Annotated in this window: 50 protein-coding genes, 2 tRNA genes and 1 riboswitch (2 of these 53 only partly in view); of the genes, 17 read left to right on the top strand and 35 right to left on the bottom strand. The window is 43.0% G+C overall.

What is annotated here, in order from left to right:
• Window positions 1–683: the 3' portion of an enoyl-ACP reductase FabI gene (locus tag BDD43_RS08430; RefSeq protein ID WP_121197261.1), read on the top strand. Its footprint begins 130 nt before the window's first position; only the last 683 of its 813 coding nucleotides appear in the window; the start codon falls outside the window, past its left edge; it ends in the stop codon at window positions 681–683.
• Window positions 684–834: 151 nt separating this feature from the next.
• Here BDD43_RS08430 and BDD43_RS08425 read toward each other — a convergent pair whose 3' ends face one another.
• The 6 genes from BDD43_RS08425 to BDD43_RS08400 form a co-directional block, all read right to left on the bottom strand.
• Window positions 835–1,734 (bottom strand): terminase small subunit, encoded by a 900-nt coding sequence (locus BDD43_RS08425; protein ID WP_147425593.1) that lies wholly within the window; start codon window positions 1,732–1,734, stop codon window positions 835–837.
• Between the two features lie 267 nt (window positions 1,735–2,001).
• Window positions 2,002–2,397 (bottom strand): hypothetical protein, encoded by a 396-nt coding sequence (locus BDD43_RS08420; RefSeq protein ID WP_121197259.1) that lies wholly within the window; start codon window positions 2,395–2,397, stop codon window positions 2,002–2,004.
• A 239-nt stretch (window positions 2,398–2,636) separates the two neighbouring features.
• The gene (locus BDD43_RS08415; RefSeq protein ID WP_121197258.1) at window positions 2,637–3,095 is read right to left on the bottom strand and encodes a ferritin-like domain-containing protein; all 459 of its coding nucleotides are present in this window, start codon (window positions 3,093–3,095) and stop codon (window positions 2,637–2,639) included.
• Window positions 3,096–3,125: 30 nt separating this feature from the next.
• The gene (locus BDD43_RS08410) at window positions 3,126–3,668 is read right to left on the bottom strand and encodes a YciE/YciF ferroxidase family protein (protein ID WP_121197257.1); all 543 of its coding nucleotides are present in this window, start codon (window positions 3,666–3,668) and stop codon (window positions 3,126–3,128) included.
• Between the two features lie 326 nt (window positions 3,669–3,994).
• Window positions 3,995–4,762 (bottom strand): non-homologous end joining protein Ku, encoded by a 768-nt coding sequence (gene ku / locus BDD43_RS08405; protein ID WP_121197256.1) that lies wholly within the window; start codon window positions 4,760–4,762, stop codon window positions 3,995–3,997.
• Window positions 4,763–4,826: 64 nt separating this feature from the next.
• Complete coding sequence (locus BDD43_RS08400; RefSeq protein ID WP_121197255.1) at window positions 4,827–5,882, bottom strand: hypothetical protein; 1,056 nt, start codon at window positions 5,880–5,882, stop codon at window positions 4,827–4,829.
• Between the two features lie 152 nt (window positions 5,883–6,034).
• Between BDD43_RS08400 and BDD43_RS08395 the strand changes: the two genes are divergently transcribed.
• Window positions 6,035–7,684 carry a M28 family metallopeptidase gene (locus tag BDD43_RS08395; RefSeq protein WP_121197254.1) on the top strand — a complete coding sequence of 550 codons (1,650 nt, stop codon included), beginning with the start codon at window positions 6,035–6,037 and terminating at the stop codon, window positions 7,682–7,684.
• Between the two features lie 411 nt (window positions 7,685–8,095).
• Here the strand turns inward: BDD43_RS08395 and BDD43_RS08390 are convergent, their stop codons facing one another.
• The 3 genes from BDD43_RS08390 to BDD43_RS08380 are packed head-to-tail and all read right to left on the bottom strand — an operon-like array spanning window position 8,096 to window position 12,776.
• A complete protein-coding gene (locus BDD43_RS08390; RefSeq protein ID WP_121197253.1) occupies window positions 8,096–8,701 on the bottom strand; it encodes a lipoprotein signal peptidase in 606 nt (201 codons plus the stop codon).
• A 2-nt stretch (window positions 8,702–8,703) separates the two neighbouring features.
• Window positions 8,704–9,087 (bottom strand): TraR/DksA family transcriptional regulator, encoded by a 384-nt coding sequence (locus BDD43_RS08385; protein WP_121197252.1) that lies wholly within the window; start codon window positions 9,085–9,087, stop codon window positions 8,704–8,706.
• On the bottom strand, window positions 9,087–12,776 hold the full coding sequence (locus tag BDD43_RS08380; protein ID WP_121197251.1) for a class I tRNA ligase family protein: 3,690 nt from the start codon (window positions 12,774–12,776) through the stop codon (window positions 9,087–9,089). Before BDD43_RS08380 ends, BDD43_RS08385 begins: the two co-directional genes overlap by 1 nt.
• Window positions 12,777–12,862: 86 nt before the next feature.
• Here BDD43_RS08380 and BDD43_RS29950 point away from each other — a divergent pair, with 86 nt between their 5' ends.
• The gene (locus tag BDD43_RS29950; RefSeq protein WP_162847006.1) at window positions 12,863–13,021 is read left to right on the top strand and encodes a hypothetical protein; all 159 of its coding nucleotides are present in this window, start codon (window positions 12,863–12,865) and stop codon (window positions 13,019–13,021) included.
• Between the two features lie 190 nt (window positions 13,022–13,211).
• On the opposite strand, the gene BDD43_RS08370 is transcribed toward BDD43_RS29950, so the two are convergent.
• Together BDD43_RS08370 and BDD43_RS08365 are read right to left on the bottom strand one after the other, a co-directional pair.
• Entirely contained in the window at window positions 13,212–15,488 is a 2,277-nt protein-coding gene (locus BDD43_RS08370) for an outer membrane beta-barrel family protein (RefSeq protein ID WP_121197249.1), read from the bottom strand.
• Between the two features lie 57 nt (window positions 15,489–15,545).
• Window positions 15,546–16,712, bottom strand: coding sequence for a helix-turn-helix domain-containing protein (locus BDD43_RS08365; RefSeq protein ID WP_121197248.1), 1,167 nt, complete (start codon window positions 16,710–16,712; stop codon window positions 15,546–15,548).
• Window positions 16,713–16,939: 227 nt separating this feature from the next.
• Here BDD43_RS08365 and BDD43_RS08360 point away from each other — a divergent pair, with 227 nt between their 5' ends.
• Window positions 16,940–18,487, top strand: coding sequence for a bifunctional GNAT family N-acetyltransferase/carbon-nitrogen hydrolase family protein (locus BDD43_RS08360; protein ID WP_121197247.1), 1,548 nt, complete (start codon window positions 16,940–16,942; stop codon window positions 18,485–18,487).
• 103 nt (window positions 18,488–18,590) lie between these two features.
• Here the strand turns inward: BDD43_RS08360 and BDD43_RS08355 are convergent.
• Both BDD43_RS08355 and BDD43_RS08350 read right to left on the bottom strand, forming a co-directional pair.
• A tRNA-Met gene (locus BDD43_RS08355) sits at window positions 18,591–18,663 on the bottom strand.
• Between the two features lie 119 nt (window positions 18,664–18,782).
• Window positions 18,783–18,859 (bottom strand) — tRNA-Met (locus BDD43_RS08350).
• 147 nt (window positions 18,860–19,006) lie between these two features.
• Here BDD43_RS08350 and era point away from each other — a divergent pair.
• Entirely contained in the window at window positions 19,007–19,885 is an 879-nt protein-coding gene (gene era, locus BDD43_RS08345) for a GTPase Era (protein ID WP_121201930.1), read from the top strand.
• Window positions 19,886–20,050: 165 nt separating this feature from the next.
• Window positions 20,051–21,352 (top strand): ribosome biogenesis GTPase Der, encoded by a 1,302-nt coding sequence (der, locus tag BDD43_RS08340; RefSeq protein ID WP_121197246.1) that lies wholly within the window; start codon window positions 20,051–20,053, stop codon window positions 21,350–21,352.
• A gap of 346 nt (window positions 21,353–21,698) precedes the next feature.
• Here der and BDD43_RS08335 read toward each other — a convergent pair whose 3' ends face one another.
• From BDD43_RS08335 to BDD43_RS08300, 7 genes are all read right to left on the bottom strand, one after another.
• Complete coding sequence (locus BDD43_RS08335) at window positions 21,699–22,244, bottom strand: hypothetical protein (RefSeq protein WP_121197245.1); 546 nt, start codon at window positions 22,242–22,244, stop codon at window positions 21,699–21,701.
• A gap of 28 nt (window positions 22,245–22,272) precedes the next feature.
• Window positions 22,273–22,659, bottom strand: a complete 387-nt coding sequence (locus tag BDD43_RS08330; RefSeq protein WP_121197244.1) for a hypothetical protein — start codon at window positions 22,657–22,659, stop codon at window positions 22,273–22,275.
• Between the two features lie 14 nt (window positions 22,660–22,673).
• Window positions 22,674–23,216, bottom strand: coding sequence for a hypothetical protein (locus BDD43_RS08325; RefSeq protein WP_121197243.1), 543 nt, complete (start codon window positions 23,214–23,216; stop codon window positions 22,674–22,676).
• A gap of 259 nt (window positions 23,217–23,475) precedes the next feature.
• A complete protein-coding gene (locus BDD43_RS08315) occupies window positions 23,476–23,949 on the bottom strand; it encodes a hypothetical protein (protein WP_147425592.1) in 474 nt (157 codons plus the stop codon).
• 12 nt (window positions 23,950–23,961) lie between these two features.
• A complete protein-coding gene (locus BDD43_RS08310) occupies window positions 23,962–25,548 on the bottom strand; it encodes a hypothetical protein (RefSeq protein WP_121197240.1) in 1,587 nt (528 codons plus the stop codon).
• A 416-nt stretch (window positions 25,549–25,964) separates the two neighbouring features.
• Window positions 25,965–26,729, bottom strand: coding sequence for a hypothetical protein (locus tag BDD43_RS08305; RefSeq protein WP_246001496.1), 765 nt, complete (start codon window positions 26,727–26,729; stop codon window positions 25,965–25,967).
• A gap of 181 nt (window positions 26,730–26,910) precedes the next feature.
• On the bottom strand, window positions 26,911–28,500 hold the full coding sequence (locus tag BDD43_RS08300) for a S41 family peptidase (RefSeq protein ID WP_121197238.1): 1,590 nt from the start codon (window positions 28,498–28,500) through the stop codon (window positions 26,911–26,913).
• Window positions 28,501–28,611: 111 nt separating this feature from the next.
• On the opposite strand from BDD43_RS08300, the gene murQ reads away from it, so the two are divergent.
• The 6 genes from murQ (at window position 28,612) to BDD43_RS08270 (ending at window position 37,592) form a co-directional block, all read left to right on the top strand.
• Window positions 28,612–29,424: an N-acetylmuramic acid 6-phosphate etherase gene (gene murQ, locus BDD43_RS08295; protein ID WP_121197237.1), complete on the top strand. Its 813-nt coding sequence runs from the start codon at window positions 28,612–28,614 to the stop codon at window positions 29,422–29,424.
• 147 nt (window positions 29,425–29,571) lie between these two features.
• The gene (locus BDD43_RS08290; protein ID WP_121197236.1) at window positions 29,572–30,138 is read left to right on the top strand and encodes a hypothetical protein; all 567 of its coding nucleotides are present in this window, start codon (window positions 29,572–29,574) and stop codon (window positions 30,136–30,138) included.
• 64 nt (window positions 30,139–30,202) lie between these two features.
• Window positions 30,203–30,937: a Bax inhibitor-1/YccA family protein gene (locus tag BDD43_RS08285; protein WP_121197235.1), complete on the top strand. Its 735-nt coding sequence runs from the start codon at window positions 30,203–30,205 to the stop codon at window positions 30,935–30,937.
• A gap of 161 nt (window positions 30,938–31,098) precedes the next feature.
• Window positions 31,099–31,209, top strand: a riboswitch (SAM riboswitch).
• A 153-nt stretch (window positions 31,210–31,362) separates the two neighbouring features.
• Window positions 31,363–35,079, top strand: a complete 3,717-nt coding sequence (gene metH, locus BDD43_RS08280) for a methionine synthase (RefSeq protein ID WP_121197234.1) — start codon at window positions 31,363–31,365, stop codon at window positions 35,077–35,079.
• A gap of 209 nt (window positions 35,080–35,288) precedes the next feature.
• The gene (metF, locus tag BDD43_RS08275) at window positions 35,289–36,245 is read left to right on the top strand and encodes a methylenetetrahydrofolate reductase [NAD(P)H] (protein ID WP_121197233.1); all 957 of its coding nucleotides are present in this window, start codon (window positions 35,289–35,291) and stop codon (window positions 36,243–36,245) included.
• A gap of 51 nt (window positions 36,246–36,296) precedes the next feature.
• Window positions 36,297–37,592, top strand: coding sequence for a hypothetical protein (locus BDD43_RS08270; protein ID WP_121197232.1), 1,296 nt, complete (start codon window positions 36,297–36,299; stop codon window positions 37,590–37,592).
• A 6-nt stretch (window positions 37,593–37,598) separates the two neighbouring features.
• Here the strand turns inward: BDD43_RS08270 and BDD43_RS08265 are convergent, their stop codons facing one another.
• Window positions 37,599–38,216 (bottom strand): HAD family hydrolase, encoded by a 618-nt coding sequence (locus tag BDD43_RS08265; protein WP_121197231.1) that lies wholly within the window; start codon window positions 38,214–38,216, stop codon window positions 37,599–37,601.
• The gene (locus tag BDD43_RS08260; protein WP_121197230.1) at window positions 38,206–38,445 is read right to left on the bottom strand and encodes a DUF6364 family protein; all 240 of its coding nucleotides are present in this window, start codon (window positions 38,443–38,445) and stop codon (window positions 38,206–38,208) included. The genes BDD43_RS08265 and BDD43_RS08260 overlap by 11 nt, the downstream gene beginning before the upstream one ends.
• Before the next feature lie 72 nt (window positions 38,446–38,517).
• Between BDD43_RS08260 and BDD43_RS08255 the strand changes: the two genes are divergently transcribed.
• Window positions 38,518–38,700, top strand: a complete 183-nt coding sequence (locus tag BDD43_RS08255) for a hypothetical protein (protein WP_121197229.1) — start codon at window positions 38,518–38,520, stop codon at window positions 38,698–38,700.
• 18 nt (window positions 38,701–38,718) lie between these two features.
• Here BDD43_RS08255 and BDD43_RS08250 read toward each other — a convergent pair whose 3' ends face one another.
• The 5 genes from BDD43_RS08250 to thrA form a co-directional block, all read right to left on the bottom strand.
• Window positions 38,719–39,087 (bottom strand): contact-dependent growth inhibition system immunity protein, encoded by a 369-nt coding sequence (locus BDD43_RS08250; RefSeq protein WP_162847005.1) that lies wholly within the window; start codon window positions 39,085–39,087, stop codon window positions 38,719–38,721.
• A complete protein-coding gene (locus BDD43_RS08245; RefSeq protein ID WP_121195558.1) occupies window positions 39,087–40,208 on the bottom strand; it encodes an ISAs1 family transposase in 1,122 nt (373 codons plus the stop codon). Before BDD43_RS08245 ends, BDD43_RS08250 begins: the two co-directional genes overlap by 1 nt.
• A gap of 220 nt (window positions 40,209–40,428) precedes the next feature.
• Window positions 40,429–41,739, bottom strand: coding sequence for a threonine synthase (thrC, locus tag BDD43_RS08240; protein ID WP_121197227.1), 1,311 nt, complete (start codon window positions 41,737–41,739; stop codon window positions 40,429–40,431).
• Between the two features lie 5 nt (window positions 41,740–41,744).
• The gene (locus BDD43_RS08235; protein ID WP_121197226.1) at window positions 41,745–42,674 is read right to left on the bottom strand and encodes a homoserine kinase; all 930 of its coding nucleotides are present in this window, start codon (window positions 42,672–42,674) and stop codon (window positions 41,745–41,747) included.
• Between the two features lie 92 nt (window positions 42,675–42,766).
• Window positions 42,767–45,214 carry a bifunctional aspartate kinase/homoserine dehydrogenase I gene (gene thrA / locus BDD43_RS08230; protein WP_121201929.1) on the bottom strand — a complete coding sequence of 816 codons (2,448 nt, stop codon included), beginning with the start codon at window positions 45,212–45,214 and terminating at the stop codon, window positions 42,767–42,769.
• Window positions 45,215–45,978: 764 nt separating this feature from the next.
• Between thrA and rsgA the strand changes: the two genes are divergently transcribed.
• Window positions 45,979–46,899: a ribosome small subunit-dependent GTPase A gene (rsgA, locus tag BDD43_RS08225; protein ID WP_121197225.1), complete on the top strand. Its 921-nt coding sequence runs from the start codon at window positions 45,979–45,981 to the stop codon at window positions 46,897–46,899.
• Between the two features lie 22 nt (window positions 46,900–46,921).
• Here the strand turns inward: rsgA and BDD43_RS08220 are convergent, their stop codons facing one another.
• Together BDD43_RS08220 and BDD43_RS08215 are read right to left on the bottom strand one after the other, a co-directional pair.
• Complete coding sequence (locus tag BDD43_RS08220; RefSeq protein ID WP_121197224.1) at window positions 46,922–49,294, bottom strand: hypothetical protein; 2,373 nt, start codon at window positions 49,292–49,294, stop codon at window positions 46,922–46,924.
• Window positions 49,257–50,273: a hypothetical protein gene (locus tag BDD43_RS08215; protein WP_121197223.1), complete on the bottom strand. Its 1,017-nt coding sequence runs from the start codon at window positions 50,271–50,273 to the stop codon at window positions 49,257–49,259. The genes BDD43_RS08220 and BDD43_RS08215 overlap by 38 nt, the downstream gene beginning before the upstream one ends.
• 28 nt (window positions 50,274–50,301) lie before the next feature.
• On the opposite strand from BDD43_RS08215, the gene dtd reads away from it, so the two are divergent.
• Genes dtd through BDD43_RS08200 form a run of 3 tightly spaced genes read left to right on the top strand, consistent with a single transcriptional unit; the run spans window position 50,302 to window position 51,712 of the window.
• Window positions 50,302–50,760, top strand: a complete 459-nt coding sequence (dtd, locus tag BDD43_RS08210) for a D-aminoacyl-tRNA deacylase (protein WP_121197222.1) — start codon at window positions 50,302–50,304, stop codon at window positions 50,758–50,760.
• Between the two features lie 9 nt (window positions 50,761–50,769).
• Window positions 50,770–51,096 carry a nucleotide pyrophosphohydrolase gene (locus BDD43_RS08205; protein WP_121197221.1) on the top strand — a complete coding sequence of 109 codons (327 nt, stop codon included), beginning with the start codon at window positions 50,770–50,772 and terminating at the stop codon, window positions 51,094–51,096.
• Window positions 51,097–51,106: 10 nt separating this feature from the next.
• Complete coding sequence (locus tag BDD43_RS08200) at window positions 51,107–51,712, top strand: hypothetical protein (RefSeq protein ID WP_121197220.1); 606 nt, start codon at window positions 51,107–51,109, stop codon at window positions 51,710–51,712.
• 7 nt (window positions 51,713–51,719) lie between these two features.
• On the opposite strand, the gene BDD43_RS08195 is transcribed toward BDD43_RS08200, so the two are convergent.
• The 6 genes from BDD43_RS08195 to BDD43_RS08170 form a co-directional block, all read right to left on the bottom strand.
• Window positions 51,720–52,433 (bottom strand): 2-phosphosulfolactate phosphatase, encoded by a 714-nt coding sequence (locus BDD43_RS08195; RefSeq protein ID WP_121197219.1) that lies wholly within the window; start codon window positions 52,431–52,433, stop codon window positions 51,720–51,722.
• A gap of 111 nt (window positions 52,434–52,544) precedes the next feature.
• Window positions 52,545–53,624 carry a glycine cleavage system aminomethyltransferase GcvT gene (gene gcvT, locus BDD43_RS08190; RefSeq protein ID WP_121197218.1) on the bottom strand — a complete coding sequence of 360 codons (1,080 nt, stop codon included), beginning with the start codon at window positions 53,622–53,624 and terminating at the stop codon, window positions 52,545–52,547.
• Between the two features lie 48 nt (window positions 53,625–53,672).
• A complete protein-coding gene (locus BDD43_RS08185) occupies window positions 53,673–54,875 on the bottom strand; it encodes a glycosyltransferase family 4 protein (RefSeq protein WP_121197217.1) in 1,203 nt (400 codons plus the stop codon).
• Window positions 54,876–55,029: 154 nt separating this feature from the next.
• The gene (locus BDD43_RS08180; protein WP_121197216.1) at window positions 55,030–55,626 is read right to left on the bottom strand and encodes a ribonuclease HII; all 597 of its coding nucleotides are present in this window, start codon (window positions 55,624–55,626) and stop codon (window positions 55,030–55,032) included.
• A 4-nt stretch (window positions 55,627–55,630) separates the two neighbouring features.
• Complete coding sequence (locus BDD43_RS08175; protein WP_121197215.1) at window positions 55,631–56,869, bottom strand: PP2C family protein-serine/threonine phosphatase; 1,239 nt, start codon at window positions 56,867–56,869, stop codon at window positions 55,631–55,633.
• Between the two features lie 42 nt (window positions 56,870–56,911).
• Window positions 56,912–57,671, bottom strand: the 3' portion of a protein-coding gene (locus tag BDD43_RS08170; RefSeq protein ID WP_121197214.1) for an ABC transporter permease. It continues 449 nt past the right edge of the window; the window shows 760 of its 1,209 coding nt (coding positions 450–1,209); its start codon lies off the right edge, out of view; it ends in the stop codon at window positions 56,912–56,914.

Below are 57,671 nucleotides of genomic sequence, written 5' to 3'. Positions count from 1 at the left end.
TTGCACTGCGCATGGGTACCATTAATAAATTAGCCGAAGAAATTGGCGCTCCGGTTATCCCGGCTGATGTTACCCTAACTGCCGATATTGAAAACCTGTTTGAAAAAAGCATGGAGCATTTTGGTGGCGGTGTGGATTTTATTTTGCACTCCATTGGCATGAGCATCAACGTGCGTAAAGGCATTCACTATACCGAAAACAATTACGAATTTACCCACAAAGGGTTGGATATATCTGCACTTAGCCTGCACCGTGTATTGGCAACCGCCATGAAAATGGATGCCATTAACGAGTGGGGTTCTGTTGTGGCCCTAACCTATATAGCCGCCCAGCGCATATTTCCGGATTATAACGACATGGCCGATAACAAAGCCTATCTGGAAAGCATTGCCCGCAACTTTGGCTACCAATATGGGGTAAAAAAGAATGTACGTATCAACACCGTTTCACAATCGCCAACACGCACCACAGCAGGTTCGGGCGTAAAAGGTTTTGATGGTTTTATTACCTACGCCGAAAAAATGAGCCCCCTTGGCAACGCCACCGGCGAAGATTGCGCAAACTACTGCGTATCACTTTTTAGCGATTTAACCAAAATGGTAACCATGCAAAACCTGTTTAACGATGGTGGTTTCTCTTTCACCGGGGTTAGCCAGGCCGTTATAGAGCAAATGGAAAAATAGCAGTTATTGTCGTACCCTTTAAAAATCGAGAGATTAGGGCACACATTGAGTGGTTGAACGAAAAAAAATTCCAATACTTTAAGTCTTATTCAATCAATCACTCAATCAGTCAATCAATCAATCAATCACTGAATAATTCAATCACTCAAAATTAACCCGTGGGGGATAAAGTAAGAATATTTTTCAATACATCAGCAGGGCCTCCTATCGGGGGCCCTGTCTCGTTTACGTTATCGCAAACAGCAAAACGTTCAGCAATTTTACCCATCCGGTCAATATAAACCTCCGGTTCACCATCCGCGCACCCACGCTCCTCGCCCGGCAAAACCGCAGCCAGCCGCCTCAAAACCTCCGCTTCATCCTGCTCAACTTCCGTATTAAAACTTCTATCAGCTAAATTAGCACCACCAAATTCCGCCGTCAAACTTCCGGCTTCAACCTTCCGCACTCCGTCCTCAGTCATCAAACTTTCAACCTCAGCCATCCGTCCCCCGTCCTCAGCAATTAAACTTCCGCACCCATTCTTCCGCACTCCGTCCTCAGCCTTCTGTCCTCCGTCTTCAGCCTTCCGTCCTCCGTCCTCAGCAGCCTTAACACTGTAAAAATTCAAATGCCTCGCAATTTTATCCAGGGCCGATAATTTGTTGTGCAGTTTTATTTTGCTCAGTTTGCCAACCTGGTAGCCATAATCGTCAACAGCATCCAAAATTTGGTACTGGCTAATGGCAGCCTTGTCATCGTCAGATAGTTCGTACATCGGTTTCAAAACACCCTGGTCGTCATAAAAATTGCCCATGTTGGCAAAAGCAATTTTAGCCAGTTCGCGCAAAATCATGTCGTGGGTAATTTGCAGCCGTTGTTTGGTTTTGTCCATGGCCGCTTTTAAATAGTCCTGCACCTTGGGCAAGTGCAGCAATTCGCCCTTACGCGCGGTATTCTCGCTGTAGCCGGCCAGCATGGCCGACCTAAAAGCATTAAAGCTCACCAAATATTCATCGCAAAAACGTTGTTGCTGTAGCGTTAACGTTTCTTCGGGTATGTTACTTTCCATATTTAAAATTGTTTTAAATACAAAAGTAGCCAAGCGGCTAACCAATACCGCTATCACATAATTGATAGTAATTTCAACTTATTCCCGTAAGCACCAACAGTCGGCAGCGTCTGCGCTGCCGACCACTCGCTCTTGCCAAGGCAAACACACCAATATTAACCATTGGATTTATAGGACAAACTTCGGTGTTCAAAATTCAGTGTTCGATATTGCTTCTGTTCCACATTAGCACATCCAACACGCCAATCAAACATCCGCAGTCAATCCTCAGGGTGCCGATGCAATCAAAACAATTTTAATGCCTATGCTTCCCGGCGGCGTAATGGCAGTAACCCCGTTTGCCGATTGTATATCAATTTCTACCTGCCCCTTGCTGTAGGTAAAGCTGTAAGCAACGCCGTTATAAACCTCGGGCACCTGCTCATAGCTTGCACCGCCATCGTAAGTGGCGTAAACAAGCACACCTCCGTATTTATTTTGGTAACTGTCTATCTCGGGCGTATTAATAAACGTCGAAAAAGTTTTACCGCCGTCTGTGGTGGTCCAGCTACTGGCCAATGCAGTAGTTAAAATAGTTTGGTTTGGCGTTACATCATTTTGTTTTGTACACGATGTAGCCAAAAACAATATCGAAATTAAAAAAAGTAATAAACGGGTTTTCATGTTTTTGGTATTAAATAAATAGTTTTGTTATCCTTATTAAACAAAGTTAAAACTTAAAAGATTAAAGCCATTAAAAATAAGTTTTTGTGCAGGGTGATAAATTTAACGCACAACAATAACAGCCTAACCACCCCTAATAATAATCCAGACGATGCCGCAAAGCAAAAGGTGTCGCACACGCCAAAAAAAACCTCCGCTTTCGCGGAGGCTCTTCAATTTATTTTCGAGTTATGGTTTGCTTATGAGTAAACCCTCAATAGTTGCTCGGCCTTTATCAGGGCGCGTTCAATACCATCTCGTTGGTCCTGTATCAGTTCGGCTATCTCCGGCGTGAGGGCTTCGGGGTTTTTCAACACCTCATCATAAACAGTAATTGCAGCTTTTTCGCCTTCAATACAAGCATCTAAAGCGGCATGTTCTTCGTCGCTGCTTAGTTTGTATTTAATATCGGTCCATAAGCGGTGCAATACACCCACCGTGCCGCCGGTTACGTTATCCGCATCCCCGCCTAAAGCACGTATTTCGGCTTTTAACTCATTGGCATATTCAATGCGTTGTAACACATAATCGGTAAATAAGGTTGTAAACTCAATTCCCTTAGCGTTATCGGCCGCTTTGCGGTATCCCTCAATACCATCATTACATATTAAAAGCAAATGTTGTAACTGTTCTTTTAATTTATCACTCGTATTTTCCATGCCTTTATCCTCCTAAGGTTTGTTAATGGTTTATTTCTTTTCGCTGCTTGCTGCACTGTTAACAGTATTCTCGGCAACTTGTGTTAATAAACTATCAGCATTTTTTTCTTCGGCCAAATTAGCCTCCAATAGTTCAACAGCTTCGGCATAACCAAGCACGTTGGCCAGGGTGCTCATGGTACCATACGAAGCAATTTCGTAATGCTCAACCTTTTGTGCTGCCGAAATAATGGCCACATCACGCGTCATGGTGCCTTTTTCGGTTTCGCCTAATAACTCTTCGGCTTCTTTTAATAAACCGGCCATAGCCTCGCATTTAACAGCAACAGCTTTTTCGCCAATAGCCTTAAAAACAGCCTCTACGCGGGTAATATGGTTCTCGGTTTCTTTAAGGTGGTTTTCAATGGCAGTTTTCAACTCTGCCGATGTTGCACCTTTTATCATTTTAGGCAAGGCCTTTGCCAAATGTTTTTCGGCCCAGTAAATGTCTTTCAGTTCGTCAATAAACAATTCGTTCAATGCCGAGTCTTTCAGTTCGTCGGTTGTTGCAATTTGTGCTGTTGTAGTTTTCATAATTAGATTTTTTTTTTAGAATGTTTTCATTACTATAACAGCAACAAGCCCCGCGTGTTTTACCATTAAGATTATTTTTTATCTTATTAAGAAATAAAAAGCCTTAATAATTAGATCCTGTTTTAATTTACCCACCAATAATTATAAATCAATGTAGTTTAGTTAAGCAATTAAAAAATGCACCATCGGTGCAAAAGGTCGGTAGCTAATTTAATAATTGCATATTGGCATGCCGTAGGTATGCTACCTATAAAGGTGTTGTACCTACGGCACAAATTTCTATCTAATTCGTTTTGCTACCGACCTGTGACCTCTAAGGAGTCGACTCACGCTCCCTTTTTAGTTTTTAAACTATTCATCAACTGGTCATACAAATCGTCGCTCGATGCTTGTTTAACTTTGAGTTTTTTAATAGTTGGCCGCTTGCCTTTGGCTTTCTCGTGGATAATTTTCAGCAAGTCGTCCGAGTATTCGTTCTTAAATTTCGATACATCAAAACGCTCGGCATACTGCTCAATCAGGGCGAGGCCCATATCCAGTTCCTTTTTGCTTACTTCGGTACCGGGCACATCCAGTTCCTCTGCCGATCGTATTTCCTGCCCAAAGCGTATCCGCGTTACAACCAGCACATTACCAACCGGGTGTACAATACAGAGGCTCTCGCTGTTGCGCAGTACAAACCGTGCCAAGCCAGCTTTTTTAGCTTTTTTTAGTGCCTGTATCAGCAAGGCGTAAGCCTTGTTATTTTTACTGTCGGGCTCCGCATAGTACGATGTTTCGTAGTACATCGGGTTTACATCGGCAATATCAACAAAGCTTTCAATCTCTATTTCACGACTTTTTTCGGGCGCGGCATCTTCAAAATCCTGGTCCTCCATAATCACATAATCGTCGTCAATTTTAAAGCCCTTTACAATTTTATCGTAAGGCACCTCTTTTTGTGTATGCTCGTTTACGCGTTGGTAGCGTATGCGCGAGTGGTCGCGCGAGTCCAGCATATCAAAATCCAGCGAACTGCTTTGCACCGCCGAATACAATTTAATGGGTATGTTAACCAGCCCAAACCCAACCGAGCCTTTCCATATCGACCTCATAAAAGTTTTTATTAAGTCAATATAACTCCATAAGCACCAAACAGTTTGCACACCAAGGCAACAATTAAACCAATTTGGTACGCGTTAATATCAGCGAAAGGTGTTCGGTTAATATTTGCCCCATGTTATGGCAGGTTTTAAATACAGGGCTGTTGTGGTATTCGGCAAGGTCGGCGGCAAGGCTTTGCACCTTTTCCTTTGGCGATATATCTTCCAGTTGCATAACGGTAAGCAGGCTGTTAAGGCGTTTGCTTGCGGTGCGCACCCTGTGCGATATTAAGCTGCGTTCCTCCTCCTGGTATTGGCGCACGGTAGTATCGGTAAGGTATTTCATGCCCAGGTTAACCATTACGTTGTTCTCCTTAAAAAAATGGGGAAGGTAAAACCTGCGCCTCCCTTCGTACGATTGCTGGTCGAAATCAATGGCCCGTATCCTATACTGGTTACCCTCAATATCGGGCGTAATATCAACCACAAAATTGTACGATCGCATATCGCCCAGCAACCTCGCAAAGCACCGTTCGTTAAACTTCACAAACTCCTTGCAAATGCGTATCTGGTTAAATTTGGTAGTATTAAGGCGCCCGCTAATAAACACATCTCCCGGCAAACCGGGTATATGCTCCTCAATAAGCGTATTGCCGTTTGATAGGTAAATGATGCGGTTTGGCGATAATATATGCTCCAGCTCCAAACCATACACGCGCGATGCATCGGCAGTTTTAACATAAAAATGGTCGTAATTATCGTTAAGTTTATTAATAATGCGCACCCTGAATGGTTTCGAATTACCAAACGTACAATAATCAATCCGCGCTACCGAGAGGTGTTCCATCACCGCAATATCGCCATCGGTATGCAGCAGCGCATAAATTTGGGTAAGGCTAGGGAAAAGCTCCCGCATTTCGCTTTGGTCGTAATACACGGTTTGCCAAAGCGTATCGGTACCGTCTTTATTCAGCAGCGGCGTATGCAGGTTAAAGCGCAGCAAATCCGAATATTGTACCGGCAGTTTTATCTCCCTGTCGTACTTTACCAGGTAATCCCGCAAAGTATCAGCAATGGGGTAATAATATTTTTTCCTTGATGGAACGTCTTCGCGGGTTACCTCTCCAGCCATAATTGAGCTTTATATCACATTAAAGGTAGTGTTTAATTCAGAGAGATTTGCCAACTTTGGCAAAGTTGGCAAATCTTAACCGCCCCCAAAATACCATAACCAATTATGGCCTACTATAGTTATATTTGGATGAATAACTGATTTTTCCGTCCATGAAAAAAACAAACAACCATTTGCTGCTTTTAGCAACGTTGATAACCTTAGCAGGCTGCAAAACAAAAAGCAGCACAAGCACAACAGTAAGCGGCCCCATAATTGCCGATAGCATTAAAAGCCAGATAGCCGTATTGGCTAACGATTCGTTAACGGGCCGCAAACCCTTTACACCCGGCGAAACCAAAACCATTAACTACATAGCTTCTCAGTTTAAAAAGGCAGGCCTCGAGCCTGGCAATAACGGCAGTTACTTTCAGGATGTGCCCATGGTGCAAATTGCCTGTACGCCATGGCCAACCATGCAAATTGATGGCAAGGCTAAACTATCGCTAAAAGCGGTTGACGATTTTGTAGTTTTTAGCCGCCGCGAGCAAGACACCGTACAACTCAAAAATTCGCCCATGGTATTTGCAGGCTATGGCGTGGTGGCTCCCGAATACCATTGGAATGATTATGCCGGACTGGATGTTAAAGGTAAAACCGTAGTAGTGTTGGTAAACGACCCCGGCTTTAAAAGCGGCGACCCCACCTTTTTTAAAGGCGATACCATGACTTACTATGGCCGCTGGACCTATAAATTTGAAGAAGCCGCAAGGCAAGGTGCCTCAGGCATTATCATCGTTCACCAAACCGAACCTGCAAGCTACGCCTGGTCGGTAATAAAAAACAGCAATACGGGCGCAAGGTTGTATCTGCAACAAGCCGATAAACACATGTCGCGCTGTAAAATGGAAGGCTGGATAACCGAAGATGCCGCCACCAAACTATTCGCCGCCGCAGGCATCACCGGCGATTTCCGCGCCCTGGCCCGCAGAAAAGATTTTAGGGCCATCCCTTTAAACCTCAACCTTACAGTTGGCATCAGCAATAAGCTAAAATACGCCATGTCGCGCAACGTAATAGCAACGCTTAAAGGCAGCAGCCAACCAACCGAAGCCATTATTTATACCGCCCACTGGGACCACTTTGGCATAGGCCCCGCCGTAAAAGGCGATTCGATATATAACGGTGCCGTTGATAATGCAAGCGGCGTAGCCGCCCTCATCAACATGGCTAAAGCGTTTAGTCATAACACTGATAAGCCTAAACGTTCCATTGTATTTTTAGCCGTTACCGGCGAAGAACAAGGCTTGCTTGGCTCGGAGTATTACGCAACTCACCCCATATTTGCGCTCAATAAAACAGTGGCCAACTTAAACATGGATGCCCTTGGCTTTTACGGCGAAACCAAAGACATTGACGTAACCGGCAAAGGCCAAAACGACATTGAAGATTACGTTGCCGAACAGGCCCAACAATATGGCCTCACCATAAAAGGCGACGCCCGCCCCGGCGCTGGCAGCTACTACCGCAGCGACCACTTTAACTTCGCCAAAGTTGGCGTACCCGCCCTCGACATGAACAACGGCCAGGAAAGCACCCAGCATCCCGAAGGATGGGGCAAAGCCCAAAAAGACGATTACAACACCAACCGCTACCACCAGGTAAGCGATAACTACAGTGCAGATATGGACTGCACCGGCATGGCCCAGGTAGCCAACATCCTGTTCAACATAGGCACCAAGTTAGGCAACCAAAGCTCCTTCCCCGGCTGGAAACCCAAATCAGAATTTAAAGTGATACGCGATAAAACGATGGGGAAATAAGTTTTCGATGTGCAGATGTGCAGATGAGTAAATATGCAATAATTTTTAAATGATTTGATCTTTACCTTTACATTCTGGGGCAATTAGATTTGACAACTTTTTGAAAGTTGTCAAATCTTAAACCTTTCGATGTGCGAATGTGCAAATGATTTTTGAATGATTTGATCTTCCCATTTCACATTCTGGTAATCCCTAAATTCTATAAATTCCGGTTCAAACAATGTGCAAATAATTCGTCAGTTAGACAATTAGATTTGACAACTTTCAAAAAGTTGTCAAATCTTAAACCGGCATATCCCCCATAAACTAAAAAAAGTCCATGATCTTCATCACGGACTTTTTACTTTATATCTCATATACAAATCAAATCATTTGCACATTTACTCATCTGCACATTCGCACATCGAACAATCATTCCTCCACCATCTCACTATTCCTGCTCTCGTCTTCGGTGGGTTCGTGTTTAAAATAATGCTTTTGCCGAAATAAAATCAGGATAACGCCAACAGATATAGCCGCATCGGCAAGGTTAAATATCGGGCGGAAAAACACAAATTCTTCGCCTCCCCAAAATGGCATCCCGATTGGAAAATGCCCCGTTATCAGCGGGAAGTAAAACATATCAACCACGCGGCCATGCAGCAAGGGCGCGTAGCCATATATCACACCATAAAAGGTAGAATCAATAATATTGCCCATTGCACCCGCAAATATGAGTGCCAGGTTCATAATTAAACCCCGGTGGTATTTGTTTTTAATTAAAAACACAATGCCATAGCCAATACCACAAACGGCAACTATCCTAAACAGGGTAAGGGCCAGTTTTCCCCAATCGCCACCCAGTTCAAGGCCCCAGGCCATACCGTTGTTTTCGGTATAACGCAGCATACCGCGGTCTCCTAAAAACCTAATTTCTTCGCCGTTATACATGTGGTGTCTAACCCAAATTTTAATAATCTGGTCCAGCAAAATAATAAAGGCGGCAGTAACAAAAGGTTTAATATAAGCTACCTTCATTCTTACTGTTTAAGTTTAGCTTCCATGCTTAACGTGGTGTGTGGTACTACACGCAGGCGCTCTTTAGGTATCAGTTTACCGGTTTCGCGGCAAATACCGTAGGTTTTGTTTTCAATGCGCACCAAAGCCGCTTCCAGTTGCTCAATAAACTTTTTCTGGCGCGCAGCCAACTGGTTTATCTGTTCCTTCTCCAGCGTGGCCGAACCATCTTCCAGCGTTTTGTAAGTACCTGCGGTATCATCGGTACCGTTGGAGTTAGGGCTGCTTAATGATGATGCTAAATTGTTAAGCTCCTCTTTGGCGCCTTTTAACTTATCTAACAGCAATTGTTTAAACTCCTGTAACTCCGAATCTGAATATCTGGTTTTTGGGTTTTCTGTCTTCATTATACTTTACTTATAGCAATCAATATTTCAATTTCATCAATTAATGCACTATCACCATTATTTAACTGTGAGTCAGGCACTAAGGTATCGGCTAAAATTTCGGCGCAAATATATGATAAATTATTTTCAACCGCTTCGGCTATGTAAGGGTGATTGCTTATGCGCACATTTATCTTATCAGTTACTTCAAAATTCTTGTCCTTACGCAGGTTTTGTATCCTGTTTACCAACTCGCGCGCTATACCCTCCTGTTTCAACTCTTCGGTTATCGTAACATCTAAAGCTACGGTTAGTTTTCCCAAATTTGCAACTTGCCAGCCCGGTACGTCTTCGGCAATAATTTCAACGTCGCTTAAAAGTATGGAGTACTGCGTATTGAGTATTGCTATGGTACCTTCAGTTTCAATTTCTGTTATTTGATCGCTGCTAAAGTTATTTATCGCTTCGGCAACCAATTTCATATCCTTACCCACTTTAGCACCTAAAGCTTTAAAGTTTGGCTTTATCTTCTTTTTAACAAAACCTGCGGTATCGTTTATATACTCAATAGCTTTGATGTTGGTTTCCGATAATATCAGTTCTTTAACCAGCTCAATTTGTTGCTCAAAGTTTTTGTTTAATATAGGCAATAAAATGCGGCCCAACGGGCGCCTCACATTAATATTAACCTTTTTACGTAACGACAGCACTAACGACGATACATCCTGCGCCAATTGCATCCGCTCTTCAAGCGCCTTATCAACCAGTTCGGTATGATAAGCAGGAAAATCTGCCAGGTGTACCGATTCTACATTTTCTTGTTGGGTAGCACTGTTCAGGTCGTTAAATAAACGTTCGGCAAAAAACGGGGCAACCGGTGCCATCAGCTTGGCTATGGTAGTTAAACAAGTATATAACGTTTGGTATGCCGATAACTTATCTGCCGAGTTATCACTGCGCCAAAAACGGCGGCGACTTAAACGCACGTACCAATTGCTCAAATGCGCATCAACAAAGTTTTGTATGGCGCGGGTGGCCTTGGTGGGTTCAAAATCGGCGTAAAACTCATCAACCTCTTTGGTTAACGTGTTTAATAACGATACTATCCAACGGTCAATCTCCGGCCTGTCGCTTAACGCTATCTCGGCTTCGCTGTAATTAAAATTATCAATATTGGCATACAGCGCAAAAAAGCTGTAAGTATTATAAAGCGTGCCAAAAAACTTGCGGCGCACCTCGTCAAGCCCTTCTAAGTTAAATTTAAGGTTATCCCAGGGTGCGGCATTGCTAATCATGTACCAGCGGGCGGCATCGGCACCATATTTTTCAATGGTCTCAAAAGGGTCGGCGGCATTGCCTAAACGCTTGCTCATTTTGTTGCCGTTTTTATCCAGCACCAAACCGTTGCTCACCACGTTTTTAAACGCTACGCCGGGGTTGCCCACCAAAGTATTAACGGCCTTAACCTCGTCGCTCGCTTCGCTTAACATTACGGCAATGGCGTGCAGGGTAAAAAACCAACCGCGGGTTTGGTCAACACCTTCGGCAATAAAATCTGCCGGGTAAGCATCAGCAAACTGCTCCTTGTTTTCAAACGGAAAATGCCATTGTGCATATGGCATGGCGCCGCTATCAAACCAAACATCAATCAAATCGGGCTCGCGAAGAAAATAGTTGACAAATCCGTCGATAACTGGAAAGTGATAAGAACCGTCAGGGGTTTTTACTTTAGGCTGTTTTATTTCTAATATGATGATATTATCAACGTATGGCCTATGAAGATCTATTTCTATATTTTTAAAATGTTCCGATAAGCTGGATGAATAAGTTGTTAATAGCTTTTTTTGCTGTGTTGGAGGAATTAAATTTAAAAGAGAGTATGCATCATCAATAATAAAATTTGAGTTTCGAGCTTTTTGTACATAATTTTCATAATACTCTCCAAGTGTCAGCATTAAGTCTGTTGATCCACTTTTCAAATCTTCTACAAGTTTTTCCAGGAAGAAATATTTAGATTCGTAAACGATATCAAAATTATCCGTTTCAATAGTTTTGGGATTGACTAATTCTTTAATGCTACCAAAACACAATTCTGATTTTTTAAAGCTTGGATCAAAACTATAAGCCTTTGAACGCCATATCGGCAACGGCGTTCCCCAGTAGCGTGAGCGCGATAAATTCCAGTCCACCAAGTTTTCAAGCCAGTTACCAAAGCGGCCCGTCCCGGTGCTTTCAGGTTTCCAGTTTATCGTTTTATTCAGCTCAACCAGTTTATCCTTAACTGCCGTGGTTTTAATAAACCAGCTATCCAGCGGATAATACAAAATAGGCTCATCCGTGCGCCACGAGTGGGGGTAACTGTGTTCGTATTTTTTAACGTCGAAAGCCTTGTTGTCGGTTTTCAGCATAATGGATATTAAAACATCCGTTGGCTTAAAGCCGGGCACTTCGCGCTCTTCTTTGCTGTAATATTCTTCTTTAACGTACAAGCCTGCAAAATCGGTCACTTCGTCAACAAAGCGGCCCTGTTTGTTTACCAGCGGAACTTCTTTGCCCGTTTCGTCGTGTACCATTACACTTGGCACGCCGTTCTCCTTACAGGCCCTAAAATCGTCCGCACCAAAAACCGAAGCTGTGTGCACTATTCCCGTACCATCCTCGGTAGTCACAAAATCTGCCGGGATAACGCGGAAAGCATTAGCTTCCAAATCGGCATTGGTTACGTAGGGCATCAATTGGTGGTAACGTAAGCCAACTAATTCGCTGCCTTTAAAACCGGCTTCAACCGTCCAGGGTATTACTTTATCGCCTTCTTTATAATCAGCAAAAGCAGCATTCTCGCCTTCGGCTTTAAAATATTTGCTCACCAAAACCTTAGCCAGCACCACGCTAACGGGTGCATAGGTATAAGGGTTAAAGGTTTTTATTTTAACGTAATCAATGTTTTCGCCAACGGCAAGCGCACAGTTTGATGGTAGGGTCCACGGCGTGGTAGTCCAGGCCAGTATCACCGTATCTTCACCAGGCTCGCTAAACAAGGTAGGCATCAGCGCATGTTGCTGGTCGTTTTTTAAATGGAACTGCGCTACAATGGTAGTATCCTTCACCATTTTATAAGTACCCGGCTGGTTCAGCTCGTGCGAACTCAACCCCGTGCCCGATTTTGGCGAATAAGGCTGCACCGTGTAGCCTTTATACAGCCAGCCCTTTTTATAAAGCTCGCTCAATATCCACCAAAGGCTTTCAATGTATTCGTTTTTGTAGGTTATGTAGGGGTCTTCAAGGTCAACCCAGTAGCCCATTTTCTCGGTCAGGTCGTTCCAAACGTCGGTATAGCGCATCACTTCCTTGCGGCAGGCATTGTTATAATCCTCAACCGAAATAGTTTTGCCAATATCGTCCTTAGTAATCCCTAACGATTTTTCAACCGCCAGTTCAATAGGCAAACCATGCGTATCCCAGCCGCCTTTGCGTTTAACCTGGTAACCTTTAAGCGTTTTATAACGGCAAAAAATATCCTTAATACTCCGCGCCATTACGTGGTGAATGCCCGGCATACCATTAGCACTCGGCGGACCCTCGTAAAACGTGTAGGGCTTGCTTGCCGGCCTGCTGCTTATACTTTTCTCGAATATGTTATTCTGTTTCCAAAACTCCAGTACTTCGTTACCTATTTGCGATAAATTTAGCTGCTTATATTCCTTGTACATCAATACTATTACGTCAATTTAAAGAGGTGCAAATTTAAGGAATTTTAATATCAAAAGGGAAGTTTTTTACCAGAGCAAAGCAATGTATGAAAGGTTTTTTTGAGTTTTTGATTGATATGAATACTGTTAAAGAAAACCGCACAGGAGTTGCCTTACGCCCGGAGCAATCCGCTCATACCACACCGGCCTTAACCCCAGGCCGGTATCACCCCTATCCGTACCACAAAAGCAACTTCACAACCTAAAAACCCCAACCAGAAATCAGAAATCAGAAGTCAGAAGTCAGAAATCCGACTCCCGATTTCTCCGACTTCCGACTGCCGATTTCTCCGACTTCCGACTCCCGATTTCTCCGACTCCCGATTTCTGACTCCCGACTTCTGACTCCCGACTCCCGACTTCTGACTTCTGACTCCCCACTCTATCAAAAAATCCTCAACTGCCGCTTCTTCCTTTTTCATCGGCATCACCGCGCCGGCGTTCCTCAGTTTGCCGTATTTTGGTATTGCCAAAACGCCAGCTAAAGTTAAATGATACCCTGCGGCTCTCAAAGTTACCCTCATCGGTATAATTAAGGCTGCCAAAATTAACGCTGGTATAATTACGCTGGGTTTTAAAAATATCGCTCACACCTAAACGTACCGAAGCCTGGTCTTTAAACAATTTACGACTAATACCGGCGCTCACATTAGCATTATCCTGCCGGGCATAAATGAGGTTTTGCGATGCCGATGTATAACGCCCGCTCAATTGTAACTGATATTTACCCGGCAATGTAAACCGCTGACTGGTAGAAAACTGATAGTGCCATTTACCCTCGTTAAGCTCACCATCCAATAAAGCCCCTTTAAAATGATCGTTACCCAAATTGGCTTTGTAAAGCATGTTCCACCATTTTGTTGCCTTAACGGGATAATTAAGGTCGAAATTAAGGGTGTTCATAGTGCCTGTATTGGCAGGCATTTCAATCAAAACATTACCCGCTTGCTTCATAATGGTATTAAAATAATCGTTGGCTTGGCTGTAAGCGCCAACCAGGGTAATGCGGTCGTCAAACGTATAGGTTAACTCGGCCTCGTCATTACGCTGCACGCGCAGGTTGGGGTTACCCGTTTGCTGACTAAGTGGGTCCTGCACGTAGGTAAAGGGTTGCAAATCGTTATAATCGGGCCGTTTTATACGGCGGCTAATTGATAGCCTCAAATGGTGTTTAGCACCCGGCGCATAAGTAAAATAAGCCGATGGTAACAAGTTAAAGTAACTGGTATCTGGCCGGGTAAGTTTTGCGCTGCTTGCCAATTCACTTTCGCCTTTAGCAGTGGTTTGCTCGGCCCGCAGCCCAAATTGCCACCCCCAACGCGCCGCGGATCCCGATAAAGCCGTGTAAGCAGCCCTTATGTTTTCGTGGTAGTTAAACTGGTTAGCATCCTGGTTATTGTTGGTTTGCACGGCGGCTATTTTAAATCCGGCTTCAAGTTTAAGTTTATTTTTCCAGGCGTGGCTATAATCCGTCTTTAGGGTATTGATGCTGATATTGGTTAACGTTTCATAGTTAAGTTGTGGCTGCCCGGTGGTTATAACCGTAATATGGCCGTTTTTAGTAAAGTCGGCACGGTCAAGGTCAACAGTTAGTTCCGTTCCAAGTGTATCGCTGTAGCGATAGTTTAGGTTATAAGTATTCCAATAACGCACGTAAGGGTTGCTGCCTATGGTTTGATAGCTATTTGAGGGCTGTTGCAAATAGCTATCGTAGCTACTGGTATTGGTACTGGCTTCGCGCTCAATTATCCCGCCAAGGGTACTTTTTTTACCAATTGCGTAATCAATAGCCACGCGCCAAACCGGGTCGCTCCAGTTATCAAGGTTACTGGTTTGCTGGTTTAAGGTGCCTGTATTAAGTTTACGCACTTTAACATCGCTGGTGAGGTAACCGCCGCTATGCCACGCCCCGTAAGTGCTAACCGCTAATTTCCCCGCGCCATAATTCAGCAAGCCCGATAGGTCGGTCCAATTATAAACACTTTGCGATGTACTGTAATCAAGGTTACCGGTAATGCCTTTTACACCCATGTTAGTTTTGATATTGATAATACCCGTATTACCGTTTACCTCGTATTTGGCTGGTGGGTTAGTTAATATTTCTACCTGCTTTATACTACCTGCAGGCATGGCTTTAAGCATTTTGGCTAAATCGCGGGCAGTCATCTTCACCGGTTTATCATTAATCATAATCTGCACCTCGGCCTTGCCGCTCATTAGTATCGCGTCTTCGTTATCGCTAATGGTAATACTGGGCGCAAGGTTTACAATTTCCAATGCGTTATCGGCCAGTTTTTTAACCTGCTCGTTAACCATAATAACGCTGCGGTCGGTTTCCTGCTTTATAATAGGTTGCCGGGCTTGCACGCGCACTTCGTTAAGCCGGCGCGTGGCGGGTATCAGCTTAATATTACCCAGCGGCTTTTGGGTGGTAAAAATAGTATCGGCCATAAAACCAACCGATGTAATAACCAGGTAATTTAAACCCGGCACATTGCAGTTAAAATAACCCGCGGTATCGGTAAGCGCGGTTTTAGCTGGTTGATTGTTTTTAAACAGGCGGATAACTGCTCCGGGCAGGGCATCTCCTTTTTCGTCGGTTACTTTACCGCTTACCTGGGCGGCAGCGGTAAAGGCGCTTAAACAAAATAAAACGGTTAAAAATTTTTTCATGCTCCAAAAGTGCCGCTAACCGGCCTCTCCATCGCTTCAGAACATGATTTGACACCACTAATTGCTTAAATGCTCCTTGGGGTTTTTACCCGTTACCTTTTTAAAGGCGCGGTTAAAGGTTGATTTTGAATTGAAGCCGGCATCATAAGCAATAGCCAGCAGGTTAAAATTGCGGTAGCCCGGTTGGTTCATCAGGCGGATAGCCTCCTCTACCCGGAAACGGTTAACATAGTCGTTAAAGTTTTGCCCATAACTGGCGTTAATAACCTTACTTAGCAACGATGCATTGGTACCCGTTTTTTTAGCCAGGTCGGTTAAGGTTAGTTCGGGTTCTAAATAAACCTTTTTAACAGCCATCAACTCATCCACTTTTATTTTCCAATCCTCCATCCAGTCCAAGTCCTGGTAAGTAATATCTATGGTGTTGTTATTGGCTAACTGTAAGGGCTGCTGGTAGGCGGTTAACAACCGTGGCTCAAAGTTAAGCTTAATGATGGGCCTGGCGCTATAAGCACTAATGGCCATATAATACGTAATAAGGGCAAACGCAAAAAAATAATACCACGCGCGCACGTAAACCAAATCAACAAATAAAGATAAAACGTGCTCGGATATTAACAACGTGGTAAGCAGCGCAAAAGCATACAAAAAATTGCGCAGCCACTTAAAGCTGGCCGCATCGGCAAAAGAGAATTCAAAGTTCGAAAAAACGAGGTACTGCCGGTAATACCTAATTGATAGAGCCAGATAAATTAAAATACTTGCGCTCCAGGTCCAGTTATACCAACTGTCAAAATCGGGGTCGGTTCTGCCGTTCATCAGGTAATAACGGCCTACAATAAATTTATCGGCCACTACAACCACAAGGCACCAAAGCAGGTAAAGTGCGCCGGGTAAAAAATGCAGCCAATCTGCCTTGCTTAACTTGTATTGTGCGTTGGTAAGGCTTTTTAAATACAGATACAATAACGGACCAAAAAACAACGCATGGATAAACGGCGTATAAAATAATATCTCTCGGTAGGGTTGCGTATCATACCAACCCGCAAACCCCGACATCCACGGAAAAATAAACAATGCCGACAGCAAGAAGAACGACGCCAACAACCTGTCCGACAGGCGCTCTTGCTGCACACCACGCTTGTACAACAGCCCCGCATAAACACACAGGTGCGTAAAAAATATAAGCAGCAGCGAACTACGCAGCCCGAATTGAAAAAGCATAACCGAAGATACGGTTTATGTACAGCAAAAAGGCCTCAAATCATGATATGAGGCGTCATAGCATGATTTGAGGCCTTTAGTTTGACCCTGTTCCGGGCTACTTTAAATATCATTCCCTCTGTAACGTATGGTGTCATGATTTCAATATGTTACAGCTCACCAAGTTTATTTCACTTTTAAACACCAATCTGCTTTACATTTGTTATTCATAAAAGCTTTATCAGTAAATGGAAAAAGAAATTAAAAACGAAGAACTTAAAATAGAATTAAGAACGCTTACCAAAGACGATTACTTAGGCTTAAAGGCCTCTATGATTGAAGCATACGCCGAATGGGAAGGCGCTTCCTATTGGGGAGAACCACATATCACCGAATTGGTTAAAATATTTCCTGAAGGCCAGATCTGCATATTAGTTAACGGATCGATTGCTGGCTGTGCGCTCTCGCTGATCGTAGATTATGACAAATTTGGCGATAACCATACCTATGCACAAATAACCGGCAATTATACATTTTCAACACATGATAAAGACGGAGATGTATTGTACGGCATTGACTTTTTTGTTCATCCAGACCACCGGGGTATGCGTATTGGTAGAAGGTTATATGATGCACGTAAAGAAATATGCGAAAGGCACAATCTCAGGGCGATTATCGCCGGGGGACGTATCCCCAAATACAAGGATTACGCCGATAAGCTGACGCCTAAAGCCTACCTGGAAAAAGTAAAAGGTAAAGAGATTCACGATCCAACTTTATCATTTCAATTAGCTAACGATTTCCACGTCAGGAAAATCTTAAAAGGCTATTTACCCGGTGATACGCAATCGCTTGAATACGCATCATTATTGGAGTGGAATAATATTTACTACAACGAGGAGGCAGCACATATCAACTCTAAAAAATCCATTATCCGGTTAGGATTGGTACAATGGCAAATGCGCCCATTTGAAAACCTGGAATCATTATGTGAACAGATCGAGTTTTTTGTGGATGTAATCAGTGACTACCAAAGTGATTTTGTTTTGTTCCCGGAATTGTTCAATGCACCGTTGATGACAGCTTATAATCATTTAGGTGGGGCTGATGCAATGCGCGAGATAGCCAAGTTCACTATCCCCTTGCGCGACAAATTTATGGAGTACGCCATCAGTTATAACATTAATATCATCACAGGCAGTATGCCCTACCTGGAAAACGGGGTGCTGCAAAATGTAGGATACCTTTGCCGCAGGGACGGTTCTTATGAAATGTACCGTAAAATTCACTTAACGCCGGCAGAACAAAGTGCCTGGGGAATGATAGGCGGTGATCAGATCACTACCTATGATACGGATTGCGGCAAGATTGGGATATTGATTTGCTATGATGTGGAATTTCCGGAACTACCCCGCCTGTTGGCCGAACAGGGTATGCAAATACTTTTTGTTCCTTTTATGACCGACACCCAAAACGGCTATACACGGGTTAGGAGCTGCGCGCAGGCCAGGGCTATTGAAAACGAGTGCTACGTAGCTATAGCCGGAAGTGTAGGTAATTTACCCAAAGTTCATAACATGGATATACAATATGCGCAGTCGGCAGTATTTACGCCTTCTGATTTTTCTTTTCCAAGTAACGGTATCAAAGCCGAAGCCACACCTAATACCGAAACAACTTTGATAGCCGACGTAGACGTAGATTTGTTAAAGGAACTTCATAATTTCGGCGCAGTTAGAAATTTAAAAGACAGAAGATTAGATATTTATAAAATTATAAATAAAAGTAAAAAATAGTCTCCTAATTTTATATTTTAAATTGCTTTAAAATTTCTACACATCTTTAAAACAAATGCAAAAAGCCTCAAATCTTTCAACTTGAGGCTTTTAACTTCCTGTGTAGCGGGAGCAGGACTCGAACCTACGACCTTCGGGTTATGAGCCCGACGAGCTACCAACTGCTCCATCCCGCATTATATTTATTTTATTCCATTGGGCCATTACCCCAAATTGTGTTGTTTATAACGGCCAACAATCCGTTTTATTTTAAAGTAAAAAGCCTTTAGTCTTGGCTAAAGGCTCTCTTCTTCTCTGGGTAGCGGGAGCAGGACTCGAACCTACGACCTTCGGGTTATGAGCCCGACGAGCTACCAACTGCTCCATCCCGCACTATAATTTTACTCATTTTCGCCTGGTTCATTACTCCAAATGAGGGCCCCAAATAATCAAAGTGCAATTTGTACCTTTTTTAATTGGGACTGCAAAGATATAATTCGTTTCTTTGCAGTGCAAATAAAATCACAAATATATTTTTACATGAGTCACCGCGCAGGTTTTGTAAGTATTATTGGCAAACCCAATGCAGGTAAGTCAACCCTGATGAACGCGCTTGTGGGCGAAAAAATGAGCATCATTACGCCCAAAGCACAAACAACACGTCATCGCATCCTCGGTATAGTTAACGGCGATGATTACCAGATTGTGTTTAGCGACACGCCCGGCATCATCAAACCGCACTACGCCCTGCAAGAAACCATGATGCACCAGGTATCGGGCTCGCTGGTTGATGCCGATATGGTGTTACTGGTTACCGATATTAACGAAAAGTACGACGAGGCCGACGTATTGGATAAACTGAAAGGCAGCCAGGCCCCGTTGGTGATACTGATTAACAAGATTGACAAAAGCGACCAGGAAACTGTTGAGAAAAAGATAGCTTACTGGCACGAAGCATTAAAACCCAAAGCTGTATTCGCTATTTCGGCACTGCACGATCATAATGTGAAGGCCGTAATGGATATGGTAATGGATAACCTGCCCGAGCACCCCGCTTATTACGAAAAAGATTTTTTAACCGACCGTAACGACCGCTTTTTTGCTTCGGAAATTATCCGCGAAAAAATATTTAAAATATACGAAAAGGAGATACCCTACAGTACCGAGGTAATTATAACCGCCTTTATTGAAGACCCTAAGATATACCGCATTAGTGCCGAAATCATCGTAGAGCGCGATTCGCAAAAAAACATCCTGATAGGTACCGGCGGCGAAATGCTTAAAAAAGTTGGTACCTACGCCCGTAAAGACATGGAAGAGTTTTTTCAGCGTAAGGTTTTTTTAGAGATGTTTGTTAAAGTAATAGCCGATTGGCGCAGTAAAAAAAATTACCTGAAAAAATTTGGGTACGAGGATTAAGTAAGATTTGAGATATTAGATTTGAGATTTGAGACCTTTTGCGGTTTGCTTATCCGCACCCTAAATATCTCCACAAAAATTAATTAGATTTGAATATAGCTTGTGATTGAGAACAAAACGTTCCATCTCACATCTCATATCTCACATCTCATATCTAAAAAAGCAATGAGTAACATAGTAGCTATAGTAGGCCGCCCAAATGTGGGTAAATCAACATTATTTAACCGTTTAATTGAGGCCCGTAAAGCCATTGTTGACGATTTTAGCGGCGTAACCCGCGACAGGCACTATGGCGTTAGTGAATGGACCGGGCATGATTTTACGGTAATTGATACCGGCGGTTATGTAGCCAATTCCGACGATGTTTTTGAGGCCGCCATACGCGAGCAGGTTTTAATTGCCATTGAAGAAGCCAGCGTTATTTTGTTTATGGTTGACGTAACAACCGGCATAACCGACCTTGACGACGAAATTGCTACCTTTTTACGCAAAAGCAAAAAGCCAGTATTTGTAGTATCAAACAAGGTGGATAACAATAGCCAGCAGGTTGAATCGGCCACGTTTTACGGCTTTGGCCTCGGCGAAATATACAACATTTCGGCCATGACGGGCTCCGGCACCGGCGAACTTTTAGATGAGGTTGTTAAAACCTTTGAGGATGTCCCGCTCGAGCAAAACACCCTGCCAAAATACACCATCGCCGGCAGGCCCAATGTAGGTAAATCATCAATTATCAATACCCTGCTCGGCCACGATCGTAATATCGTAACCCCAATTGCAGGCACCACGCGCGATTCTATCCACATCCATTACAACCAGTTCGGTCACGATTTTATGCTGATTGATACCGCCGGGATGCGTAAAAAAACCAAGGTTAAAGAAAACATTGAGTTTTACTCGGTAATGCGTACCATCAAAGCCATCGAAGAAAGCGACGTGGTTTTGCTGATGATTGACGCCGTTGAAGGCATTGAAGCGCAAGACATTAACATTTTCCACCTGGCCGAAAAAAACAAAAAAGGTATCGTAATTGTGGTTAACAAGTGGGATCTGATCGAAAAAAACAATAAAACGACCAAGGTTTTTGAAGAGATCATTCACCAAAAAATTGCCCCTTTTACCGATGTGCCTATCGTTTTCACCTCCGTTTTAGAGAAACAACGTATTTTTAAAGCCATAGAAGCGGCCAACAAAGTTTACGAAAACCGCAACAAAAAAATACCCACCTCAAAACTTAACGACGTAATGCTGCCCATTATAGAGAGCTTTCCGCCTCCCGCTATAAAAGGCAAATACGTAAAAATTAAATACGTAACCCAAATAAGCGGCATAGCACCCATGTTCGCCTTTTTCTGCAACCTGCCCCAATACATCAAAGAACCCTACATGCGCTTTATTGAAAACAAACTGCGCGAAAATTTCGATTTTCAAGGCGTACCAATACAGATTTTCTTTAGGCAGAAATAGGGAGGAAGATTCGGGGAAGAAGACTCAAGAGGTAAGAATCAGGAAACAAGATGCAATGTCGTTTAGTAAAGCGATTTAAGAATGCACCATCGGTGCAAAAGGTCGGTAGTTAATAATTGAATATTTGCATGCCGTAGGGTATGCCACCTAAACCGGTGTTGTACCTACGACTATCGCCCCCGTAAGCGTCCTCACTTGTGGAATTAGGCAGTTTATCCGATAATCTTAAATATACCAGTTAATTAGCACATTGAACATCATGCTGATTACTTAGTATTTGCCATAGGCTAGGCAGCGGGTAGGGGACGCTTACAGGAGGAGCCGTGGTGGTAAGTTTTTAATTATGTTAATACATATTGTTAGTAAAAGCAATGGGTGCCAATAAAACGCAATTCAACTTTGCCTTGCCTCCGCTTTCAAAATTTAACATGTGTTCCATTGCCATTTTGAGGTTAACATCCGCATTCCGTCGCACAATATGAATAGCACCATCCTTACCCACCGTTATCGAATCTTTTTTAGCAACTGTACAACCCACCGAATACGATAAAATAACGGGCAACAAAAACGTTCTGTCTTTTAACTGCGCCTTCTCTTGCTTGGTTAATTTCCATAATCCGTTTGTACTCATTATTGCGGTTTTAAGCTGCTGCTTAAATATAGCGGGGCCGCCTTTTGTAAAGTAAAGCGAATCGATATTACCTGCATCAGTAACCTTAAAACGAATAAATATAACCGTATTTGCACACGATGTATCGTTAGTTTGAGCACTTATTTTACACTTGTTTAAAATGTAAGCCCTGATATTTTCGGCTTTACCGGGCGATAACTCTTGCGCTTTAGCAAATGATATGTGTAAAAATAAAATGGCCCATACTATCCTTCCTTTCATAATACGATGCAAGGCTATCATAACTTCTTTAATGATTCACTATAGCTGTGGTCGCTATGTTTATTTGCGAACTATCCTTTACAATAATAGCAGGTTTACCCTCATAAAAAACAATATTTCCAGATATGGTTGCATCTTTACCGGGCCACCTACTAACAGGATAACCTTGAAATTTTTTGTCAGCACCTTTAATAACAACCGTTAGCACCTGACCGGGGAAGTAACCGCCGATAAACAGTAAAGTAGTATCAGTACCCGGTTTCAATTTTACATCATTGATATGATCGATAACGGTAACCCATTTTGCCGAGTTTTTATATACCTCCAGCGAATGGGGATGGTACAATAAAGCTTGAGCGTTACTTTTTGATATAGTAAAAAAGCACAACAATAACAGGATGTTTTTATAGTCCATACTTTTCAACCTAATTAATGTACAGCACCCGTCCGCACAGGGCGCAACACGGTACAATTTAAAAGCTCTAATTTACCATCAGTAAAATTCAGAATATCCCACAACGCATCGCCAAAAAGTTGCATATCGGCTTCAACATTTACGTATGGCTTGGGTTTAGTACTATCAGGTGTATTTTTACTAATGCCGGAGAAATCACACCCAAGATTATAATAAAACTCAAATGGAAGCAAATACGTTTGATTAGCAGCAAAATGGAGATTCATTTGTTTTATACTGGGCTCTATAATTTTAAAAGAATTAGCCAGGCCATCTATAATAAACTGCGGTGTATTTTTGGTATATCCAATATTTGTAAACTTTCCATTTTCATTGATTTGAAAATGAATAAATACGCACGATTTAATGCAAGCTTGATTTAAAGAAGAAGCATCGGGATTATAGTTCTTAAATAACAGCCAGGTTATTTTATTTATATCCGAATCTTCAGATTTTGATTGTGCATGCGCAGTCATTACAACTAAACTTAATGCCCAAATTAAAAACAGTTTTCGCATGATATTAAGGTTTAGCGCATGTAGTCCCATAAATTCCTGCCATATAAAGATCATACACTCCCGCTGGTTCCTTTATTTTATATATGTTTTTTAATGCATCGTAATAGGCAGGCAAGCCTCCGCCGTTCTTAGTCCAATAATCCGATAATCCACTTAGCACTAATGGGTATGCATCTTCAAGCTTCATGCCATAACTATCTACCACCTTATCGTCTATAGCTTCAGCAAACGCCTTCGCTTTTGGGACGTAGGCGATTTGTTAATTAATGATCGGATCATCATAAATACTCGTTAGAATTTCGTCAACGTAAACATTTTTTTGCTTGTCTTTACTATGTTTGATTTTATATTGGTTGTAGATCTTTTCAGCACTTGGATGTTTATAATTTACAGGTTGCGGTATATCGCAATTGTTAACTCTCTGATTTTCGATACTATAGAAAAAAACCAATGACCGGTTTCGCATATTTAAACCACTATTAAAATGATATCCCTTTAAGAATTGAAAACTGTTAATCAAATCATTTGATACTTTATTTTCTATATGATAATCAATTATCTCGCTTTTTCCGTCCGTTTTAACTTTTACAATTGCGTATTGCCATGTACATACACGTTTAACAGTTTCAGGTGGTTTAAAATGTGTGCTCACAAAATCCAAAAATGAAGTATAGTTTGCGCCTGGCAATAAAACAAAAAACAATAGCGTAATTTTCATTTGAATGAGTTTCATCGTAAATTTAAATTAGTGATTGCACGGTGTGCCAGAGCTTCCATCTCTAAAAGTAGTGTTGTTATTTAAATAAAAATTAAGCATTGAATTATCCGCACTACTGATAAATGCTACTGTATCTGTTAGTCCACCGTAAGCTAACGATTTCTGATCAAATTCGGTCATTCTTGGATATATTGATTGGAGCGCAGACATAAACCATGGCAGATATTCTTTAACCATAACTTCGTGATCAAATGTAGCTGTACTATATATCGTTCTAAAATACGCGTGTAGTACTTCGTGTAAAATTGTTGCCGTTATAAATTCTTGTGACGCCCCTGATAAACTTGAATTAAGTTCGATCTGTAATGACATCTTGCTCACGTTTATCAATCTTTGTTGCCCAGAGTCGTATGTTCCATTTCTATCTATAACATTGGTTACGCCGGAAAGACTCGGTGCTAATGTACCGTCAATGAACTCTAAGTTAAAATTTGTATTACTATTAAATATTCCATTCATCGATTTATTTAAGTCAAGTTGTATATTCCTTGAAATAGCAGCCGCAACCATTGCGCGCAAACAAGGATCTAATACATTATTTACAATAGTCACCACAGCCGGGTCTGCAACCTTCGGGTTGCACGGATCAGGATTCGGGTTTGGAGGTGGGAACCCATCGTCGCCACCACCGTCTGGCGGTGGTAAAGGGATCACGTTAACATGCAGCTTTCCGGTAGTTATCGATTCTACCATAGTAGTATCAATACTACTGGGTGGGCAACGCGGCGGTATCGTTGGTGGAGTACCGGAGTCACCGGAGTTGTCACCCGGGTCACCATTATCACACAGTGTATACAAAAAATCTACGCTTAATATTTCACCTGTCTCAGTATCCCAAACCACCAAATAATAATCGGTACATTTAGGTGGTGCTGCTACGTTGTCTGTTTTTAAATTGCCGCTTGTGCTCTGTGTTGTTTGGCTGCTGGTAGTGCCCGGTGTAATAATATGCCCGTTTTTATAAGCGTAGCCCCTAACGTAGTCACCTTTTGGTGTTGTATAAATTACAAGGCCACTAAAATCAGCTTCATGCTTGCTATAGGTGTTGCGGTCTAACTTGGTTAAATCCCCTTTTAAATATGCCGAATCTGCAATAACAGTCATTACATAAGCCTGGTAATTTGCACCATCGTTTATAATGAGATAACTGCTCCGGCTATATTCCTTTTTGGCATAGTCCTTATTTGTAGCTATGTTACGTAAAGACGATAAAATTTTATGCGAAGGATCTATAGCTGTTTCTATTACAGCCTGATTGTATCGTGAATATTTTTTTGTGCGGTGCCAATCTGGCCTGATAATCTGGCTCAGATCAGCTTTGTGGACTCCGCCTTTGTTGCCAAAAGTGGTTAACGACTGGCTGTTGTTGGTATTAATACTTATCGGGTTTGCGGCATTGTACCAAGCCATTGCCCTTTGTATCTCGGGGTCGGCAATGTCGGTATAATCCACATCACTGTTTTTGCGACAGCTATTAACAACAAAAGCCAAGAGTAAAAGCAATAAAACAGAACCCGTTTTGACGAGTAAGCCTTTAGTAAAAACGTTCTTCATTGAGTAAATGGTAGTTAGTGTACAACAAATATAAATGATTATTATATTTGTTGTATATAATAACTAAGCTTTTTTAATACCACTCAACATAATAATATTACAAACTTAATAAGTTTAATTTGATTAGCCTTAAACGTGTTGTGCGATTAAAAACAAAGCATATTTAAGATGATTTAGTGATTTGCTTTCGCAAGTATGCAGCATCTAAAGGGCGGCTTAATTGTGTATCCACATTATCTTAAACAACGCTCATCCCTACCCTACTGCAAACGTCTTCACTTGTGGACGTTTGCGGTCTCAGCCCAACAATAAATATCATATCGATACAAATAATTAATTAGCATACACCGCACAAGCGGTAGCTGGGCGGCATATCATTCCTCCAAAATTGCCCTCTGCCAATAACTAATACTCGCTCAATTCCCGCTCGTGTCTTTAGTTACTACAACACTGGCTACAGTTTGCCAGTTGCTGATAACCTGGTCAAAAAATGGTTCTTCGGCAGATCCGCCTTTCCAAATAACGTAGGTTCTTTTGCTATCGGCACCAACATAGGCGTGGGCTGTTTGCAACAATCGGTTTGTTATTCCTGTTAAAACTTTACTGAGGTCGAAGTTAAAGGTAACTTTATAATTATCAGACGGATCAATTACAATATCAGTAACGGCAAGGTTAGCTACAAACGGAAAAGAACTTCCTACCAATACACTGTCTTTTCCTCCACTGGTATTTGTAAATAATCCCTTGAGATTAAAGGCCATTTCGGACTTTAACGACTTTTTACAAAACATTTTTACACTCACGTTTTTGTACGACCCTACAGGCAATTGAAAAATGCCGGCCAGGGCACCCGCATTAAAAATATTCAGGTTTTTTTCAACCGTTATTGTGGTATCAAGCAGTCTGTTACTCTGCCCAACAAACTCAACCTTTTCAACATACACAGATGCCGAAGCCCAGTTTACAGCAACCGTGCTGTCGACTATGGCCATTGTGGTGATGCCCGTAGCAGGTTTAATGCTTACACCTGTTTTGGCACCCGCAACCGAAGCTGCAGCAAAATAAGAAATTTTACCATAAGCCGAATTGCTTTTTTGGGGCTGTTCATTTCCTTTTTTACAAGAAATTAATGCAGAAGAAATTAAAAACACACCAAAGGCATATTTTGATAATAAAGACATAGGTTTCATCCCGACTTATTTTGAGGTTAAATCAAGCCAAATATATTAAATATTACAAATCCTAATATTATCTTTTTATAAAATTATAATCAAGTTAAGCGTTATTGCATACTCAAGTATGGAGCCTCCTAAGCATCGTCTTAAATGTGTCTAACCTTGTTTTATAACAACGCGCATCCCCCTACTTCACCGCCTCAATGGCCGCTTTCAAAGTTTCATCGTCGTGGTTGAGGGTTTTAAAATAGGCTACATCTCCCCATTTAAAGCGGGCGGCCATGGCTTTTAGTTGCAGGCAAATACCGGCGCGGGAGCGTTTAATTTCTTCCGAATCGAGCTGTTTTAGGGTTTTGGTGGCGTAAACAATAAAGTTGGTTAGTTCGTCGTCGGTAACGCGGTAGTTGCTGGCAAAGGCTTCGTAGTTGGGGTATTGGGCTAACTTCGGCTGCATTTTTTGCAGCACATAGCCCATAAAAAGCTGCTTATCGTTAAGGTCGTAAAGCAGGCGGGTATTGCTCATGGTATCTGCCGGTACAAAAACATCGGGCATAATGCCGCCGCCGCTATAAACCTTGCGCCCGTTGGCGGTGTGGTATTTGGCTGGTGTTTTAAACAAGCTATCGTCCATATTATTTTTGGCCGAAAACAGTTCACCTTTTTGCATACGGGCCGCCAGTTCGTTATGGTAATTTTCAATGCCTCCTTTGTACGATTTTTGTATCGACCTGCCCGACGGTGTATAATACCTTGCCACCGTTAAGTTAATTGCCGAGCCATCGTTAAAGCCAAACTGCTCCTGCACCAGCCCTTTACCAAACGAGCGTCGGCCAACAATGGTTGCGCGGTCCAAATCCTGCATGGCACCGGCCAGTATCTCGCTTGCCGAGGCCGAATATTCATCAATCATAATGGCAACTTTTCCTTTCTCAAAAGCACCGCTATCGGTACTAAAATAATCGGTGCGGGGTTCGTGCCTTCCCTTGGTATACATAATTAACTTACCTGCGGGTAAAAACTCATCGGCCATAGCGGTGGCAGCGCTCAGGTATCCGCCGCCGTTGTTGCGCAGGTCCAGCGTTAGTCCGGTCATGCCTTCGGTTTTTAGTTGGGCCAGGGCCTTCTTAAAATCACGGTCGGTGGTGGCGGCAAACTTACTTATTTTAATATAGCCCGTTTGCGGTGCTACCATATAGGCGGCATCAAGGCTGCTTAACTCCACGTGGCCGCGTTTAAGGGTATAATTAATAAGCTTTGCAGTATTATTGTGCAGCAGGCCAAGTTGCAGTTCGCTATCTTTAGGACCGGTAAAAACGCGGTGTATACCTTCGGTAGTTAAGTGGGTGCCTGCAAATTTTTCGCCGTTAAGGGTAACAATACGGTCGCCGCCGCGTATTCCGGCTTTTGCTGCCGGGCCGCCGGGGTAAACCTGGGTAACAAACAAAGTGTCGTTTAATAACTGGTACTCAATGCCAACGCCATCAAAACCACCACTTAATTTTTGATTGACCGATTGCGCCCGCTGCGGCTGCAAATAAACCGAATGCGGGTCGAGGTTTTGTAAAAACTGGTTAACGGTTTCGCCCTCAAGGCTATCAATATTAACCGAATCAACATACCGGTTATGCACCAGCCGCACCACGCTGGCCAGCTTATTATCATTATTAAAATAAAAACTATGGCCGCGTATAAGGTAATTATTTAAATAAATTCCTATTATAGCCCCAACAAGCAACAATATAAGCGTGCGTAATATGTTTAATAATGTGTTATTCATGGGTGCTACGGGCTGCTAATTTAAACAATGCATTGCTTAGGCAATAATTTTTATAGTATAGAACGTTAAGTATCTGAAAATTTACCGATTTTTGCTAAACAAGAATTGAACGTGGAAATAATTACAGAAAAGGAATCGCACTATCATAACCTTGAAAAAATGTCTGTTGCCGAAATATTGCACAGCATTAATCAGGAAGACAAATCGGTACCGGATGCCGTTGAAAAAGCGATACCGCAGTTAGAAAAATTGGTTGCCATAACAGCCGAAAGGATGAGAAACGGCGGCAGGTTGTTTTACATAGGTGCCGGCACCAGCGGCAGGTTGGCTATTGTTGATGCATCCGAATGCCCGCCAACTTATGGCGTGCCCTTTGATTGGGTTATCGGTATTATTGCCGGTGGCGATAGTGCCATACGCAAAGCCGTTGAATTTGCCGAAGATGATGCCGAACAAGCCTGGAAAGACTTGCAGGAATACAACATTACCGATAAGGATGTTTTGGTAGGCATAGCGGCATCGGGCACTACGCCTTATGTTGTTGGCGGCTTGCAGGCAGCTAACCAAAACAATGTGGTTACAGGCTGTATTGTTTGTAACGAAGGTGGCCCCATAGCCCACGAGGCGCAATACCCCGTAGAAGTGGTTACCGGCCCCGAGTTTGTAACCGGCTCAACCCGCATGAAAGCCGGCACGGCTCAAAAACTGGTTTTAAATATGCTCAGTACATCGGTAATGGTACAACTGGGCCGCGTTAAGGGCAATAAAATGGTTGATATGCAACTATCAAACCATAAACTGATTGACAGGGGAACCCGCATGGTAATGGATGCCACCGGTGCCGACGAGCAAACTGCCGCAAACCTGCTTGAAAAATATGGCAGCGTGCGCAAAGCCGTTGATGAATACATGCAAATGCATTAAATGTGCAGGTGTGCAAACTAATAAATAAAAGCTGTTTGGGATAAGTTTTGATTCCTGATTCTTTTAAAAAGTGAAGCTGGATAAAATGATAAAAACGGTAAAAAACGGTCTTGATTCTTATATCTTGACTCTTGTTTCTTTTTTAACATGCACGAGATAGAACCATATTACCGTTGGAGAGACGATTACATAGCATCAGAAGACGAGCTTTCGCCTTTTTATGCCACCGAATACAGTGAATTTGAGTTTGATAAGCAGGTATACAACTATTTACTGCACCCACAGTGGGATTCGTTTGGCTCAAACACCCTATACCTCAAAGTACTTTATACCGATTACGACCGCAATTACAGCATCATAGAGTTTATTGGCGAATGGAACGATGCCATTGATAACGATGTAATGCTGCTTAAACGCGAAATTATTGAGGTGATGATAAACGAAGGCATCAATAAATTTATATTGATAGGCGAAAACATCTTAAACTTCCACTCGTCCGACGATTGTTATTACGAGGAGTGGTTTCAGGAAGTTGAAGATGGCTGGATAGCGGGTATTAACTTTAGGGACCATGTTATTGATGAGTTTAAACAAAACAACATCGATTATTACATCAACTTCGGCGGTGCATTAGACGACCTGAACTGGCGCACCTTAAAACCCGTGCAAGTATTTAAAAAAGTAGAAGAACAACTGGTAAAACGGTTGAATTAATATCTAAGAGTTTTACTAAATTTGAGCCTGAACCATTAGGCAAACATTAATTAATTTTATACAAATGGAAGAGCAAAAAATAAATTACAGATACGATAGTGTAATACAATTAGACGAAACCGCATCGTCACGCAGATTTTTATCAGGCGTATTTACCTGGATGTTTGCAGCATTAGGTATCTCTGCATTGGTAAGCTATTATTTTACAGGAAGCGAAGCCTTGTTAAAACTGATATTCGACCCAATTACCGGCGGACTAACCGGCTTAGGCTATCTTGCTATTTTTTCACCGGTAATTTTTGCGCTGTTAATGCAAATAGCTTACAATAAAATAGCTTACCCTATACTGGTTTTGCTATTTGTTACCTATGCCACTTTAATCGGCATCAGCTTTAGCTTAATATTTTTAGCCTATTCGGCAACGGCTATATTCGGTGTTTTCATAACAACATCGCTTGTTTTTGGTATTATGGCCATTGCGGGGTATTACACCCATCAAGACTTAACCAAAATGGGTACAATTCTTTACACCATATTTATTGGCCTGTTTATAGCATTCATGGTAAACTTCTTTATCGGTAGTGCCGCTTTAGATTATATTTTAAGCTGCATTGGTGTTGTAGTATTTGTTGGCCTAACGGCTTACAAGGTACAAATGTTAAAACGCATAGGCTCGGGTATGGAATATGGCAGCTTGCCTTCAAAAAAGTTAGCTTTAATTGGCGGCCTTCAATTGTACATTACATTTATTAACTTGTTTATGATGTTACTCCGCCTATTTGGAGGTAGCAGAAGATAATTTCAACAAAATATCAACTCAAAGCCTCCGCCAAAGCGGGGGCTTTGTTGTTTAGGCCGGTGTCGGTCGCTATGGTCAAACCAATGTCTTATCTTAACTCCGGGCTTGGTGTGTTAGTGCGTCGCTCTTGCATCTCTGCCTTTTATTGTGCAACTTTGCGCTGCTTATAGAGAAAGACGGAGGGATTAGACCCTGCGATGTCTTAGCAACCTGTACTTACAAGGTGCTACATTCTACTTAAACCACACTTCGCGGTTTAGGACAGATAAGCGAAAGTCAACACCAATGCCCGACTTTTCGATATAAGCTTGTTTACGTATTGCGATTTGAGTATTGCGTATTGCGATTTTAAGCGAGGCTAAAACCCTTTGTTCAACTTCGTAAAGCTCATCTCATTACGCAATACGCAGTACTCAATACAAAACATGGATATCAGACAACAATTACAAAAACGCATTCTCATTATCGACGGGGCTATGGGCACCATGATACAACGGTATCAGCTCACCGAAGCCGACTTTCGTGGGGAACGTTTTAAAAATCATCATTCGGATTTACAGGGCAATAACGACCTGCTTAACATAACACGCCCCGATATTATTAAGGCCATACATGCCGAATACCTGGAGGCTGGTGCCGATATTATTGAAACCAATACCTTTAGCACACAGGTAATATCCCTTGCCGATTATAAACTGGAAGAACTGGCTTACGAACTGAGCTACGAAGGCGCACGCCTTGCCCGCCAGGTAGCCGAAGAATATACCCTTAAAACCCCCGATAAACCCCGCTTTGTTGCCGGAGCCATCGGTCCAACCAATCGTACAGCATCACTATCACCCGATGTTAACGACCCTGGTTACCGCGCCGTTACGTTTGATGATTTGGTTGATGCCTATTACACACAGGTACGCGGCCTGGTTGATGGCGGTTCGGACGTACTGCTCATCGAAACCATATTTGATACCCTTAACGCCAAGGCAGCCATTTTCGCCATTAAAAAGTACGAAGATGAGTGTATAGCTACCGGTAAAGATTATCCTGCCTTCCGCAAAACGGGCGGCATCATGATCTCCGGCACCATTACCGATGCCTCGGGACGTACCTTATCCGGGCAAACCGTTGAAGCCTTTTGGAACTCCATACGCCATGCCAACTTACTTTCGGTAGGTTTAAATTGCGCTTTGGGTGCTAAAGATATGCGCCCGCATATTGAAGAATTATCCGCAAAAGCGGGCGTATATATTTCGGCCTATCCTAATGCCGGTTTACCCAACGAGTTTGGCGCCTATGACGAGGCTCCACACGAAACCGCCCATTTGGTTGAAGATTTTATGCAAGCGGGTTTAGTCAACATTGTTGGCGGTTGTTGCGGCACAACTCCCGATCACATCAGTTGCATTGCAAAAAAAGCTTACAATTTCCCCCCCAGGCCCATCCCCGTTATTGAAAATAACATGCGCCTGAGTGGTTTAGAAGCTATTACCCTCACCGCCGAAAGCAATTTTGCCAACGTGGGCGAGCGTACCAATATTACCGGATCGCCAAAGTTTAGCAAGCTTATTTTAGCCGAAGATTACGAAGGTGCCTTAGTGGTTGCCCGCCAGCAAGTTGAAGGCGGTGCCCAGGTAATTGATGTAAACATGGACGAGGGGATGATTGATTCGGAAGCCGCCATGACTAAGTTCATGAATTTAATAGCCTCTGAGCCCGATATTGCCAAGCTGCCCATCATGGTCGATTCCAGTAAATGGAGCGTAATAGAGGCTGGCTTAAAGTGCCTACAGGGCAAGGGTATTGTAAACTCCATTTCGCTAAAAGAGGGCGAGGATAAATTCCGCGAATCGGCCCGTAAAATTATGGCTTACGGTGCAGCTACCGTTGTGATGGCGTTTGACGAAACCGGGCAGGCCGATAGTTTGGCCCGTCGTATCGAAATTTGCCAACGCAGCTACAACATACTGGTTAACGAAGTTGGCTTCCCTCCCGAAGATATTATTTTCGACCCCAATATTTTAACAGTTGCCACCGGACTGGAAGAACACAACAACTACGCGGTTGATTTTATTGGAGCCACCCGCTGGATAAAGCAAAACCTGCCGCATGCCAAGGTTAGCGGTGGCGTAAGTAACATATCGTTCTCGTTTAGGGGTAACAATACTGTGCGCGAGGCCATGCACTCGGCCTTTTTATACCACGCCATACAGGCCGGTATGGATATGGGTATTGTTAACGCCGGGATGCTGGAAGTTTACGAAGAAATACCTAAACCACTTTTAGAGCTGGTTGAAGATGTTTTACTAAACCGCCGCGCCGATGCTACCGAACGCCTGGTTGAATATGCCGATACCGTAAAAAGCAAAGGCAAAGAGATTGTTAAGGATGAAGAATGGCGTAAAGACCCGGTTGAAAAACGCCTTTCGCACGCGCTGGTAAAAGGAATTATCGAATATCTGGACGATGATGTAGAGGAGGCCCGCCAAAAATACGCCAAACCCTTAGAGGTTATTGAGGGCCCGCTAATGGACGGTATGAACATTGTTGGCGACTTATTTGGTGCAGGCAAAATGTTTTTGCCGCAGGTAGTAAAATCTGCCCGGGTTATGAAAAAGGCTGTGGCCTACCTGCTGCCTTTTATAGCCGCCGAAAAGGCCCGCGTACTTGCCGCAGGCGAAGGTGCCGATAACGAGCGCAGCAATGCCGGTAAAATACTAATGGCAACCGTAAAAGGCGATGTGCACGATATTGGTAAAAACATTGTAGGCGTAGTACTGGCCTGCAATAACTTCGAAATTATTGATCTGGGCGTAATGGTTCCGGCTCATAAAATTATTGAGGAAGCCAAAAAGCAAAACGTTGATATTATTGGCCTGAGCGGTTTAATTACCCCATCGCTTGATGAAATGGTACATTTTGCCAAAGAAATGGAGCGCGAAGGTTTTACTATTCCGTTAATTATTGGCGGGGCAACTACCTCGCGCATACACGCGGCTGTAAAAATAGATCCTAATTATTCGGGCCCGGCAATTCACGTTTTAGATGCTTCACGCAGCGTTACCGTGTGCAGCAACCTGATGAACAAAGACAACCGCGATGCCTACATACAAGGCATTAAAGATGAATACGCCAAAGCCAGGGAAGCACATTTAAACAAAAAGAACGACAAGCGTTTTGTTAGCATTGCCGATGCCCGCAAACAAAAAATAGAACTCGATTTAAGTGCCATACCGCCCAAACCTAGCTTTTTAGGCACTAAAGTTATTGAGGCATATCCTTTGGAAGATTTGGTACCCTATATTGACTGGACACCGTTTTTCCATACCTGGGAACTTCGCGGAAGCTACCCTAAAATATTTGACGACAAGGTGGTTGGTGTTGAAGCCAAAAAGCTTTACGATGATGCTCAGGCTTTATTGAAAGAAATTGTAGCCAACAAACTATTGCAGGCAAACGGTGTAATTGGCTTTTGGGCGGCAAACAGTGTTGGCGATGACATTGAGTTGTATACCGATGATACCCGTACCCAAGTATTATCAACCATTTACACACTTCGCCAGCAGGCCGAAAAGGTAAAGGGCGAGCCATATTATGCCCTGTCGGATTTTATAGCACCTAAACAAAGTGGTGTTGCCGACTATTGGGGCGGCTTTGCCGTAACGGCAGGTATTGGCTGCGACGAGATGGTTGCCAAATACGAAGCCGACCACGACGATTATAACAGCATTATGGCCAAAGCCCTTGCCGACCGTTTAGCCGAAGCCTTTGCCGAAAAAATGCACCAACTGGTACGTACAGATTACTGGGGCTACGCCGCCGACGAAAGCTTAGGCAGCGACGACCTGATTAAAGAAAAATACCAGGGCATACGCCCTGCACCCGGTTACCCGGCCTGCCCGGACCATACCGAAAAAACAACCTTATTTGAATTGCTAAAAGCCGAAGACAACGCCAAAATGCATCTCACCGAAAGCCTGGCCATGACGCCAGCAGCATCGGTAAGTGGTTTTTACTTTGCACACCCCCAGGCCCGTTACTTTGGCTTAGGCAAAATAAGCAAAGACCAGGTTGTGGACTACGCCCAAAGAAAAGGTGCCGATTTGGAAGTAACCGAACGCTGGTTGAGCCCTAATATTAATTATTAGTGGCATTTCATTGCGAGGTACGAAGCAATCGCACGGAAGCAAAGCGAACCTGCAAAGCCGCTCTGTAAAGCAAGCGGTTGCTTCGTACCTCGCAATGACACTTGATGGGAATATCAAACACTTAAAAACTTGTTGTTCCCTGAAAATGACATAGTTTTATATATAATTGTACATTAAAGAATTAAAGCCCCTTTAGGGGTTTGGGGTTTATGAAAATAACAGAACACATCGCCAACGCAAACGGCAAAACATTATTCTCGTTCGAGCTTTTGCCACCAATAAAGGGCCAGAGCATACAAGGCATTTATAACGCCATCGACCCGTTGATGGAGTTAAAACCACCCTTTATTGATGTTACCTCGTTGCGCGAAGATCATATTTATAAAGAGCACGAAAACGGGCTGCTCGAAAAACTCATTACCCGCAAACGCCCCGGCACCGTTGCCGTTTGTGCAGCCATCATGAATAAGTATAAGGTTGATGCCGTTCCGCATTTAATATGTGGTGGCTTTACCAAGGAAGAAACCGAATACGCACTCATCGACCTCCAGTTTTTAGGTATCGATAACGTACTGGTGCTTCGCGGCGACGCCCGCAAAGCCGAATCGGGCTTTGTACCCACCGTTGGCGGCCATGCTTACGCCACCGATTTGTTAGGCCAGGTAGTAAACATGAACAATGGCATGTACCTGCACGATACCGGCCCAACATCATACAAAACCGATTTTTGCATAGGCGTTGCCGGTTATCCCGAAAAGCACTTTGAAGCTCCAAACCTAAAAACCGATTTTAAATATCTGAAACAAAAGGTTGATATGGGCGCAGGCTTTATTGTAACCCAAATGTTTTTCGATAATCAAAAGTATTTCGATTTTGTAAACAATTGCCGCGCCAATGGCATTACCGTACCCATTATACCAGGCTTAAAACCCATCACGGTGTCCAAGCAGTTAATAAGCCTGTCTAAAATATTCCATATTGATATACCCGAAGCATTAAGCGAAGCCATTACCGATTGCAAATCCGAAAAAGACGTAAAAGAAGTTGGTATTGAGTGGATGATAAAGCAATGTAAAGAGCTGGTGCAATTTGGCGTACCTGTATTGCACTTTTACACCATGGGCAACCCGGAGCCAACTAAACGCATAGCGCAGGCGGTATTTTAATTATAAGGTTAATAATATTCATATATTGGCAGCGCTAATTGCAACCTTATCATGAAATACATATTACTTTTTACCGCGCTTCTATGCCCTTTTTACGCCTTGTCGCAGGCTAATTATCACAAGGGTTCTATAACTATCACTAATGATAAAGTTTTAATTGGCTATATCGATTATCACGAATGGACTATAAACCCCGAATCGATACACTTTAAAACAAGTTTGGATGATAAAAAATCCGACATCTATTATCCGGCATCAATCCAGTCGTTTACTGTAGACGGGCTCGACGGGTACCTTAGTTATAAAGGTAGTATCAGCATGAACAAAACTAATTTTCCCGATCTGCCGGTAGCCAAAGATACAAGTAGTAAAGAAGCTTCTTTTTTTTTAAGAATGATAGTCAAAGGCAATAATGTAGCGCTACTATCCTATACCGATGGTTTAAAAACCCGATTCTTTATCCAGGAAAAAAGCGAGCAACCTTACGAATTGGGTTTTCAACGATACTATGCAGGCTCTAATACTGATATTAAACTTGATAACAGATACCTTGGCCAGTTAGCCGACTTGATTGCCAGGTACGCACAATCTAATGTCGGTATGTTAGAAAAAGTTCAAACTACCGCATACACAGAAGATGATATTGAAGGCATTGTGAACATGATTAACGGAACTACTAAAGCCAACCGTGCTAAACGTACTACCGATAATGGATTATCAAGTTTACGGTTTTTTGCAGGTGCCGGATTTAGTGTAGCCTCTTCAACATTTCATCGCGAACCCAATTTCGAAAATGGCAGCGGCACCACTACCACACCTCAAGTTAATTTCGGTTTAGATATATTTACCAACCCCGTAGTGCAAAAGTTTCTATTCCGTTTGGAAGCTGGGTTAAGTTACATTAACCCTGTAATTAAAAACCAACAGGCATTAACCACATTATCATTACTACCGTATACTCTTACTTCTACCTATACTTATAACCAATATAATTTGAGGATAACACCGCAATTTATTTACAATTTGTATAATGCTAACTCGCTCAAAGTATATATCGATGCGGGCCTAATAGTAAACGTTTCAAAGTACACCAACCAAAGCTATGTAACTTTTACAACACTTAGTGCCGATTACCGCATTACACCCGCAACCGTCAATTATCCGCCATATAAGCTCGAAGATACCTGGATCAGTTATTCCTTTCAATCCGGCGTGGTGTTTAATAAACGTATAGAGCTGTTTTTAAATTATATGATACCTTCATCATACCTCACCTACCAAGGCGGCTATTCGTTACAAACCGCTTATTATAACGCAGGGGTGCATTACTTTTTTGGGCATCACTAACACAGGTTAAGCGTTAACGCCCAATTTGCTCAAATGTTGACGCAACTCGTCCGCCGATGTAAAATGGATCGATTCAATACCCATTTCCCTTGCGGCCAGTATGTTGCGGTAATTATCATCAATAAACAAAGCTTCCTGCGGCTTTACCTGGTGCCTATCCAAAAGTAACTGGTAAAACCGGGAGTCGGGCTTGCGGATGCCCTCCGCACCCGATACCACAATGGCATCAAACCAGCTCAAAAAGTGGTAATGGCTTAAAGCTATCGGGAACGTCTCTGTCGACCAATTGGTTAGCGCATACAACTTGTATTGGCCGCTATCTTTTAACGTTTTTAATATCTGCACCGTTCCCGGTATTTCACCGCCCAGCATCTCTTCCCAACGTTCATAGTAAGCGAGTATATTATCACTATGCTCCGGGAATTGGCTTATTAGCAACTCCGTTCCCTCTTTTACCGGTCGCCCGGCATCCTGCTCCTCGTTCCAGTGCATGGTGCAAACTGTATCCAGGAAGTGTTTAATCTCGTCGTCATTACTAAACAACTTGCGGTAAAGGTGGTACGGGTTCCAGTCAATGAGTACATTGCCGAGGTCGAAAATGATGGTGTTTATTTTAGAAGCCATATTTTGATGCGTTCTCTTCGTAAAAAGCTTTTTTCAAATCTAAATTATCATCAATATCCGGTTTAGGCAAACTTTTTATCAGCTCTAACATATTCGGCGATTTTTTACTTAATATATTTTTGAAATATGCCTCAACTAAATTTGAAACCGACGTGTTATTATCTTTGGCATAAGCTTTCACCTTATGCATTAATTCCTTTTCTATTGTCAAGTTCAGTCTTGTTTTCATAACTCATATAATTAAGCTATCGTCGTCTAACATTAGATAATTTTCGTTAATTTAGTAATAAATACTTTTGTTATGCTAATCAAAAACGAGGTTCTAAAAACTATTCAGGAATTGCCGGAAGAATTTAGTTTTGACGATGTGATGGATACACTCTTGTTATTAGAAAAAATAGAGGTTGGCTTGCAACAGTCTGACAACGGAGAAATTTTAACAACTAACCAGGCTAAAGAAAAGCTTTCAAAATGGTTGAAATAAACTTATCTCCTAATGATGCTATTCTTTAGGAGAGCCTGATAAACTAAATTTTGATGCTGATATTCGTTCTTTCCTAAGTTCCTCTTCTTTTCCCAAAATAAGCTGATTAACCTGCTGCCAAAGCACTTTGTTTTTTTTCCAAAATTCAAAATCAACATCCAAAACACTATTTAATAAATCACCAGGATAAAAATCACCTTCCGCAAAAAGATCATAGCTTAGTATTTCAATCGCAACTGGAATCAAGTAGCGCAATCCTTCCTGTTGTCCAATCATTAGCCTTAAATCCTCAACTGAAAAATCAGATATAGGAATTCTACTCAAATCGATACATCTTTTTATTAAACTGGTCGATGCTTCGATGGAATTCCCCCAGGGCCGACGCATTAGGAATTTGTTTTAGCGATTAATGAAAGAAGAAATTTATGGTTCCACCCGGCCATTTTTCTTTTTGCTTTCAGGCTGGCCTTACTGGTTTTGTCGGCTTTTAGGATATTTAGGGCTATCTTTCTGACTACGGCAAGGTTTTGGGCGGTCTGTTTGTTCCGTGTGGTATTGTAATCTTCGCCAAATCCGACATCCAACTGCCAGTGCAATTGGTTCTCAATGCCCCAATGTGCGCGGATGGCTTGGTTAAAATAGGCAGCATCAGCACGGAGGCTGGAGATATAGTAGCGGTCTTGTATGGAGTGGCTGTCACCTATTATCCTTTCCGAGGTTATTTTGATGATGGTCTTTATTCCCTTCCAATTTTCCTTTTCGTCAACCCAGTTAAGTTCATGAATGACTTTGCAGTCTCTGATCTCCGCCCGCCCGTGGCCCTTATCCAGGTGCTGGCTGTAACTGTCTTCTTTAAAGTTGAACTGATTGATTACCTGTTCATAAAGTGTTTCCTGGTTCTGTTTCAAAGCAAGGATATAATCGCCCTGGCTTTCGACAATCTGTTCAGCAATCGCTTTCTGTGTACCCATTGCGTCGATGCTTACTACCGCCCCTTTGATGTTCAATAGCGATAACAATGCTGGGATCGCCGTAATCTCATTGCTCTTGTCATCCACTTTTTGTTGCCCCAGTACCAACTGGTTACGACCCGACCAGGCGCTTACCAAATGCAAGGCCCCCAACCCCTGGTGTTTGCAGGCGCTGTTACAGATGCTCTTTCCATCGATAGCGATCAACTCCTTTTCGCCAGACAGGCCCGACTCCTCAAGACCCCGGCTAAGTTCCGCTGTCCAGGCACGAAAACACTGTTCAAAAAGCGCCGAATCGATCAGCATAAAAACCCGGTTGATCGTGTCATGACTGGGTATGCCGTTTTCAAGAGGCAGCAACTGCTTTAAAAAATCTTCTTTCTCCTTCCCGAATTCTTCCATCTCGTACCAGCTTTCTGCACCACATAGAACGGCCAATACCGACAAAATGATAACTTCCAGTAAATTGTGTTTCTTATTATTACCTGTACGAGGATCAGGTATCCATCTAAAATGATTGTGAAGTGAAGTCGTCATATGCTTTTACAAAGAAAAAACGCTAACCCGACTCTAATCCTCCCGAAACCACAAAAGTTATACCTACGTTTCCAACACTTTGTTCATAACCATATCAACTTTTAACTATTCTTATGCGTCAGCCCTGGGAATTCCCCCAACTCTTCTTTTCGAGGTTCTCAAGCGTTTTATATTGCCAATTATTTTCAAGCTTCATTAAGTGATTATTAAGGCACTACTATTACGCATTCTCCATCAACCACCACTTAAACCCATCAAAATCATTACCCATAGTACTAACAACGGGTAATTTACCCTGCATCTCTTTTACCGATTCGGGTACTACTATAGCAGCATGTATTTCGTCTGGAAACACATCCGGAAACTTACAGGCATGGGCGGTAGCTAAAAACACACCCGCGCTTTTATCGTCAGGGTGCCCGGCCTGGTAATCTTTAAGAGCTTTCCAGGCAATGGCAGTATGCGGGCAAACCACATAGTTATACTGGCTGTAAACCTGGTTAATAGCTTCAATAGTTTGCGCGTCGGTATAGCTAACGCCTTGTACCAATTGTTTTAATTCGGCAGTATCGCCTTTAAACATTTCGGCAATACGCACCCAGTTGCTGGGGTTACCAACATCCATCGCGTTTGATAAGGTTTGCACCGATGGCTTTGGCTCATAAACACCGGTATTTAAAAACGCAGGTACGGTATCGTTAGCGTTAGTTGCCGCAATAAATTGCTTTACGGGCAAGCCCAATTTCCAGGCCAATAAACCCGCACCTATGTTACCAAAGTTTCCGCTGGGTACACAAAAGGTTACTTCGGTTTTACCCTGGCGCAAAAGTTGCGCGTAGGCATTAAAGTAATAAAAGGTTTGCGGTATCAACCTCGCTATGTTAATGGAGTTTGCCGATGTTAGCCTGAACTTCTTATTCAACTCAGCATCGGTAAAGGCCTGTTTAACCAGGGCCTGGCAATCGTCAAAAGTACCGTCAACCTCAATGGCGCGTATGTTTTTGCCATTGGTAGTTAATTGCTGCTCTTGTATAGGGCTAACTTTGCCTTTGGGGAACAATATGGTTACGCGGGTATTGGGCACACCTAAAAAGCCGAGGGCTACTGCGCCTCCGGTGTCGCCGCTGGTGGCAACCAATACATCCAGCAGTTGCTCGCCGTCGCGTAAAAAGTAGCTCATGATGCGGCTCATAAAGCGAGCGCCAAAGTCCTTAAACGCTAATGATGGCCCGTGGAATAACTCCAGAACGTAAACATCTTCCTCAAGCTTTACAACCGGGGCCTCAAAGTTAATGGCATCGTTAATAATGGCTTTCAGGTCATCTTCGGCAACCGAATCACTTAACAACGTTTTGGCTACCTCAAAGGCTATCTCCGATAACGAATACTTATCCAGGTTTTCAATAAAACCGGCATCCAGTTGCGGAATGCTAACGGGCATATATAGGCCCCTGTCTTGCGGCAGGCTGTTAAATACGGCCTCTTTAAAAGGCACTTCTACTGTCGGGCTGTTGGTACTATAAAAGTTCATGGTAATTATCCTATTACTTTCGGGCCCTCCTGGTTTACTGCCGAAACATAAGTTTGACTGGCAATATGCAGACCCGTTAAATGTTGTTGTATTTTAGTGGTGATGTTGGTTGCCGTTTGCTCGTCGCGCGTAAAGGCAAATACCGACGGCCCCGAACCCGATATACCGAAACTAACGGCACCCAGTTCCATAGCCATTTCGCGCATTTTGTAAAAATCGGGTATCAAAATAGAGCGTGTTGGCTCCACCAACACATCGTGCATGCTACGGCCTATCAGGTCAATATCATTCATAAACAAGCCCGTAACCAGGCCGGCCACGTTGCCCCATTGTACCACGGCATCTTTTAACAATACGTTTTTGCGTATCATTTGCCTTGCATCGCGCGTGGGTACATCCACATCGGGGAAAACAATGGCGCAATACAGGTTAGGCGTAGGCAGTTTAATAATATCCAAAGGCTCATAGCTGCGTATCAGCACAAAGCCTCCCAGCATAGCAGGCGCCACGTTATCGGCATGGCCAAAGCCACAGGCCAACTCCTCGCCTTTCATGGCAAAAGGCACCATTTCCATTGCGGTAAGCGGCCTGTCCATTAACTCGTTAATGGCAAACAAACCCGCCACCGTACTTGCCGAGCTCGAACCCAAACCACTGCCTATAGGCATTTTTTTGTGCAGCTCAATATCAACACCAACATCGGTGCGGTTAATGTGTTTAAGGTAATGCTGTACACTGGCACTCACCGTGTTTTTATCGGCATTCATGGGCAAACGGCCATTGTCGCCCGTTATTTTGCTAATGGTTACACCGGGTTTACCGGTAAACCGCATCACCACCTCATCGCCAGGTGCGTTAACCGCGAAACCCAGCACATCAAAGCCGCAAACTACGTTGGCAACAGTTGCCGGAGCAAATACTTTTATGGTTCTCATTTTATTTTTAGTCCGGAAGACCGAAGTCGGTAAGTCCGGAAGATCGCTTTTTATTGTCTTGATTCCTGATTCTTGTCTCTTGCTTCTCTTTTCTACGCACCCACATTCACAATATCCGCAAATACACCTGCAGCCGTTACCTCGGCACCTGCGCCGGGGCCTTTTACCACCAGGGGCCGTTCTTTATAACGCTCGGTAGTAAACGATATAATATTATCGCTTCCCGATAGGGTATAAAAAGGATGGTTCTCATCAACCATTTGCAGGGTTATTGATACCTGTCCGTTTTCAAGCTGACCAATGTAGCGCAGCACTTTGCCTTCGGCTTCGGCCTTAGCCTTCATATCGGCAAAAAATTCATTTTCGTTGTTTAACTCCTTATAAAAGTCGTCAACCGTGCCGGCATCTAAACAAGCCTGTGGCAACATGCTTTCAATATTAACATCGCTTGGCTCTAAAACGTAACCTGCATCGCGGGCAAGTATCAGCATTTTACGCATAAAGTCGGTACCGCGCAGGTCGTCGCGCGGGTCGGGCTCAGTATAGCCTTTCTCCTGGGCAATTTTTACCGTATCGTGAAAAGTGGCATCACCCTTAAAGTTATTGAAGATGAATGATATTGTTCCCGATAAAATAGCTTCTATCTTAATAACCCTGTCGCCGCTCATCATCAAATCTTTCAGCGTCCGAACGATGGGTAAACCTGCGCCCACGTTGGTTTCGTAATAAAAATCGACACCATGCTTGCGGGCAGTATCCCTAAAGGTTTTATACTGCTCATACGATGCCGAATTACCAATTTTGTTGCAGGTAACTATCGATATATTCGATTTAAAGATGGTTTCGTAATACTCAATAGGCTTAGGGCTGGCTGTATTATCTGCAAATACGCAGTTAGGCAAATTCATTTCCTTCATTTTAGCCACAAAACCTTCCAAACTGGCCTCCTGGTGCGATGCCTCTAAAGCATCCTTCCAGCTATCTAACGATAAGCCGTCGGCATCAAAAACCATTTTGCGCGTATTTACAATACCTACAACTTTAACCTGTATGCCATTATGTTGTTCTAAAAAGTGGGCATGTTCGCTCAACTGTTTAAACAGGGTTGTGCTAATGTTACCGGTACCGGCACAAAATACATGCAGTGTTTTATTAAGCGATTCAAAAAAGGCGTCGTGCACGGCGTTCAATGCCTTAGCCAGATCGCTTTTTGATATAATAACCGAAATATTATACTCCGACGAGCCTTGCGCTATCGCCCTTACATTAATACCATTACGCCCCAAAGCATGAAACAACTTGCCCGATATACCCGGCGTTTGCTTCATATTTTCGCCAACTATGGCCAGTATGGATAGGTTGGGTTCTATCTGCGGTTTATCAAGCTTTTTAGCTTGCAGCTCCAGTTCAAATTCCTGCTCAATTAAGTGCTTCGCCTTTACGGCATCCGCCGGAGGTATGGCAAAGGTGATGCTATGTTCTGATGATGATTGGGTTATCAATATCACGCTGATCTGCTCGCGGGCCAGCATACTAAACAGCCTGCCGCTAAAGCCGGCCTTGCCCACCATACCACTGCCTTCAAGGTTAATAATGCTAACCTCGTTAATGGATGATATGCCCTTTATAGGCAGGTTTGATGCCGCACAATCGTGCTTGATAAAAGTACCGCCAAATTCGGTATCAAAGGTATTGAGGATAACGATAGGTATCTTTTTCAGGAAAGCCGGTATCATGGTTGGCGGATAGATAACCCTTGCCCCAAAAAACGAAAGCTCCATAGCTTCGGTATACGAAAGCTCGGGCAGCGAGAATGCCTTTTTAACCATGCGTGGGTCGGCAGTCATCATGCCATTAACATCGGTCCATATCTGTATTTCGCTGCAATTTAATGCCGAGCCTATAATGGCTGCGGTATAATCGCTTCCGCCGCGGCCAAGCGTGGTAATACGGTCGTCTTCATTGCTCGATACAAAACCCGTTACAAATAACAGCTTGCCCGTATTTTCAAAATAAAAATTACGGATAAGCATATCTGTTAGCGCCATATCCACTTTAGCGTGGCCAAAGCTGCTATCGGTTTTTATCAATTCGGCGGCGTTAACAAACATAGCTTCTGCAAATTGCTGCGCTGCAATTTTGCTTATCATAAAAGTTGAGCAGCGTTCGCCGTAACTCAAAACCAAATCGCGGGTTTGGGCAGTTAGTTCGCGCAAGCTGTAAATGCCTTGCAGCAAATCTTCCAGCTCATTAAAATAAATTTTCAGTTTGGTAAATACCGGGTTTTGCGCCTGCACATCCATCAGGGCTTTTACCACATCAAAATGGCGACGTTCCAGTTCGGCAAGTTCGGCCGTAAAGCTTTCGCCTGCCGATGCCTTTTCGGCCATTTTAGCCAGCAGGTTGGTTACACCGCTCATGGCCGATAATACAACTACCGGGTTAGTGCCGCTCTGGCTTTCTTTTTTTAAGATGTTAAGTACAGTACCGATGCTTGATACCGACCCTACCGATGTGCCTCCGAATTTTAAAATTTTCATTTTTAATATTGAATAATTAGTACAGGGTATATTATCGCTTTCGCTGTTTGCTATACCCATCCCATTGTTATCAAACAAAAAAGCCTTTCTCTTTTCGGAGGAAGGCTTTTTTGTGGTTTTATATTTTCAATTGTTATTCCAAAAACTATCCTTCCGCCAGTATATCCCCGGTGGTAATAATTGTGGTAATAATAATTGTGTTGGTGTTCATTGTTGTAACGTTTGCTCGTTGTTTGTAAGCAACGGTAAAGTAAGCAGTAATATTTTAAATCTGCAACAGTAATTTTAATTTTTTTCCATAAAGCACATTGACTTAGTAGGCATTATATTGAGATGAAAAATTTTCCACCTTAAAAAACGTTGGCAAATCTAACCCTAGTTTAACCCCTTGCATGCCCATTATTCAATAATTAAACAACCCTTAATTAACATTTTTAATCAATATGTAATTAGCCCCTACCTTTGGCACATTCATTGCTTAATACCATATAAAAAAGATTAGAATATGGGAACATTATTGATTGCATGCGGAGTAGTTATAGGCGTTGCCGGTATCACACAAGTATTACAAATAGTGATAAAAAAATACAAAATTTATTAAATTAGATGCAAGAAGCCAGACTCAGGAAGCAAGAAAATTAAAATCCGGAATTAATCTGACATCAGAAATTTCCACTTTCAGGCATCAATGTACCAAACAGCCTCATCTTGCTTCATGATTCTCGCTTCTTGATTCTGATTTCCTGTTATCTTTGCAAATTCAAATGCAGGGACTAATTACAAAATCAACCGGAAGCTGGTACCAGGTGCAAACGCCCCAGGGGCAAAAACTTGATTGCCGCATTAAAGGTAAATTCAGGATTAAGGGTATTACCACCACTAACCCGCTTGCTGTGGGCGATGTGGTTGATTTTGAAATGGAACCCGAGCAGGAAACCGGTGTAATAACCACCCTGCACGAGCGTAAAAATTACATCATCCGTAAATCCATCAATTTATCGCGGCAGGCGCAAATTATTGCCGCCAATCTCGATCAGGCTTTCCTGGTGGTTACCCTCGCTTCGCCACGCACTTCACTGGGCTTTATCGATCGCTTCTTGGTTACCGCCGAAGCCTATCATATCCCGGCAAGGCTCATATTTAACAAACTCGATTTATTTAGCGACGAAGGTTTAGCAATACTTGCCGAATACAGCTCGATATACGAAAAGCTGGGCTACCCGTGCTACCATGTATCGGCCACCAAAAATATAAATGTAGACCAGGTTATCAATGTTTTGAAAGACAAAACAAGCCTGGTTTCCGGCCACTCGGGCGTAGGTAAATCCAGCCTTATCAATAACATATTGCCCGAATTGAGCCTGCGTACCACCGAAGTATCCGACTGGCACGATAAGGGTATGCACACCACCACCTTTGCCGAAATGTTTGAACTGCCCTTCGGTGGCTTCATTATCGATTCGCCCGGCATACGCGAGTTTGGCATTGTAGACATTGAACAATCGGAATTAGGACGACTGTTCCCCGAAATTCGCCAAAACATGGAAAACTGCCGGTTTAAAAACTGCCGCCACATTAACGAGCCCGGCTGCGCCGTTTTAACAGCCGTTGAAAACGGCGAAATAGAAATATCCAGATACGATAGCTATTTAAGCATCTATCACGGTAACGATACCCGTGCCTAACCTTAATTTTGCCGGCATTTTTTTACTTATTAGCAAAAACAAAATCTTTTAAGTAGCTGCATTCGCCAACAGCCTTTTTAAATATGGCCGTTTTTTTATACTTGCTTTTAAGCTCCGTAAAATAATCATTACTGCGTAGTTGCAGCATGTATTCGGCTTCGGCTTTACTATAATTAGGGTCGTTATAATCGGGCATTACAAACTGTTTTTGCAGGCACTTAGCCGCCATAAAGGTACATTTGGCCTTAAACTCCTCGTTGCTACTTAATGATCGTGCCAGCAGGTAATACTTTTCGGCATTTTTAGTACGTATGTAATCAGCATCGTAACTATAAATGTCTTTGCGGCCAAAATCATCGGCGCTCCATCCCCAGTTAATTAAATACGGTGCGTTGCCATAGTGCGATGCATTGTACAACCCTGTTGCATAGCGGTAATAATAACTCGGTGCATTTGGGGCGTCAGTTTTAATTTTTTGTTCCAAATCGGCCATTGCCTGGGCAAACTGTAGTTTGTTTAAACCACGGGCTTTGCCATAATGCAAAACTTTGGGGTAATCGTTTATTCTGTCAATAAAAGGGTCGCCTTTGTAATAATCTGGGGGTTCCCTATTTAAATAGTTGGCATCTACCTGCTTAAAAGCGGCAATAGCGCGGTTGTACTGGTGTTCGCGCAAGCAAGCGGTTCCTAACAGTTCGTATAAATAATTGGGTTTTAAAACGCCTAATTGGTCGGCTAAAAAATTAAGATACGGGGTTGTTGGGGGCGTTTTGCGCCAGCGTATTATCCGGGCAATTTGTAACGAATGCAGGTTAGTTACCCAAAACTGTTGTTGGTGATAACCCATCGGGCTTTTTAATAGCGCCAGGGCGGCTTTAACAGTATCGCCTTGTTTTAAATAAGCGGGCGCAAGTACCTGGTCGTAAAAATTACTGGCCGTGTGGGTAAATTTTTGGTTGTCGCTAAAAGCAAAATTAGTGGCTTTAGTTCTTGGTATCTCGCCCTTTACCTTAGTATCCAGCCATTGCAGGGCCGGTAATAATTGCTCTTCGTTAACCTCGTTAATGTTTTGAATGTTTTGCCCCGAAAGCAATAACTGAATAATTTGTTTCTCATCATTCATGGCGGGGCTTAATACCTCGCTGTTCATGGCGCGTAAATAAACAAAGCCATTGGCGTTATCGCCCTTTATCCAGCTTATATATGCACCTGCCAGGTTGCCAATATTATAGTCGGCATATTTGCGCTCGGTTACCAGCAGCTTGCAAAAGCTGCTTAACTGGTTCATTTGGTCCATCTGCCCGGCTTCTGTTTTACCGGTTTGGGCCGCATAGTAAAAGGATGTTATGCGGGTATTTTTGTTTAACAGCTTAGGCGTAAGGTATTGCTCTTCCAGCTTATTAACTTCGCGCACCAGCAACAGCCCCACCATTGGCGATGTTGGCTCATACTCATAAACTTTTTTTAAAGGCTCTAAATTTACCGCCGAACTGCCAAAGCCGTCCATAGCATATAGCACAGCACGCTCGGCATTAGTTTCGGCCAGGGCAAGTACATGCGCTTTACCCGGGTTAATGTACTTGTAATTTTGGTAAGCCTGTAAACGCCTTTCGGGATACTGCGCAAACACCTTCGAAAACAGGTAAGCCGCCCGCACCGTATCTTTTAAGCGGCGGCACTCTCCGGCTTTTAAAGCAAGTGCCCAGCCTTTTATATGGCTCTGGGTAGCCGCAGGGGCAATATATTTATCGTAAACGTTAGCTGCCTCTTTATAAGCACCGCCAAAATGCAAAAGCCGCTGTGCCTGGTAATAGTATCTTAATTGGATAAACTTATCTTTCTCGGCAATGGCATATTTAAAAGCGGCGTTACCAGCATTTACAAGCGCAGCCGAATCAACGGGTTTGGGGTCCCATTTGTCGTACCCGGTATTGGCTATTTTTTCAACACCTTTTGCAAAGCGGTAATATTTTAAGGCTATGGGGTTCTTTCTAACTTGCAGTGCCTTTAAAAACGAATTGTTTGCCAGGCTATCGGGCAGCCGTTCTCCGGTTTTAAGGTAACCATCCTCCAAAACCGAATCGGCGCCGGCACTTAGTTGATACATGGCCCGGTTTACATCGGCGGCAGCAACATCTTTGCCTAAATAAGCGGCCCATTCATCAGCATTTACAGCAGCTTCGCTTACCGGTTCTTTATCATCGTAAACAAATTGGTAGCTCGAAAAATAAAAAGGCTTATACTCCTTTTGCCCCTGCACATTGTTGTGAAAAAACGATACATAATAATCGTATGGGTCAGTTTCGGGGCCGCAAGCCAGTATAATTGCAATACCTGCACAAAAACAGCTTATAAAACTAACGCACCATATCAGCGGTGTTCTGCAAACCTTCATACTTATATTTTTTTATTACATCATCATCCAAATGAAAGTACACTACATTGATATTGCCAGGTTTTAAGTATTTGGAAATATAAACTGTAGCGGCCTGCACATCTGCCAAAGCCGAATCTTCCCACCTAATCTCATCGCCTTTTAACAAGCCATAAGCCGGCAAATCTGCTACGGCACTATACAAACCATTACCATTTGACCGAAATTGCTTTTCATCGTTTAAAATATTAAAATTTATCCGTTTGTCAATCCCCGCGTATTCTTTATTTCTAAAAGCAACCGCCCAGCTAAATAAAGGGAGGCCAATATCCATTGGCATGGGATAGGTGCTTAGGTTTTCCCCGGCATACTTTTTAAGCTCGCTTAACTCGATTATAGAGTTTTGCGTGCCATATTTGCGCAAATTCCCCATGTTATAACACATCAGCAAAACCTTATCCGCTGGTGGCACACCTGTCCGTTTCCGGTTTTTTAACTGATGTAACCTTAGTGTTACCGAAAGTGTTTTATTACCCGTAACCGTCTTGATTTGCCTAAGCAGATAAAAGTAATTATCGCGGGTTTCTGCCGTCCAATCGCAATCAATTTGCATTTCGGCAAAATCGACCTTGCCTGCCTGCGTTACTTTACCTTTTACAAAGCGCAACAGTTTCCCGGCCAATTCGTTGAGTTTTGGTTTGGATATATTCCGCAAAACATCATTCACAATAAAAACCACGGGCACAATTTGCAACGTATCAGGCAGCTTACTTTGAAAAGTAACGGGCGAAACCGGCACCGGGTTTATACCGTCTTCATCCATATCAACATCCATTATGCGCACATAAAGTTTGTTGCTGTGCAAATGGTTAAGGTAGGCGCTTTCGGTAGCGTTTTGCTTATAAACAGTTTTCCAATAATAAAAGGAAGTGTTTACCTTTCTGCCGTGGTTGCAGGCGGTAAGCAGCAGGGTAATTAATAACAGGTAACCAACACGCATTAACCAAAGTTATCAATTTTTAAAATATATGAGGGCAGTAATTCAGCGGGTAAGCCGCGCAACATGTACAGTAGACGGCAAAATTACCGGAGAAATTGGAACCGGACTATTAATTTTATTAGGCGTTGCCGACGATGATACTAACGACGATTTAGAATGGCTGGCCCAAAAAATTGTAAACATGCGCATTTTTGGCGACGAAAACGGCTTAATGAACAAGGCCCTTACCGACGTTAATGGCAACATTTTGCTCATATCTCAATTTACACTCTTCGCCCAAACAAAAAAAGGCAACCGCCCATCGTTCATCCGCGCTGCACGGCCCGATAAGGCCATACCGATGTACGAACAAATGATTACAACTTTACAAAAGCTGCTCAACAAAACCATTGCCACCGGCATTTTTGCCGCCGATATGAAAGTGGAACTATTGAACGACGGCCCGGTAACCATTGTAATGGATACGAAGGATAAAGAAAATCACTAAATTAGAAACATGACTATACAGGAAGCCCAGAAAGCAGTTGACCAATGGATAAACACCACAGGTGTACGTTATTTTAACGAACTAACCAACACGGCCATTTTGATGGAAGAAGTGGGCGAAGTTGCCCGCATAATGGCACGAAAATACGGCGAGCAATCCTTCAAAAAATCTGACGAGGAAGTTAACCTTGCCGATGAAATGGCCGACGTGCTTTTTGTACTGATATGCCTGGCCAACCAAACCGGAATTGATTTAACCGATGCCCTGGAAAAAAACATGGTTAAAAAAAAGATACGCGACGCCGACAGGCATAAGAATAATGAGAAATTAAAGTAAATAGACTCGAATGAGAACAAAGCATATAATTTGGTTGGTTTTGGGTGCTTTATTTTTCTTGGTTCTTTATGGCTTTTTTACAGCATTTGAAACTCAGTACAGTACAGTGGAAATTAAACAGAAAATTGGTGGCGTTTTAATTTGCAATACACAGTATGATACCGACATACACAAGGGCCAATATTTAATAACTTATGAATACAAAAATAACTTAGGCAAACTTTTTAAAATAGGCGACGGAGCATACTTCAATAGGGAGTGGAAAAAAGATGAAAAGCTAATAATTTGGAAAGATTGGGTTATTCTAAAAACGGGGAATTGGATTGGTACAGATAAAATAATTATTGGAAAGTTCAAAACCAAAAAATGGCAGGACTATGAGTTTACACCCGATAGTATAGAAAAAAATGATATTTGGAGGGCTTTAAAAACCCATTCTTTGTTAAATTATTGCTGTCCCACGTCATACATATCAAAAATAGATAATGGAAAAATCGAAGTGGTTTATCGGTTTAGAATCAACGAAACAGATAATCAAATGGACAACCGAAAAATACTTTACCAAATTCAACCCGAAACCGGCAAACCTGTAATAACAGCAGTATTAAAAAAATGATAACTGTTTAAACCAGCCTAACCAACCTCTCCCCCTCCAAAACAGGGATGGCGGTAGTTATATCAACATTTAAACAAAAGTCAATATCTTCTAAAATACCTAACTGTTTCATGCGTTCGCCGTGCGATGATTTTTTGAGGTAGAGGTTCAAATCGGCTTTAGCCAGTTGGTACATGTCGTTTGCTGCAATGGCGGCATCGTCCCATTTGTAATCAAGGCCTTTTAATTGTTCGGCAATGGCTCCGGCAAATAAGGTATCTTCAAGGTTAAAGTTGTTTTTCCACCCGGCGCAAACCAGCAAAATATTATCGGGCTGTTGTTTAAGCCAGTTGCAAAGCGATGTAATATTTAAAAACGAGCCAATAACAATGCGCTTGGCTTTGATAGACATGTGCAGGGCATGCGTGCCATTGGTAGTAGTAAGCACCACTGTTTTACCCTCAACCTTTTGCTTAGTGTACGAAAATGGCGAATTACCAAAATCAAACCCATCAACCACTTTACCATCGCGCTCGGCGGCAAGCAGGTAATCAAGGCCCTTTTCGCGGTAAGCAGCACACTCCTCAACCTTGGCAACCGGTATAATGGCCGTAGCACCGTTATCAATACCATAACAAATAGACGATGTGGCCCTAAAAATATCTATCACCACCACAACACTGCCTTCAATATCAAACAAGGGCAGCAGGGCCGGCGTTAAACAAACTTCTAAATTTTTCATGGTAGCAGCCCCCTCTAAATCTCCCCCGGTAGGGGACACTTTTAATTGTTTTTAATATTAATTGTGCTCTTAAAGCCCTCCCTACCGGGGAGGGTTTGGGTGGGGCCTATTTTATTTATAAAAAGGCGGTTTAGCAACCTTAGCCTTTATTTTGTTGTCGCGTATCTTAATGTAAATCTCCGTTCCTTCCTTAGCAAAGGCAGTATCCACGTAGCCCATGCCTATAGGTTTTTGTAACGATGGCGATTGCGTGCCCGATGTTACCTTGCCAATTATCGCACCTTCGGCATCCACAATTTCATAATCATGGCGGGGTATGCCGCGGTCAATCATTTCAATACCAACCAATTTACGGCTAACTCCGGCTTGTTTTTGAGCCTGCAAAGCTTCGCAATTGGTAAACTCCTTGCTAAACTTGGTAACCCAGCCCAGCCCGGCCTCTAAAGGCGAAGTAGTATCGTCAATATCGTTGCCGTATAAACAAAAACCCATTTCAAGGCGCAGGGTATCACGCGCACCCAGGCCAATAGGTTTTATACCAAAAGGCTCACCGGCTTTAAAAATAGCATCCCAAATTTGCGCGGCATATTGGTTATCAAAATAAACCTCAAAGCCACCCGCACCGGTGTAACCCGTTGCCGATACCAGCACATTATCCACACCCGCAAAATGGCCTTTTTTAAATGTATAGTAATCCATTGATGCCAGGTCAATCTCGGTAAGGCTTTGCAAAGCTTCGGCAGCTTTAGGGCCTTGTATGGCCAGCAGCGATGTACGGTCGGATATGTTTTGCATATCCACGCCCAGCGTATTGTATTTTGTTATCCAGTCCCAATCCTTATCAATGTTTGATGCATTTACAACCAGCATATAGGTTTTTTCGTCAATACGATAAACCAGCAGGTCGTCAACAATACCACCATCTTCGTTTGGTAGGCACGAGTATTGCACCTTGCCATCATACAATTTAGCAGCATCGTTACTGCTTACCTTTTGGATGAGTGCCAGCGCATTATCGCCCTTTAAAATAAACTCGCCCATATGGCTCACATCAAAAACGCCAACTGCTTTGCGCACCGCCTCGTGCTCGGCATTAATGCCTGCATATTGCACAGGCATATTATACCCTGCAAACGGAACCATTTTAGCACCTAACTTTATATGTACATCGGTTAATGCCGTATTTTTCATAAAAGGAATAATTTTTTATGCGGCAAAAGTAATAAAATTGCCCGTAATTCAGCTCCGGAGCAGTTGCTCATAAAACTTTATAAATTTAGCCGTTACCACATTGGTATCGTGCTCCTGCTCAATTAACCGGCGGGCATTGCGGCCTATGAGTTTGCAAAACTCCTCGTCGCCAATGCAATGTTTTATAGCATCGTAAAACTCCTGCCTGTCGTTAGCTATCAAAATATTTTCGCCGTTTGTGTAATGCAAGCCTTCGGCACCCAGTGCGGTGGTGATGATACATTTCTCCATAGCCATACCCTCAACTATTTTAACCCGCATACCACCGCCCGATAGCAAGGGCACCACCATAATTGATTTGCTGTTTACAAACTCAAGGGCATCATCAACCTCGCCTTGTATAAATATTTTGCCCATCACCTCATACTCGTCAAACCTTTCGGGAATGTTGCGCCCGCCCACATAAAAGCGCACACGCAGGTCGCCATCCGTTATATCCGCCGAAAAATTGTCCAGAAACCACTCCATACCTTCGCGGTTAGGCATCCAATCCAGCGCACCTAAAAAAAACAAACTTGGGTATTCGGTTTTACTATAATCAGGCTTGTACCGGGTTAAATCAATACCTACGGGCAAAACCTCAATAGGCACTTGGGTGCCATATTCAAGCATTAATTGTTTATCCTGCCCGGTAAGGGTGGCAATGGCATCAAAATTATTAAGGTATTTTAACTCGTAATACTTAATCCGTTTGGCCAGCAGGTTAAGGTATGTTTTTTTAATGGGGTCGTTCTTTTGTTCGGCCAGGCGCTGCCAAATCAGGTGTTCAATATTATGGGCACGGTAAATTAATATAGCCGTGCTGTTTTTGCGCGTGGCCTGCAAATAGGTAGACATAAACAGGCCCTCAAACTGAACAACATCATACTTTACCCGCTTCAGTTCGGTAATCAGCACCCGTTCAAAACCGGCATCGTAAAAGCGGTCTACATTGTAGGTGCGCCTGCCCAGCAAGCTCGATATAAATTGCCACGGCGAAATACTAATGTCAACATCATAAGTTTGGTAATGTATTTTTCTAATCAACTCATCGTCGCTATCCAAACTATGGCGTTGCTTTTTGTTGTTTAGCGTAAATACCGTTACCTCGTGCCCCTCGTTAACCAAACCCAAAATAGTATTGCGTACCACAATAGGATAGCCTCCGTTTTGCGGAAAAGGAACACGGTTACTGAGGATAAGGATTTTCACTTAATATAGGTTTATTTCCACAGAAATTATCGCAAATTTTATTCACCACGTTATTGCGTAATATTAAGCAATAACGCGTTTTTAATTCGCGCAATCACATTTTTTATTTCTTCAAACAAACATACCAAGCAAGCCCACTTTATCAAAGCAATATTTAAAATAACTCCAACTGCGGGTTGGTAACCCTAAAAGTTTTGCGGTGGTAGGGCGTAAAGCCAAGCTCCATAACCGTGTTGCGGTGTTTTATGGTGGGGTAGCCTTTGTTGCTGTGCCAATCATATTCGGGATGCTCAAGGGCAATTTGTTTCATATAATCGTCGCGGTAGGTTTTGGCCAGTATGGATGCTGCCGCTATGCTAAAGTACTTACCATCGCCTTTTATAATGCAATGGTGTGGCGTAGTGCCGTATTTGTTAAAACGGTTACCATCAATTATTAAAAGCTGGGGCGTAATTTGCAGCTTTTCAATGGCGCGGTGCATGGCCAAAAACGATGCATTGAGTATATTAATTTCGTCTATCTCGTTATTATCAACAAATGCTACGGCATAGGCCAGGGCGCATTGCTCAATCTCGGTGCGGAGGCTGTAGCGGGTTTCCTCGTTCAGTTGCTTAGAATCATTTAATAGCTCGTGTTCAAAATCATGAGGTAAAATTACGGCGGCGGCAAAAACAGGGCCTGCAAGGCAGCCGCGCCCGGCTTCGTCGCAGCCGGCCTCTATTAACTCATATTGAAATCTGGCTAAAAGCATTCCGTTAAAATATGCGCAAAGTTAACAAAGTGATGTCATCAATCTGTTTGGATTTAACCTTCGAGTGCAATTCGTTCAGCAAAACCTGGTTAAACTTATCCGGACTTAAATCGCCGTTTTGTATTAAAAAATCCATCAGCACATCTTCGTTCCATACCTCTGTGTCGGCAGGTTCGTAATCCAGCAAACCATCAGTATAATTCAATATTAACGATCCCGGTTCAATATCCAGTTCACCCTGGTTTATAAACGGCAATTCGTCAAAGGCACCTATCATAGTAGTGCCCAATTTCAGCTCAACAGCCTCGCCGTTTGCGTATAATAACGATGGATTGTGCCCCGCGTTAATAAAGTTTAAACGCCGGGTTTCCTCGTTATATTTTGCCAAAAACAGCGTAATAAATTTTTCGCCCTTGGTTATTTTAATCACAATACGGTTTAAACGCTCCACAATATTAGTAAGGTCGTCTTCAACCGTGGCCCAGGCGCGCAGGCTTGCCTGAAAGTTGGCCATTAACAAGGCCGCCGATATACCCTTGCCCGAAACATCGGCAATGCACCACATAAACTCCTTGTCGTTTAAACGGATAAAATCAAAATAATCGCCACCAATGTTTTGGTGCGGAAGATACCTTGCTCCTATCTCAACCCCGGTTTCAACATGCAGCCTGATCGGGATAAGCATGTTTTGCACCTCAACGGCCAGCTCCATTTCGCGCTGAAAACGTTCGGCCTCAATACGCTCCTTAAACAACTTTTTATTCTCAAGCGCCACAACTATAACATTCATTATGGTTTGGATAAAGTTGAGATCGTTGTTGAGCATCTCGCCCGAAGTGTAAAAATCCCCGATAAGGGCAAAGGCTAAAAGTTTGTTTTTGTGGTATATAGGTATAAAATAATCGTAGGATGACAGAATAGCGTCCGCGTGCGAGGAAATATTTGCCGGCAGCTTAAACTTATTGAGCTTCATGCTCGATTTATATAAAGCCGTGTTGCTTTCAAAATCGCCGCCGTATTTAGATACGCAATAGTAGGTACCAAACTTCTCTATCATAAAACGCAGCTTCCCCACATTCAGATAGCTTTTCAGGATAACCTCAAGCATACTAATTAAAACCTGCGTAGATGTGTTTTTATTAATAGCCCGTGTTACTTCAAGTAACGAGTTAAGCTCCGATTGCCGCTTTAGCAACAGCCTGATGAGTTCGCTCTCGTCGTTATTATTTTCGGTATCCTGCATTAAACGTAATAAGTACTATAGTTAACTAAATTACAAAAAAAACTATATCCGCAAGCTATCGCTTTTTATATCAAAAGCATCGCGTAAGCCAATGGTTACCAGGTTAAAGGCATAAACCATGAGCATTATAGCCAGGCCCGGTAACACGGCTAAGTAAGCATCATCCATAATAATATAGCCGTAATGCTCTTTTATCATGCCTCCCCAGGTGGGTGTTGGCGGTTGCGCGCCAAAACCCAAAAAGCTTAACCCGGCCTCCAACAATATAGCCGATGCAAAGTTTGACGACGCCAAAACCAATATAGGCCCCACAATGTTGGGCAATATATGCCGCCAAATAATGCGGTAATTGGTAAAACCAAGCGCGTGCGCCGCCTCCACAAACTCAAACTGCTTTTCGCTCATTACCTGCCCGCGCACAAGCCGTGCAACATCAACCCACATAGATATGCCCACGGCTATATAAATTTGCCACAAACCCTTGCCCAACGCAAACGATATAGCAATAACCAGTAACAACGCTGGCAGTGCCCACAAAACATTCATCACCCAGCCTAAAGCAGCATCGGTTTTACCGCCATAATAACCTGCCGCCGCGCCTATAACAACACCCAGCACCAGGCTGATAATAACGGCTACCAAACCTACCGATAGTGATATACGTGCGCCCAGTATAATGCGGCTCAACAGGTCGCGGCCATAAAGGTCGGTGCCCAGCCAGTACGTTTTATTAACAATCTGGTTCTGTACAATCTCATCGCGGAAACGCTTGCGCAAAGCTTCGGCATTACTGGCTTCGTTT

This window comes from Mucilaginibacter gracilis, from assembly GCF_003633615.1.
In the GTDB taxonomy this organism is placed as follows: Bacteria; Bacteroidota; Bacteroidia; order Sphingobacteriales; family Sphingobacteriaceae; genus Mucilaginibacter; species Mucilaginibacter gracilis.
The sequence above is the reverse complement of the archived record's forward strand: the minus strand, read 5'-3'. Positions and strand labels throughout refer to the sequence as shown.

What these genes read in the sequence shown, in the direction of transcription:
- BDD43_RS08425 (WP_147425593.1), bottom strand. Translation starts at nt 1,734, where the DNA reads ATGGAAAGTAACATACCCGAAGAAACGTTAACGCTACAGCAACAACGT.
- BDD43_RS08420 (WP_121197259.1), bottom strand. Translation starts at nt 2,397, where the DNA reads ATGAAAACCCGTTTATTACTTTTTTTAATTTCGATATTGTTTTTGGCT.
- BDD43_RS08415 (WP_121197258.1), bottom strand. Translation starts at nt 3,095, where the DNA reads ATGGAAAATACGAGTGATAAATTAAAAGAACAGTTACAACATTTGCTT.
- BDD43_RS08410 (WP_121197257.1), bottom strand. Translation starts at nt 3,668, where the DNA reads ATGAAAACTACAACAGCACAAATTGCAACAACCGACGAACTGAAAGAC.
- ku (WP_121197256.1), bottom strand. Translation starts at nt 4,762, where the DNA reads ATGAGGTCGATATGGAAAGGCTCGGTTGGGTTTGGGCTGGTTAACATA.
- BDD43_RS08400 (WP_121197255.1), bottom strand. Translation starts at nt 5,882, where the DNA reads ATGGCTGGAGAGGTAACCCGCGAAGACGTTCCATCAAGGAAAAAATAT.
- BDD43_RS08395 (WP_121197254.1), top strand. Translation starts at nt 6,035, where the DNA reads ATGAAAAAAACAAACAACCATTTGCTGCTTTTAGCAACGTTGATAACC.
- BDD43_RS08390 (WP_121197253.1), bottom strand. Translation starts at nt 8,701, where the DNA reads ATGAAGGTAGCTTATATTAAACCTTTTGTTACTGCCGCCTTTATTATT.
- BDD43_RS08385 (WP_121197252.1), bottom strand. Translation starts at nt 9,087, where the DNA reads ATGAAGACAGAAAACCCAAAAACCAGATATTCAGATTCGGAGTTACAG.
- BDD43_RS08380 (WP_121197251.1), bottom strand. Translation starts at nt 12,776, where the DNA reads ATGTACAAGGAATATAAGCAGCTAAATTTATCGCAAATAGGTAACGAA.
- BDD43_RS29950 (WP_162847006.1), top strand. Translation starts at nt 12,863, where the DNA reads ATGAAAGGTTTTTTTGAGTTTTTGATTGATATGAATACTGTTAAAGAA.
- BDD43_RS08370 (WP_121197249.1), bottom strand. Translation starts at nt 15,488, where the DNA reads ATGAAAAAATTTTTAACCGTTTTATTTTGTTTAAGCGCCTTTACCGCT.
- BDD43_RS08365 (WP_121197248.1), bottom strand. Translation starts at nt 16,712, where the DNA reads ATGCTTTTTCAATTCGGGCTGCGTAGTTCGCTGCTGCTTATATTTTTT.
- BDD43_RS08360 (WP_121197247.1), top strand. Translation starts at nt 16,940, where the DNA reads ATGGAAAAAGAAATTAAAAACGAAGAACTTAAAATAGAATTAAGAACG.
- era (WP_121201930.1), top strand. Translation starts at nt 19,007, where the DNA reads ATGAGTCACCGCGCAGGTTTTGTAAGTATTATTGGCAAACCCAATGCA.
- der (WP_121197246.1), top strand. Translation starts at nt 20,051, where the DNA reads ATGAGTAACATAGTAGCTATAGTAGGCCGCCCAAATGTGGGTAAATCA.
- BDD43_RS08335 (WP_121197245.1), bottom strand. Translation starts at nt 22,244, where the DNA reads ATGAAAGGAAGGATAGTATGGGCCATTTTATTTTTACACATATCATTT.
- BDD43_RS08330 (WP_121197244.1), bottom strand. Translation starts at nt 22,659, where the DNA reads ATGGACTATAAAAACATCCTGTTATTGTTGTGCTTTTTTACTATATCA.
- BDD43_RS08325 (WP_121197243.1), bottom strand. Translation starts at nt 23,216, where the DNA reads ATGCGAAAACTGTTTTTAATTTGGGCATTAAGTTTAGTTGTAATGACT.
- BDD43_RS08315 (WP_147425592.1), bottom strand. Translation starts at nt 23,949, where the DNA reads ATGAAACTCATTCAAATGAAAATTACGCTATTGTTTTTTGTTTTATTG.
- BDD43_RS08310 (WP_121197240.1), bottom strand. Translation starts at nt 25,548, where the DNA reads ATGAAGAACGTTTTTACTAAAGGCTTACTCGTCAAAACGGGTTCTGTT.
- BDD43_RS08305 (WP_246001496.1), bottom strand. Translation starts at nt 26,729, where the DNA reads ATGTCTTTATTATCAAAATATGCCTTTGGTGTGTTTTTAATTTCTTCT.
- BDD43_RS08300 (WP_121197238.1), bottom strand. Translation starts at nt 28,500, where the DNA reads ATGAATAACACATTATTAAACATATTACGCACGCTTATATTGTTGCTT.
- BDD43_RS08290 (WP_121197236.1), top strand. Translation starts at nt 29,572, where the DNA reads ATGCACGAGATAGAACCATATTACCGTTGGAGAGACGATTACATAGCA.
- BDD43_RS08285 (WP_121197235.1), top strand. Translation starts at nt 30,203, where the DNA reads ATGGAAGAGCAAAAAATAAATTACAGATACGATAGTGTAATACAATTA.
- metH (WP_121197234.1), top strand. Translation starts at nt 31,363, where the DNA reads ATGGATATCAGACAACAATTACAAAAACGCATTCTCATTATCGACGGG.
- metF (WP_121197233.1), top strand. Translation starts at nt 35,289, where the DNA reads ATGAAAATAACAGAACACATCGCCAACGCAAACGGCAAAACATTATTC.
- BDD43_RS08270 (WP_121197232.1), top strand. Translation starts at nt 36,297, where the DNA reads ATGAAATACATATTACTTTTTACCGCGCTTCTATGCCCTTTTTACGCC.
- BDD43_RS08265 (WP_121197231.1), bottom strand. Translation starts at nt 38,216, where the DNA reads ATGGCTTCTAAAATAAACACCATCATTTTCGACCTCGGCAATGTACTC.
- BDD43_RS08260 (WP_121197230.1), bottom strand. Translation starts at nt 38,445, where the DNA reads ATGAAAACAAGACTGAACTTGACAATAGAAAAGGAATTAATGCATAAG.
- BDD43_RS08255 (WP_121197229.1), top strand. Translation starts at nt 38,518, where the DNA reads ATGCTAATCAAAAACGAGGTTCTAAAAACTATTCAGGAATTGCCGGAA.
- BDD43_RS08250 (WP_162847005.1), bottom strand. Translation starts at nt 39,087, where the DNA reads ATGCGTCGGCCCTGGGGGAATTCCATCGAAGCATCGACCAGTTTAATA.
- BDD43_RS08245 (WP_121195558.1), bottom strand. Translation starts at nt 40,208, where the DNA reads ATGACGACTTCACTTCACAATCATTTTAGATGGATACCTGATCCTCGT.
- thrC (WP_121197227.1), bottom strand. Translation starts at nt 41,739, where the DNA reads ATGAACTTTTATAGTACCAACAGCCCGACAGTAGAAGTGCCTTTTAAA.
- BDD43_RS08235 (WP_121197226.1), bottom strand. Translation starts at nt 42,674, where the DNA reads ATGAGAACCATAAAAGTATTTGCTCCGGCAACTGTTGCCAACGTAGTT.
- thrA (WP_121201929.1), bottom strand. Translation starts at nt 45,214, where the DNA reads ATGAAAATTTTAAAATTCGGAGGCACATCGGTAGGGTCGGTATCAAGC.
- rsgA (WP_121197225.1), top strand. Translation starts at nt 45,979, where the DNA reads ATGCAGGGACTAATTACAAAATCAACCGGAAGCTGGTACCAGGTGCAA.
- BDD43_RS08220 (WP_121197224.1), bottom strand. Translation starts at nt 49,294, where the DNA reads ATGAAGGTTTGCAGAACACCGCTGATATGGTGCGTTAGTTTTATAAGC.
- BDD43_RS08215 (WP_121197223.1), bottom strand. Translation starts at nt 50,273, where the DNA reads ATGCGTGTTGGTTACCTGTTATTAATTACCCTGCTGCTTACCGCCTGC.
- dtd (WP_121197222.1), top strand. Translation starts at nt 50,302, where the DNA reads ATGAGGGCAGTAATTCAGCGGGTAAGCCGCGCAACATGTACAGTAGAC.
- BDD43_RS08205 (WP_121197221.1), top strand. Translation starts at nt 50,770, where the DNA reads ATGACTATACAGGAAGCCCAGAAAGCAGTTGACCAATGGATAAACACC.
- BDD43_RS08200 (WP_121197220.1), top strand. Translation starts at nt 51,107, where the DNA reads ATGAGAACAAAGCATATAATTTGGTTGGTTTTGGGTGCTTTATTTTTC.
- BDD43_RS08195 (WP_121197219.1), bottom strand. Translation starts at nt 52,433, where the DNA reads ATGAAAAATTTAGAAGTTTGTTTAACGCCGGCCCTGCTGCCCTTGTTT.
- gcvT (WP_121197218.1), bottom strand. Translation starts at nt 53,624, where the DNA reads ATGAAAAATACGGCATTAACCGATGTACATATAAAGTTAGGTGCTAAA.
- BDD43_RS08180 (WP_121197216.1), bottom strand. Translation starts at nt 55,626, where the DNA reads ATGCTTTTAGCCAGATTTCAATATGAGTTAATAGAGGCCGGCTGCGAC.
- BDD43_RS08175 (WP_121197215.1), bottom strand. Translation starts at nt 56,869, where the DNA reads ATGCAGGATACCGAAAATAATAACGACGAGAGCGAACTCATCAGGCTG.